This is a genomic window from Massilia sp. TWR1-2-2, assembly GCF_049897565.1.
Taxonomy (GTDB): domain Bacteria; phylum Pseudomonadota; class Gammaproteobacteria; order Burkholderiales; family Burkholderiaceae_D; genus JAFCUW01.
This window is the reverse complement of the sequence record NZ_JAFCWM010000027.1, coordinates 1-54,327: the sequence shown is the minus strand read 5'-3', so window position 1 is coordinate 54,327 and position 54,327 is coordinate 1. Positions and strand designations below refer to the sequence as shown.

General features: G+C 64.1%; 55 protein-coding genes and 3 pseudogenes (1 of these 58 only partly in view). 26 read left to right on the top strand and 32 right to left on the bottom strand.

Annotated features, from left to right (window positions below; translation table 11 throughout):
• A pseudogene (locus tag ACP7DD_RS21350) lies at positions 1-74 on the top strand (DUF885 domain-containing protein) (its annotated part extends 478 nt beyond the left edge of the window); the annotation flags it as partial.
• A gap of 43 nt (positions 75-117) precedes the next feature.
• On the opposite strand, the gene ACP7DD_RS21345 reads toward ACP7DD_RS21350, so the two are convergent.
• Positions 118-564, bottom strand: a complete 447-nt coding sequence (locus ACP7DD_RS21345) for a hypothetical protein (protein WP_426176842.1) — start codon at positions 562-564, stop codon at positions 118-120.
• A gap of 132 nt (positions 565-696) precedes the next feature.
• Here ACP7DD_RS21345 and ACP7DD_RS21340 point away from each other — a divergent pair, with 132 nt between their 5' ends.
• Entirely contained in the window at positions 697-1,356 is a 660-nt protein-coding gene (locus ACP7DD_RS21340; RefSeq protein ID WP_426176841.1) for a hypothetical protein, read from the top strand.
• A gap of 17 nt (positions 1,357-1,373) precedes the next feature.
• On the opposite strand, the gene ACP7DD_RS21335 is transcribed toward ACP7DD_RS21340, so the two are convergent.
• The 7 genes from ACP7DD_RS21335 to ACP7DD_RS21305 all read right to left on the bottom strand — a co-directional run bounded on the left by ACP7DD_RS21335 (position 1,374) and on the right by ACP7DD_RS21305 (position 6,895).
• A complete protein-coding gene (locus ACP7DD_RS21335) occupies positions 1,374-2,492 on the bottom strand; it encodes a J domain-containing protein (RefSeq protein WP_426176840.1) in 1,119 nt (372 codons plus the stop codon).
• A 132-nt stretch (positions 2,493-2,624) separates the two neighbouring features.
• The gene (locus tag ACP7DD_RS21330) at positions 2,625-3,551 is read right to left on the bottom strand and encodes a hypothetical protein (RefSeq protein WP_426176839.1); all 927 of its coding nucleotides are present in this window, start codon (positions 3,549-3,551) and stop codon (positions 2,625-2,627) included.
• On the bottom strand, positions 3,535-4,122 hold the full coding sequence (locus ACP7DD_RS21325; protein ID WP_426176838.1) for a TerD family protein: 588 nt from the start codon (positions 4,120-4,122) through the stop codon (positions 3,535-3,537). The genes ACP7DD_RS21330 and ACP7DD_RS21325 overlap by 17 nt, the downstream gene beginning before the upstream one ends.
• A 71-nt stretch (positions 4,123-4,193) precedes the next feature.
• The gene (locus tag ACP7DD_RS21320) at positions 4,194-5,318 is read right to left on the bottom strand and encodes a toxic anion resistance protein (protein WP_426176837.1); all 1,125 of its coding nucleotides are present in this window, start codon (positions 5,316-5,318) and stop codon (positions 4,194-4,196) included.
• Between the two features lie 108 nt (positions 5,319-5,426).
• Positions 5,427-6,383, bottom strand: coding sequence for an MYG1 family protein (locus tag ACP7DD_RS21315; protein ID WP_426176836.1), 957 nt, complete (start codon positions 6,381-6,383; stop codon positions 5,427-5,429).
• A gap of 71 nt (positions 6,384-6,454) precedes the next feature.
• Complete coding sequence (locus ACP7DD_RS21310; protein ID WP_426176835.1) at positions 6,455-6,586, bottom strand: hypothetical protein; 132 nt, start codon at positions 6,584-6,586, stop codon at positions 6,455-6,457.
• A gap of 60 nt (positions 6,587-6,646) precedes the next feature.
• Positions 6,647-6,895, bottom strand: coding sequence for a histidine phosphatase family protein (locus ACP7DD_RS21305; protein ID WP_426176857.1), 249 nt, complete (start codon positions 6,893-6,895; stop codon positions 6,647-6,649).
• 318 nt (positions 6,896-7,213) lie between these two features.
• On the opposite strand from ACP7DD_RS21305, the gene ACP7DD_RS21300 reads away from it, so the two are divergent.
• The 3 genes from ACP7DD_RS21300 (at position 7,214) to ACP7DD_RS21290 (ending at position 10,638) form a co-directional block, all read left to right on the top strand.
• The gene (locus tag ACP7DD_RS21300) at positions 7,214-7,975 is read left to right on the top strand and encodes an ice-binding family protein (RefSeq protein WP_426176834.1); all 762 of its coding nucleotides are present in this window, start codon (positions 7,214-7,216) and stop codon (positions 7,973-7,975) included.
• A 209-nt stretch (positions 7,976-8,184) separates the two neighbouring features.
• Complete coding sequence (locus tag ACP7DD_RS21295) at positions 8,185-8,691, top strand: host attachment protein (RefSeq protein ID WP_426176833.1); 507 nt, start codon at positions 8,185-8,187, stop codon at positions 8,689-8,691.
• 363 nt (positions 8,692-9,054) lie between these two features.
• Positions 9,055-10,638: an isocitrate lyase gene (locus tag ACP7DD_RS21290; RefSeq protein WP_426176832.1), complete on the top strand. Its 1,584-nt coding sequence runs from the start codon at positions 9,055-9,057 to the stop codon at positions 10,636-10,638.
• A 48-nt stretch (positions 10,639-10,686) separates the two neighbouring features.
• Here the strand turns inward: ACP7DD_RS21290 and ACP7DD_RS21285 are convergent, their stop codons facing one another.
• On the bottom strand, positions 10,687-11,586 hold the full coding sequence (locus tag ACP7DD_RS21285) for a LysR family transcriptional regulator (protein WP_426176831.1): 900 nt from the start codon (positions 11,584-11,586) through the stop codon (positions 10,687-10,689).
• A gap of 84 nt (positions 11,587-11,670) precedes the next feature.
• Here ACP7DD_RS21285 and ACP7DD_RS21280 point away from each other — a divergent pair, with 84 nt between their 5' ends.
• From ACP7DD_RS21280 to ACP7DD_RS21270, 3 genes are read left to right on the top strand one after another with little or no spacing between them, the layout of a single operon-like run.
• Complete coding sequence (locus ACP7DD_RS21280; protein ID WP_426176830.1) at positions 11,671-12,654, top strand: 3-hydroxyacyl-CoA dehydrogenase family protein; 984 nt, start codon at positions 11,671-11,673, stop codon at positions 12,652-12,654.
• Positions 12,655-12,683: 29 nt separating this feature from the next.
• Complete coding sequence (locus ACP7DD_RS21275) at positions 12,684-13,337, top strand: aspartate/glutamate racemase family protein (protein WP_426176829.1); 654 nt, start codon at positions 12,684-12,686, stop codon at positions 13,335-13,337.
• A gap of 46 nt (positions 13,338-13,383) precedes the next feature.
• Positions 13,384-14,349, top strand: coding sequence for a Bug family tripartite tricarboxylate transporter substrate binding protein (locus ACP7DD_RS21270; protein ID WP_426176828.1), 966 nt, complete (start codon positions 13,384-13,386; stop codon positions 14,347-14,349).
• Between the two features lie 437 nt (positions 14,350-14,786).
• On the opposite strand, the gene ACP7DD_RS21265 is transcribed toward ACP7DD_RS21270, so the two are convergent.
• The gene (locus tag ACP7DD_RS21265) at positions 14,787-14,954 is read right to left on the bottom strand and encodes a hypothetical protein (protein WP_426176827.1); all 168 of its coding nucleotides are present in this window, start codon (positions 14,952-14,954) and stop codon (positions 14,787-14,789) included.
• 35 nt (positions 14,955-14,989) lie between these two features.
• Between ACP7DD_RS21265 and map the strand changes: the two genes are divergently transcribed.
• Complete coding sequence (map, locus tag ACP7DD_RS21260) at positions 14,990-15,643, top strand: type I methionyl aminopeptidase (RefSeq protein WP_426176826.1); 654 nt, start codon at positions 14,990-14,992, stop codon at positions 15,641-15,643.
• A 24-nt stretch (positions 15,644-15,667) separates the two neighbouring features.
• Here map and ACP7DD_RS21255 read toward each other — a convergent pair whose 3' ends face one another.
• The gene (locus tag ACP7DD_RS21255; RefSeq protein WP_426176825.1) at positions 15,668-17,239 is read right to left on the bottom strand and encodes a cryptochrome/photolyase family protein; all 1,572 of its coding nucleotides are present in this window, start codon (positions 17,237-17,239) and stop codon (positions 15,668-15,670) included.
• A gap of 94 nt (positions 17,240-17,333) precedes the next feature.
• On the opposite strand from ACP7DD_RS21255, the gene msrA reads away from it, so the two are divergent.
• From msrA to ACP7DD_RS21240, 3 genes are all read left to right on the top strand, one after another.
• Complete coding sequence (msrA, locus tag ACP7DD_RS21250) at positions 17,334-17,846, top strand: peptide-methionine (S)-S-oxide reductase MsrA (RefSeq protein WP_426176824.1); 513 nt, start codon at positions 17,334-17,336, stop codon at positions 17,844-17,846.
• 644 nt (positions 17,847-18,490) lie between these two features.
• The gene (locus tag ACP7DD_RS21245; protein ID WP_426176823.1) at positions 18,491-18,949 is read left to right on the top strand and encodes a fasciclin domain-containing protein; all 459 of its coding nucleotides are present in this window, start codon (positions 18,491-18,493) and stop codon (positions 18,947-18,949) included.
• 92 nt (positions 18,950-19,041) lie between these two features.
• Positions 19,042-19,737, top strand: a complete 696-nt coding sequence (locus tag ACP7DD_RS21240; RefSeq protein WP_426176856.1) for an SDR family NAD(P)-dependent oxidoreductase — start codon at positions 19,042-19,044, stop codon at positions 19,735-19,737.
• 6 nt (positions 19,738-19,743) lie between these two features.
• Here ACP7DD_RS21240 and ACP7DD_RS21235 read toward each other — a convergent pair whose 3' ends face one another.
• From ACP7DD_RS21235 to ACP7DD_RS21225, 3 genes are read right to left on the bottom strand one after another with little or no spacing between them, the layout of a single operon-like run.
• The gene (locus ACP7DD_RS21235) at positions 19,744-20,724 is read right to left on the bottom strand and encodes an NAD(P)/FAD-dependent oxidoreductase (RefSeq protein ID WP_426176822.1); all 981 of its coding nucleotides are present in this window, start codon (positions 20,722-20,724) and stop codon (positions 19,744-19,746) included.
• Between the two features lie 34 nt (positions 20,725-20,758).
• The gene (locus ACP7DD_RS21230) at positions 20,759-20,998 is read right to left on the bottom strand and encodes a TIGR02450 family Trp-rich protein (RefSeq protein ID WP_426176821.1); all 240 of its coding nucleotides are present in this window, start codon (positions 20,996-20,998) and stop codon (positions 20,759-20,761) included.
• Between the two features lie 7 nt (positions 20,999-21,005).
• A complete protein-coding gene (locus ACP7DD_RS21225; protein WP_426176820.1) occupies positions 21,006-21,980 on the bottom strand; it encodes a MerR family transcriptional regulator in 975 nt (324 codons plus the stop codon).
• A gap of 255 nt (positions 21,981-22,235) precedes the next feature.
• On the opposite strand from ACP7DD_RS21225, the gene ACP7DD_RS21220 reads away from it, so the two are divergent.
• On the top strand, positions 22,236-23,201 hold the full coding sequence (locus tag ACP7DD_RS21220) for a helix-turn-helix domain-containing protein (protein WP_426176819.1): 966 nt from the start codon (positions 22,236-22,238) through the stop codon (positions 23,199-23,201).
• Here the strand turns inward: ACP7DD_RS21220 and ACP7DD_RS21215 are convergent.
• From ACP7DD_RS21215 to ACP7DD_RS21185, 7 genes are all read right to left on the bottom strand, one after another.
• Complete coding sequence (locus ACP7DD_RS21215; RefSeq protein WP_426176818.1) at positions 23,188-24,489, bottom strand: MFS transporter; 1,302 nt, start codon at positions 24,487-24,489, stop codon at positions 23,188-23,190. The two genes, ACP7DD_RS21220 and ACP7DD_RS21215, sit on opposite strands and share 14 nt — an antisense overlap.
• Entirely contained in the window at positions 24,473-27,010 is a 2,538-nt protein-coding gene (locus ACP7DD_RS21210) for a family 20 glycosylhydrolase (RefSeq protein ID WP_426176817.1), read from the bottom strand. The genes ACP7DD_RS21215 and ACP7DD_RS21210 overlap by 17 nt, the downstream gene beginning before the upstream one ends.
• 142 nt (positions 27,011-27,152) lie before the next feature.
• The gene (locus tag ACP7DD_RS21205; RefSeq protein ID WP_426176816.1) at positions 27,153-29,801 is read right to left on the bottom strand and encodes a TonB-dependent receptor; all 2,649 of its coding nucleotides are present in this window, start codon (positions 29,799-29,801) and stop codon (positions 27,153-27,155) included.
• 400 nt (positions 29,802-30,201) lie between these two features.
• Positions 30,202-30,510 carry a VapC toxin family PIN domain ribonuclease gene (locus ACP7DD_RS21200; protein ID WP_426176815.1) on the bottom strand — a complete coding sequence of 103 codons (309 nt, stop codon included), beginning with the start codon at positions 30,508-30,510 and terminating at the stop codon, positions 30,202-30,204.
• Positions 30,511-30,593: 83 nt separating this feature from the next.
• On the bottom strand, positions 30,594-30,845 hold the full coding sequence (locus ACP7DD_RS21195) for an AbrB/MazE/SpoVT family DNA-binding domain-containing protein (RefSeq protein WP_426176855.1): 252 nt from the start codon (positions 30,843-30,845) through the stop codon (positions 30,594-30,596).
• Positions 30,846-31,002: 157 nt separating this feature from the next.
• Positions 31,003-31,212 carry a DUF2945 domain-containing protein gene (locus ACP7DD_RS21190; RefSeq protein ID WP_426176814.1) on the bottom strand — a complete coding sequence of 70 codons (210 nt, stop codon included), beginning with the start codon at positions 31,210-31,212 and terminating at the stop codon, positions 31,003-31,005.
• A 31-nt stretch (positions 31,213-31,243) separates the two neighbouring features.
• A complete protein-coding gene (locus ACP7DD_RS21185; protein WP_426176813.1) occupies positions 31,244-32,191 on the bottom strand; it encodes an ornithine cyclodeaminase family protein in 948 nt (315 codons plus the stop codon).
• A 92-nt stretch (positions 32,192-32,283) separates the two neighbouring features.
• Here ACP7DD_RS21185 and ACP7DD_RS21180 point away from each other — a divergent pair, with 92 nt between their 5' ends.
• The 3 genes from ACP7DD_RS21180 (at position 32,284) to ACP7DD_RS21170 (ending at position 34,215) form a co-directional block, all read left to right on the top strand.
• Entirely contained in the window at positions 32,284-32,841 is a 558-nt protein-coding gene (locus tag ACP7DD_RS21180; protein ID WP_426176812.1) for a lipocalin family protein, read from the top strand.
• A 193-nt stretch (positions 32,842-33,034) separates the two neighbouring features.
• A complete protein-coding gene (locus tag ACP7DD_RS21175; RefSeq protein WP_426176811.1) occupies positions 33,035-33,493 on the top strand; it encodes a hypothetical protein in 459 nt (152 codons plus the stop codon).
• On the top strand, positions 33,490-34,215 hold the full coding sequence (locus ACP7DD_RS21170) for a PIN domain-containing protein (RefSeq protein ID WP_426176810.1): 726 nt from the start codon (positions 33,490-33,492) through the stop codon (positions 34,213-34,215). Before ACP7DD_RS21175 ends, ACP7DD_RS21170 begins: the two co-directional genes overlap by 4 nt.
• On the opposite strand, the gene ACP7DD_RS21165 is transcribed toward ACP7DD_RS21170, so the two are convergent.
• Positions 34,212-35,192 (bottom strand): Bug family tripartite tricarboxylate transporter substrate binding protein, encoded by a 981-nt coding sequence (locus tag ACP7DD_RS21165; RefSeq protein ID WP_426176809.1) that lies wholly within the window; start codon positions 35,190-35,192, stop codon positions 34,212-34,214. The two genes, ACP7DD_RS21170 and ACP7DD_RS21165, sit on opposite strands and share 4 nt — an antisense overlap.
• A 184-nt stretch (positions 35,193-35,376) precedes the next feature.
• Positions 35,377-36,252, bottom strand: coding sequence for a class I SAM-dependent methyltransferase (locus tag ACP7DD_RS21160; protein WP_426176808.1), 876 nt, complete (start codon positions 36,250-36,252; stop codon positions 35,377-35,379).
• Positions 36,253-36,616: 364 nt separating this feature from the next.
• Between ACP7DD_RS21160 and ACP7DD_RS21155 the strand changes: the two genes are divergently transcribed.
• Positions 36,617-36,988, top strand: coding sequence for a COG4315 family predicted lipoprotein (locus ACP7DD_RS21155; protein WP_426176807.1), 372 nt, complete (start codon positions 36,617-36,619; stop codon positions 36,986-36,988).
• 193 nt (positions 36,989-37,181) lie between these two features.
• On the opposite strand, the gene ACP7DD_RS21150 is transcribed toward ACP7DD_RS21155, so the two are convergent.
• Positions 37,182-37,721 carry a DUF2058 domain-containing protein gene (locus ACP7DD_RS21150; protein ID WP_426176806.1) on the bottom strand — a complete coding sequence of 180 codons (540 nt, stop codon included), beginning with the start codon at positions 37,719-37,721 and terminating at the stop codon, positions 37,182-37,184.
• 52 nt (positions 37,722-37,773) lie between these two features.
• Between ACP7DD_RS21150 and ACP7DD_RS21145 the strand changes: the two genes are divergently transcribed.
• A complete protein-coding gene (locus tag ACP7DD_RS21145; protein WP_426176805.1) occupies positions 37,774-38,664 on the top strand; it encodes a CAP domain-containing protein in 891 nt (296 codons plus the stop codon).
• A gap of 5 nt (positions 38,665-38,669) precedes the next feature.
• On the opposite strand, the gene ACP7DD_RS21140 is transcribed toward ACP7DD_RS21145, so the two are convergent.
• On the bottom strand, positions 38,670-38,906 hold the full coding sequence (locus tag ACP7DD_RS21140) for a hypothetical protein (protein WP_426176804.1): 237 nt from the start codon (positions 38,904-38,906) through the stop codon (positions 38,670-38,672).
• Positions 38,907-39,048: 142 nt separating this feature from the next.
• On the opposite strand from ACP7DD_RS21140, the gene ACP7DD_RS21135 reads away from it, so the two are divergent.
• The 4 genes and pseudogenes from ACP7DD_RS21135 to ACP7DD_RS21120 all read left to right on the top strand — a co-directional run.
• Positions 39,049-39,882, top strand: coding sequence for an aldo/keto reductase (locus ACP7DD_RS21135; RefSeq protein WP_426176803.1), 834 nt, complete (start codon positions 39,049-39,051; stop codon positions 39,880-39,882).
• 87 nt (positions 39,883-39,969) lie between these two features.
• Positions 39,970-42,135, top strand: coding sequence for a PAS domain S-box protein (locus ACP7DD_RS21130; RefSeq protein WP_426176802.1), 2,166 nt, complete (start codon positions 39,970-39,972; stop codon positions 42,133-42,135).
• Entirely contained in the window at positions 42,117-42,536 is a 420-nt protein-coding gene (locus ACP7DD_RS21125; protein WP_426176854.1) for an EAL domain-containing protein, read from the top strand. The genes ACP7DD_RS21130 and ACP7DD_RS21125 overlap by 19 nt, the downstream gene beginning before the upstream one ends.
• A gap of 158 nt (positions 42,537-42,694) precedes the next feature.
• A pseudogene (locus ACP7DD_RS21120) lies at positions 42,695-43,348 on the top strand (IS3 family transposase); the annotation flags it as partial.
• 215 nt (positions 43,349-43,563) lie between these two features.
• On the opposite strand, the gene ACP7DD_RS21115 reads toward ACP7DD_RS21120, so the two are convergent.
• The 3 genes from ACP7DD_RS21115 to ACP7DD_RS21105 all read right to left on the bottom strand — a co-directional run bounded on the left by ACP7DD_RS21115 (position 43,564) and on the right by ACP7DD_RS21105 (position 49,460).
• Positions 43,564-46,653, bottom strand: coding sequence for a DEAD/DEAH box helicase (locus ACP7DD_RS21115; RefSeq protein ID WP_426176853.1), 3,090 nt, complete (start codon positions 46,651-46,653; stop codon positions 43,564-43,566).
• The gene (locus ACP7DD_RS21110) at positions 46,643-47,428 is read right to left on the bottom strand and encodes an AraC family transcriptional regulator (RefSeq protein WP_426176801.1); all 786 of its coding nucleotides are present in this window, start codon (positions 47,426-47,428) and stop codon (positions 46,643-46,645) included. Before ACP7DD_RS21110 ends, ACP7DD_RS21115 begins: the two co-directional genes overlap by 11 nt.
• Before the next feature lie 202 nt (positions 47,429-47,630).
• Positions 47,631-49,460 carry a SagB/ThcOx family dehydrogenase gene (locus tag ACP7DD_RS21105; RefSeq protein ID WP_426176800.1) on the bottom strand — a complete coding sequence of 610 codons (1,830 nt, stop codon included), beginning with the start codon at positions 49,458-49,460 and terminating at the stop codon, positions 47,631-47,633.
• A 114-nt stretch (positions 49,461-49,574) separates the two neighbouring features.
• On the opposite strand from ACP7DD_RS21105, the gene ACP7DD_RS21100 reads away from it, so the two are divergent.
• Positions 49,575-51,377 (top strand): tetratricopeptide repeat protein, encoded by a 1,803-nt coding sequence (locus ACP7DD_RS21100; protein WP_426176799.1) that lies wholly within the window; start codon positions 49,575-49,577, stop codon positions 51,375-51,377.
• Between the two features lie 12 nt (positions 51,378-51,389).
• On the opposite strand, the gene ACP7DD_RS21095 is transcribed toward ACP7DD_RS21100, so the two are convergent.
• Positions 51,390-51,749, bottom strand: a complete 360-nt coding sequence (locus ACP7DD_RS21095) for a DUF1428 domain-containing protein (RefSeq protein WP_426176798.1) — start codon at positions 51,747-51,749, stop codon at positions 51,390-51,392.
• Positions 51,750-51,956: 207 nt separating this feature from the next.
• On the opposite strand from ACP7DD_RS21095, the gene ACP7DD_RS21090 reads away from it, so the two are divergent.
• The gene (locus ACP7DD_RS21090) at positions 51,957-52,259 is read left to right on the top strand and encodes a PsiF family protein (protein WP_426176797.1); all 303 of its coding nucleotides are present in this window, start codon (positions 51,957-51,959) and stop codon (positions 52,257-52,259) included.
• 103 nt (positions 52,260-52,362) lie between these two features.
• Positions 52,363-53,082, top strand: a complete 720-nt coding sequence (locus ACP7DD_RS21085) for a prolyl oligopeptidase family serine peptidase (RefSeq protein WP_426176796.1) — start codon at positions 52,363-52,365, stop codon at positions 53,080-53,082.
• A gap of 85 nt (positions 53,083-53,167) precedes the next feature.
• Here ACP7DD_RS21085 and ACP7DD_RS21080 read toward each other — a convergent pair.
• The 3 genes and pseudogenes from ACP7DD_RS21080 to ACP7DD_RS21070 form a co-directional block, all read right to left on the bottom strand.
• A pseudogene (locus ACP7DD_RS21080) lies at positions 53,168-53,281 on the bottom strand (IS5/IS1182 family transposase); the annotation flags it as partial.
• Entirely contained in the window at positions 53,265-53,591 is a 327-nt protein-coding gene (locus tag ACP7DD_RS21075) for a hypothetical protein (protein WP_426176858.1), read from the bottom strand. The pseudogene ACP7DD_RS21080 and the gene ACP7DD_RS21075, both read right to left, overlap by 17 nt.
• 126 nt (positions 53,592-53,717) lie before the next feature.
• Positions 53,718-54,002, bottom strand: a complete 285-nt coding sequence (locus tag ACP7DD_RS21070; RefSeq protein WP_426176852.1) for a DUF7684 family protein — start codon at positions 54,000-54,002, stop codon at positions 53,718-53,720.
• 81 nt (positions 54,003-54,083) lie between these two features.
• On the opposite strand from ACP7DD_RS21070, the gene ACP7DD_RS21065 reads away from it, so the two are divergent.
• A partial coding sequence (locus ACP7DD_RS21065) for a transposase (RefSeq protein WP_426176795.1) occupies positions 54,084-54,327 on the top strand: 244 nt, incomplete at its 3' end.

Here is a 54,327-nt window from a genome sequence, read left to right as displayed (position 1 = left end):
CCCATGGCTCGGTACCGCTCGACGTACTCGAGTCGGCTGTCAATCGCTGGATCGCGGCGCAGAAGAAAGGTTAGTCAAACAGAACGCCACCTTCGGGTGGCTTTTTTTTGGCAAGCCTTACTCCTTCTTTTCCCGGAACTCACCCTCGATCACGCCGTCGTCGATGCTTGTATGCCGATCCTTGCCAGGGGCGAGCTTGGAGAAAGACGATAGCATTCGGTCAAATATAGCCTTTCTCAACCAAGGATAGGCCAGAAGAAAGGCGGTCGTGAAACCTGTCAACAGTGTGGGCACGTACTCGGCTCGCCACAGAAAGCTCAACAAGCAGACTGCCAGCAAGCTGACGATAAGTGGTCGACGTAGAGGTTTTGGCAACAGGCCAACAATTCGCAGCTTCCCATTGCTTACCCAAGGAAACCTTGCGAGAAGCCCCCCCAGCAGCAAGCCGGCGACGAACCGACCTGTGCCGAGATAATCTGCCAACACGCCGACGACAAGGAAACCTGTGTAGGTCATGGCGCCGGCCAAGGCTGCCAGCACTAATAAGGCAGCAGCGCTCATCATCTTTGGCCGACCTATCGCCGCTCTGACGAAAAAACGTAGGATTTGTGTACTCCTGCAAATGGGCGCCTGAAGGCTGTCACAAATTTTAACAGCACTCTCCCGTGTCCGGGCTTTTCAGTCAGTGCGGCCGAGGTGGAAACGATCGCGGTGCGCTTGCCCGGTGTGGTTTTTTTCTTTTCGAGCAAGAAACTCCCAGGTCGGGTTACCCTGCACGCTATGACACCCAACCACCTTCCCCTACACACCCTGGAACTGCGCGTTCGCGAGCTGGGGCAATTGTTCAACTCGCTCGATCCCTCGCCATTCCTGACCAAGGACCTGGCCCGTTCGGCCGAGGCCTACATCGAGAGCTGGGCCCTGCCGTTAGCGCGGGGCAGCCAGCTGCAACTGACCATCCATGTCGAACAGCTCGATTCAAGCGAGGAAGCGAGCGACCTGATGGCCGAGGCGATTCACAATCACTATGGCTACAAGGCAGACCTGGTACGCGCGGAACTGCGGCAGTTGCTGCGCCAGGGCAGGGTCAGCCTGGCCATCGGGCTGGCCTTCGTTGTGACATGCCTGCTGGCGGCAGAAATGCTCACCCACCCGGGCCAGGGTGCGGCCCGCGGCATCGCGCGTGAAAGCCTGACTATCATCGGATGGGTGGCGATGTGGCGGCCGGTACAGATCTTCCTGTACGACTGGTGGCCGGTGGTTGGCCGCATTCATGGATACGAGAACTTGAAGTTCGCCCGTGTCGTCGTGGTGAACGCAGCACAAGGCGAACGCTCGCCTGAAGAGGCGGGCTAGCCTTCGGCATCCTGGGGTTAACAGAACGGATCGTCGTCCCGTTGCTGTTGCTGTTTCGATAGTTTCGGTAGCGCTTTCAGCCATGCCTTCAGCATTTTCACGTCACGCAATGACTGCAAATCTTCTTCAATGATCGCGATCCGAAGCCGCAGATGGGCGATGTCGCCGTCGAGTGCGCGGATCATCGAAACCGGCGTCACCTCGTCGAAAATATCCGCGTCCATTTCGACCGATGCCATGCAGATGAAACCGTCGATCTCGCTCTCGAGCTCGCTTAGCTGCTCTTTCAGAACCTTGTTGTATTGCTTGATGCGTTCGTCGCTCAGATTCGCCAGGCTGGCCTGGTCGATCTGCTCGACTTCCAGCTGCAATTCCAGCAAGCCGAGCATGTCATTGGCGGCGTAAGCCGCATTGACACGCTGCATCAGCGCCGTTTTGCGCCGGCGTTCAGCATCGTCGGTTTCGCGATCAGGATGCAGCTGGCTGGCCAGCTTGCGGAATATGTCGCGCATCGATTGCTTCACCCGCTGCGCTTCGGCATCCAGGCGGTGCTCGCGCGCAAGATCGGCTGCCCGCTTGGGCCGGGGCTCCTCCCGATGCTGTGCGGGGGCGGCCGCTTCACCGTCCTGCTCCCCCAGCTGGGCGTGGAACGCCTTGAGCATGGCCTCCGGCGAGCGCACGTCGATATCGCCTTTGAACTCGGCGCCCAACAGCATTTCCATCATCAGCCGGATCTCCTCCTTGCTTTGGTCTTCCTGCGCGTCGAAATCAGCGCCGCCATGGCGGTTGTAGAGATCCTTGAGCACCGCGTCGTCGGCATCGGCCAGCAGGTCGAGCGCGTTGGATGCAACGAACCTGCTCAGCTTCTCACGCTCGCGCTTGCCCAATAATTTATGACCATGCATTTCGTCCAACAGCAGCAGTAATTGCTTGAAGCGCTCGCCCTGAGTATCGACAAGGGGACTATATTCGCTGTCGATTTTGCTCATGACGGCTGGAAGCGTTTCCTTCCACTGCGCCAACAGCGCACGGGCCGATTCCAGCTTCTTGATGAGCGTATTGAATTGCTTGCGCGCGCGCGACACAGGGCCAGCAGCGGGATGAACAAGGCGAAGGGTTTGCTGGGATGATTTCATATGCGCGTGAAGGCCTCGTTGCACAGGCGCATTGAGGCTGGGGTAGGCACGGATCCGATAGCATAGCAAACTATCAGGCTTGCCGTCGTGCTGTCCGGCAGCGCAGTCGGGGTTGCGGGCAGGACCGATTTTTCAATTACCCCTTTGCGCCTGCGCCATTTCGAGCGCCGGCAAAGTCACCGTCAGGAAGGACGACACTTGACCGATCAGGTCGGCGGCTTGCTGGCGCACCTGCCCCATCTGAAGGATCGACAGCTCTGCCTGGCGCGCGGCCTGCTGAATCAGCGTGCGGCGCTGCACGAGCGCGTCCAGCAAGGTTTCGTCCGCGGCGCCCTCGGCCAGTTTCGACACCACGGCAAGCGCCGCCCAATGCAAGTTCAGGGTGGTCGCCGACTCCTCCAGGTTGCGCGTGGCGACCTCGCTGTCCGTCATCAGTTGCAGTAGCTGCGCACGCGCCGATGTCAGCGCTGCCTTGGACTGGGCCGGCGACGGCGCGCGGCGGAACAGCTTGCCGAGCACGCCCGTTGGCGCCCGGCTGCTGTCGAGCGCTTCTTCAAGCAGCGCCGGTACTGCCATCTGAGAAAACTTCAACACCAGCTCGGTGACCGGCTGCAGCAGCGCGGACTGCTCCATCAATGGCCCCTCCGCCCAGTTCGTCACCAATGCCAGCCTGACCGGCAGGATTCGCCGAAACAGCGCGGCCAGGCGTTGCTCGGCTAGCTCAAACATTGCCCGATAGTCGGCCCGCGCGGTCGCCAGCGCATCGCGGACCGCCGGATGGTCCTCGCTGTCGAACAGGGGTTTGGGCGCCGCTTTCGGCGGCATCGGCGGCGCGACAGCAATGTCGTCGAATGCCAGCGCCTTGGGCGCAGCAGCTTGAGGCGTCGCCGCGGCAGCGTCGATGTCACCGAAGTCCAGGGCTTTCGGCACGGATGAACGGTCGACCGGATCCGCGGCAGGTTCCGGCTCCCCGCCGAAGTCAAAAGCCTTGGGCGTCTGATGTGTCATCGGTCTATCGCGCGGCGCCAGCGCGTCGCCGTTGTCAGACAGTGCCGCCAAGCTTGCGGATGAAGGTCGCCAGGTTCAGCTTGAAGCCGGCGCCGACAGCCTGAAAGCGCCATTCGCCATCCTTGCGGTACAGCGAGCCGAACTGCAGCGCGGTCTTGTCGGAATAGTCTTCGTCCAGGTCGTATTGGGCGATCACGTCGCCGGTCTCGTCGTTGTACACCTTGACGTAGGCTTCGGCGACGCGGCCAAAGGTCTGCTTGCGCGCCTCGGCATCGTGAATGGTGACCACGATCGGCATCTCGACGACCGCCGCGTCGACACGGCTCAGGTCGACGGTGATGACTTCGTCGTCGCCATCCTTGTCACCGGTGCGGTTGTCGCCGGAGTGAACGACGGCGCCATCCGGCGAAGTGACCTGGTTGTAATAGACGAAGTGGGCGTTGCTGATCATGACCGGGTTGTCGCCGGCGTCTTTCTTGCACAGGAACACCGACGAGTCGAGGTCGAACGCCTGGCCTTCGGCCGCGTTGACTTTCCATCCGAGGCCGATACGAACACGCTTCAAGCCCGGGGCGGTTTTTTCGAGATTGATGCGATGGCCAGTTTCAAGCGTGGTCGACATGGAATTTCCTTATAGGTGAAGATGATATTTTCGCGCTAATGCGCATCCGGAGCAATGGTCGGCGTCAGACCTTACGCCGCTCCTGGCGAAAAACGTGCAATCAGGTCGCGCTCGAGTTGCTGCAGTTTCGGCAGCTCGTCCCTGCGGCGCTGCTGGCCTTCGCTCGATATCTGCTCGAGCTTGTCGAAAGCGGTGATCAGCTGCGTCTGGACGTGCTGGGCGGTTTCGAGACTGACCAGGGAACGCTGCTTGGCGCGCGCCACCGTCTCGGTATTTTCCAGCAGCATGTCGGCCTGGGCGCGGAATGCCGCGTCGGTGGCATCGTACGCAGAGTTGGCGACCGCCGCGCTCTGCTTGGCCTCGAGCTGCAGCAAGTACAGCGAGAACACGTTGCGCCAGGCCGGAATCGACACGTTGACGATATCGGTGAAGGTGTCCGTCAGCGCGCGGGCGTTGTCCTGCGACAGGCGGATTTGCGGCACCATTTGCGTGGCCATCAGCATGGCCCGGCGCAAGTCGTCGATGCGTTTTTCGAGACGCTCGAGACGCCGCTTCAGTTCAGTGGCCTGCTGCGCCTCGAAAGCGTTGACGGCAGCCTCTTGCTGCGCCACCGCCTGCCGCAGCCGGGCCGCCCACTCTTCGCCCTTTTTCACGTCGGCATCGAGGCCCTGGTAGTACATCTCCAAGCCTTTATACATCTCATCGAAATCCTGGATGCGGCCGCGGTGCACGTTGGCGTGGCGGGTCATCTCGCCGACCAGCGTCTCCATGCGCGATTCGACCACCTGGTACTGCGACAGCATCTTTTCCTTGACCGAGCCGAACATGCTCGTCACGCGCGACATCAGGCCGCCCGAGCGCAGCTTGGCCGGGTCGAGGCCCTTGGAGGCGGCAATCAGTTCGTTCAGCTGCGTGCCGAACACATCCGCATCCGACGCGCGCACCGTGCCGAGCAACTTGGCCGACACCTTCGCCACGCCCGAGCCAGTCGAGCCGCCCAGCGCTTCGATGGCCTTGTCGTCGATGCCGGAGATATCGATACGCACCAGCGGCGCCGCGCTTGCCTGCGCGGGCGCTGCCGGCAGCAGGTCCGGCGAACCGGCAGGATTGATTAATGGCGGCAATGAAGGCGCAGTCGCCACCGGCATTGTTGATGCTGCGTTCGCTTCTTCGTCCGAGGAGAACAGCGGTTTCATAACATTCCTTCAGGTTTGAAGTGACAATATTGATAGCTTACCACCGGACAGCGCGGCGCAGCGAGTATCACCTCAGCGCCTGCTGCTGCTCGCCGGCGATCCGCCCTGTCACGCGGCGCGCTGCTGGTCGACGGCTTGCAGCGCAAGCGTCGCCATGCTGCGAATGCCCTCATACGACTTGGCCGCGGCAATGAACCGGCCGGTATGGCAAAAGCCGGCGTCGAGCACGCCCGTTACCGCCGCGAGCTCCGCATCGCGCAATCCAGCCCACTGCTCGGGCAGATCGGCGCGTGCGGCAAAACTTTCCGAGCTGACCGGGATCGTATGGATCATGTAGCGCTGCTCGGCGATGTTGTGGCTGATCACAAACAGCACCTTCGGCATTTCCTTGCGCACGACCTGGCTCCACGGCACGGCGCCGTTCTGCAGGAACAGCACCCTGCCGTCCTCGATCAATTCCGCCTGCCTGACTTGCTGAACCGACAGCAACGCGCCGACGCGGTATTTGACGGCGTTGATCATGATGTCGGTGAGCAGTTCGGCCGCGCGGGTAAACTGGCTCAGCCGGTAGGCATCGTCGGCCGCGCCGTATCCGACCCGTTGCTCGTCAAGCCAGTTGGGATTGAAGCCGGACACCACCGCCGACAGCCCGTAGCCGCCAGGCGCATTCTTGGCGGCGCCGACGTCGGACAAATCGAGGTACTGCACGATATCGGCATCGATCGCATACGCCATCTCGAGCGCAGAGTTATCGGACAGCCGATGTCCTGTATGCGCCTCTGACAGGATGCTCACGCAGCGCGCGCCGTATTCCTTCCACACCAGGCCCGCGCTGGCGTAAGGCACCCCGGTCTGGCGCGCGCCGGAGAAGCCCTTCTGGTGGTGGTCGAAACGTCCCGTCGCCGGATCCCAGATCCCGCCGACATCGACGGCAAAATCGGCCGCCTCGACTTTGACCGGATCGCGCGTGCGCACGACCTCGGACTGCGGGAACAAAATTTTGAGCACGGCCACAGCCCAGGCGTCGTCGGCGTGGAACTTGCCGCTGTGGGTAACAATCACCATACAAATCCGATCTCTTGATTTTCGCGGTGCGTCAATGCAACGCGCCTGCGCCATGATACCGGTGCCCAGCCCTATCTGTCCGTCAAGGACAAACTTCCGATCATGTGCAGTGCGCCGTTTGCTTCGACGGCGGCGACCGCCATCTCGCCCGCGCTCATGTGGCCACCGACGATCGCTTGAAGATTGACGTCGTGGGTGACCATGACGATGTTACCGGCGCCCCTGGACGACTTCAAGTAAGCACGTACATCTTGCAACTTGCGCTAGCCGGCATCTGCCTCATCGACGAACATGGAATCGAGCATCGGCGCAGGCTCTACGCGCCCGAACGCCAGCCTTGCAGTTTCGAGACAGCGGCACCATCGGCTGGACAAGACCGCGGCAACCGGAATTCGCTCTTGTCGGAATCGTTCGCCTATTCTTGTCGCGTCTGTGCGGCCGGCCGCGGACAGATTGCGCTGCGTCGCGCACTGCCCGAGTTCGAACCCTGCCGGATCGCCAATGCCGGGCACTACCTGATATAGGAATGTACGCGGAGTCTTTTCTCTCGATCCGTCGCGGCGCCAGAAGAAACAGTACACGGTCCGAGTCGCGGCGCGGCGTCAAAATAGGTCACTGTTAACCCGGCTTCTGGCGCGTTTCATCAAACCTCATCGTAACCGTTGCCAGCTCATCATTTGTAACTCTTGTAACTATGTGCGGTAGGCCGCATAGGGATTTCCCATAGGAACTGTATAAACAGTGTCATGCAAACGGTCCCCGCGCCGGCGACTCCACGCTGCCCTGAAAAAACCAGGCTCGGGAGGCGCAACAAATAAAAAGGAAGCACCATGAACCGATTCCAGATCAAGCCGCAAGCCTTACTTTTGGCAACGATCCTGAGCGCGCTGTTAGCGGCGCCAGGAGTGGCAAGCGCAGGTCCGGCGGCGCGCATTCAGGCGCCCGTCAAGCTCGGCTCGGCGATGACGTTTGCGCTTCTGAGCAAAACCGGCATCACCAATGTGTACGCCTCAGTGATTACCGGCGACGTCGGCGCCAGCCCGATTACCGGCGCGGCAATCGGCCTGAGCTGCGGCGAGATCGCCGCCGGCATCCTCTACACCGTCGACTACGCCGGCCCATTGCCATGCAGCGTGACGGCCGCGACCTTGCTGACGGCGGCGGTGAGCGACATGGAAGCGGCCTACACGGACGCTGCCGGCCGAGTCCTGCCTGACTTTACCGAACTCGGTTCCGGCGAAATCGGCGGCAAGACGCTGGTGCCGGGCCTGTACAAATGGGGCACCGACGTCAAGATCTCGACCGATGTGACATTGGCGGGCGGTCCGACCGACGTCTGGATTTTCCAGGTCGCCGGCGGCATCCATCAAGCGAGCGCAACGCGTGTGACGCTGACCGGCGGCGCACTGGCAAAAAATGTCTTCTGGCAGGCGGCCGGCGCAGTATCGATCGGCACCACCGCCCACTTTGAAGGCGTGATGCTGGCCAAGACGATGGTCGCAGTGAAGACCGGCGCATCGGTCAATGGACGCCTGCTCGCCCAGACCGCCGTGACGCTCGAGAAGAACACGATCACCCAGCCAGCCCCGTAAGCGAGGCCAGGCATGCAAAACGACGCCAACCAATCAGGTTGGCGTTTTTGCGTGGGCGCTGGCGTGAACGCCGATTGCAGGCCGCGCGAAGGCGTCGGTGCGCCGGGCTTTCCGGGCGCGGCCTATACTTATTTTCGGCTACAAGGCATCGCTGCAGCGATCACCGATGACGCGCGCAATCTTCGTTTAATTTACTGCCAGGGGGTAGCATGCAAACAACCTGGATTCTCTCGGCTAATGCAGGCCGGGCGCGATTTTTTGAGGAGTCTGATCCCGCGGAGCCATTGCAAGAAATCGAGGACACGGTCAATTCCGCGGTGCGCTTGCGCGTGCTCGAAACGGAGTCCGACAAGATAGGCCCGACCGCGGCAACCAACAGCAGCCACAACATTGGAGGCACGCAAGGCGTCGGGTACGCACACGATGTCAAGGTCGGGGCGCCGAACAAGGCCTGTCATCTGGCCCACACGCCCGCCGAGCAGGAAGCCGAGCAGTTCGCCAAGGACATTTCGAACTACCTGCTCACAGCGCACCGGGAGGGCCGTTTCCAGCAACTCGTCATCTCTGCGTCACCACAATTTCTCGGTGCCCTACGCTCATTCATGGACCCGCACATCAAGCCGCTCATCAAGTCAGAGCTCAACAAGGACTATACCCATTTCAATGCCCATCAACTGCGCGAGCAACTGCATTCGCAGCAGGCCAAATCAGAGTAAGCCATCCGGCAAGCCAGAACACCAACCGAGGCGGTTGGTGTTTGCTTACTTACATTGCACTTATCCCCATTGCTGAAAGTGCGTTTCATAATGTGAACTTGGTTCGCCCGCAACGGGATGAATCCCATCCCATTTTCTAAAAATATGTTTCGCATCGTGATATAGCAGTTCTAATCTATTGAATATAAGAGGTATTTTTTAAGTTATATGTCTTATATAAGAGTCCACCTGGCACGCTAAAACGTCTATCATGGATACAGGTTGTTGAGCTTTGTTAGGTTGCCTCCCCGGTCGTACCGCGGGCAGCCTCAGCTTCAAAACGAACTGTTTCCAAATTCGATGTTTACTTACCGGGAGATTCACATGTCACAGTACCAAGACGATATTCAAGCCATCGCTACCCTCAAGGACAAGGAAGGCAGTGCCTGGAACGCCATCAATCCTGAGTCCGCCGCACGCATGCGCGCACAGAACCGCTTCAAGACCGGCCTCGACATTGCCAAGTACACGGCAAAGATCATGCGCGACGACATGGCCAACTACGACGCCGATTCGTCCAAGTACACCCAGTCGCTCGGTTGCTGGCACGGTTTCATCGGCCAGCAAAAGATGATTTCGATTAAGAAGCACTTCAACAGCACCGACCGCCGCTACCTTTACCTGTCCGGCTGGATGATCGCCGCGTTGCGTTCCGAGTTCGGCCCGTTGCCTGACCAGTCGATGCACGAAAAGACTGCCGTTGCCGACCTTATCCGCGAGCTGTACACCTTCCTGCGCCAGGCCGATGCGCGCGAACTGGGCGGCCTGTTCCGCCAGCTCGACACCGCCGCCGACGGCGCCGCCAAGCAAGCGATCCAGGACCAGATCGACAACCACATCACGCACGTGGTGCCGATCATCGCCGACATCGACGCCGGTTTCGGCAATGCCGAAGCGACCTACCTGATGGCCAAGCAAATGATTGAAGCGGGCGCCTGCTGCATCCAGATCGAAAACCAGGTATCCGACGAGAAGCAATGCGGCCACCAGGACGGCAAGGTCACGGTGCCGCATGAAGACTTCCTGGCCAAGATTCGCGCCGTGCGTTACGCGTTCCTCGAACTCGGCGTCGACGATGGCCTGATCGTTGCCCGTACCGATTCGCTCGGCGCCGGCCTGACCAAGCAGATCGCCGTCACCCGCGAGCCAGGCGACCTGGGCGACCAGTACAACTCCTTCCTCGATGTCGAGGAAGTGTCGACCGAATCGATGGCCAACGGCGACGTCGTCATCAAGCGCGACGGCAAGCTGCTGCGCCCGAAACGCCTGGCCAGCAATCTGTTCCAGTTCCGCGCGGACACGGGCGCCGAGCGTTGCGTGCTCGATTGCATCACCTCGCTGCAAAACGGCGCCGACCTGCTGTGGATCGAAACCGAAAAACCGCACATTGCCCAGATTGGCGGCATGGTCAGCAAAATCCGCAAGGTCATTCCAAACGCCAAGCTGGTGTACAACAACAGCCCATCGTTCAACTGGACGCTGAACTTCCGCCAGCAGATCTTCGACCAGATGAAGAGCGAAGGCAAAGACGTGTCCGCCTACGAGCGCACGCAGTTGATGAGCGTCGAGTACGACGACACCGAACTGGCGCTTGCCGCGGACGAAAAAATCCGCACCTTCCAGGCCGACTCGGCCCGTGAAGCCGGCATTTTCCATCACCTGATCACGCTGCCGACCTACCACACGGCGGCATTGTCGACGGACAACCTGGCCAAGGAATACTTCGGCGACCAGGGCATGCTGGGCTACGTCGCCGGCGTGCAGCGCAAGGAAATCCGCCAGGGCATCGCCTGCGTCAAGCACCAGAACATGTCGGGCTCGGACATCGGCGACGATCACAAGGACTACTTCAGCGGCGACGCGGCGCTGAAAGCATCCGGCGCGCATAACACAATGAACCAGTTCTAAGTTGCGCAAGCGAAGCACAGAAAGCCGACTCAGCACGAGTCGGCTTTTTTACGTCTCGATCTGCCGCTTGAGCAACGCCAGCATCGCCTCCGCCGCCGGCGACAGCGAACGTTCCTTGCGCTTGACCACGCCGATCGAACGGCGAATCACCGGGTCGACCAGTGGCCGCCGCACCAAGCCGTCGGCGCTGATCACATCGGCTGCCATTGTCGGCAGCGCCGCCACGCCGAGTTCCGCGACGACCATCGCGCCGATGGTGGCGAGGTGATCGATCTCGAACGCCGGATGAAAGCCAATCCCGTTTTGCAACGCGGCAGCTTCAACGTACTGCCGCACGCTGGTATGGCGCGACATCGAAATATGCGGATACGCCAGCGTGTCGACGAGGCGCACGTCGCCGGCCACTTGCCCGAGCGGATGGCCGCGCGCGGCCAGCAAGACGAACGTGTCGGTGGTCAGCGGAATGTAATCGAGGTCCCGGTAGGTCGGATTGGCGGCGGTAATGGCAAAGTCGACGCGCCCTTCCCGCACCAGCTCGAACGCCGGCTCCGACAAGGTATCGGCCAGCGACAAGGTGATGTCCGGATACTGGGCGCCGAAAGTGCGGAACAGGCGCGGCACGATGCGCGCCGCAAGCGACGGCAGCGCGGCCAGCGCCACGCGTCCGCGCCGCAGCGCCGACACATCGCGCACCGCGGTCACGGTGCGTTCTATGTCCGACAGCAATTGGTCGGCATGCGACGCCAGCACCTCGCCGGCGGCGGTCAGCGCCACCGCCCGCGTCGTGCGGTCGAACAGCCGGGTGCCGAACGCGTCTTCCAGGCGGCCGATCAGCGTCGACAACGCCGACTGCGACAAGTGCATCTGCTGCGCAGCCTGGCTGAAGCTGAGCGTATCGGCCACAGCAAGAAAAGCGCGGATGTCCCGCGCTGAAAAATTTATCTCCATAATCGATAAGTCTATAGAAAAAAGGCGATTCACAGATAAAAAACCATGCGGCACACTGGGCTGTCTCTTTATTCACCGGCCATCATGAACAACGACTCCACTGCGATTGCATCGAACTTTGTGTTGCCCAGGCCATCCGGCGCCTGCGCCCTGGTCATCGGCGGCGGCACCATGGGCGCCGATGTTGCGCTGGTGCTGGCGCGCGCCGGCTGCGGCACCATCGTGCTCGAGCCGGGCGAAGCCCGTCGCCAATCGCTGAACGCGTACTTCACCGGCGCCTTGCGCAAGCTGGGCGTGGAACACAGGCGCGACCGCATCGCCACCTGCGCCAGTCTTGACAATGTCGACTGGAGCACCATCGACGTGGTCATCGAATGCATTCCGGAAAAGCTGGCGCCGAAGCAGGCGCTGTTTGCCGACCTGGTGCGGCGCGCGCGCGCCGACACACTGTTGTGCAGCAACAGTTCCAGCTTTCCGATCTCGGCCATCGGCGAAGGACTCGACACCGCGGAGCGCATGCTCGGCCTGCATTTCTTCATGCCGGCGCACCTGGTGCCGCTGGTCGAGGTGGTGCTCGGGGCGCGCTCGTCCGCGCCGCTGGCCGACGCCTTGTCCGATTTCATGCGCGGCTGCGGCATGGTGCCGGTGCTCGTGCGCAAGGACTTGCCGGGCTTTCTGGCCAACCGGCTGCAGCATGCGCTGGCACGCGAAGCGTTCGCGTTGATCGACGCCGGTGTCGCATCGGCCGAGGACGTCGATGCCGCCGTGCGGTTCGGCTTCGGCTTCCGCTTCCTGGCCGCCGGCCCGGTCTTGCAACGCGACCATGCCGGCATCGACGTGCACTGTCCGGCCGCAGCCACCATGTATCCATCGCTCGCAGCCAATACAGTGCCGGCCAAGGCGCTGACCGAGCGCTACGCCGCCGGCAATTACGGCATGAAATCCGGCGAAGGCTTCTACAAGTGGACGCAGGAAAGCATTGCCGCCGAACGGGAGCGTTACGACAACTTGCTGATGGCCGGCCTGCGCCTGCTGGCGCCGGAACTGCCGCCGATCGACGACCAGTGAGCACCACCCTTCTTTCTTCTGAGCGACACATGCCACGCATTGCACTGATACACGCACTGAGCCATTCGGTGGACCCGATCAACGCCGTCATGGGCAGCGACTGGCCCGAAGCGACCCTGATGAACCTGCTCGACGACTCCTTGTCGGCCGACCTGGCAAGCTCCGGCCATGGCCTCGACGCCGCCATGCACCGGCGCTTCGAGGACCTGGCCGCCTATGCGGTCGGCACCGGCGCCCAGGCCATCCTGTTCACCTGCTCGGCGTTCGGCTCCTGCATCGACGCGGTGGCCCGGCGCTATCCGCACATCCCGGTGCTCAAGCCGAACGAGGCGATGATCGCCGACGCGCAACAGGCCACCGGCCCTGTCGGGCTGATCGCCACCTTCGGACCGACGCTGGAATCGATGCCAGCCGAGTTCCCGGCCGATATCGAGGTGCGCCATGCGCTGGCCGCTGGCGCGCTCGACGCGCTGAACCGGGGCGATGCATCGCAGCACGACGCGCTGATCGCCGAACAGGCCCGGCTGTTGGGCGAAGCCGGCTGCAACACGATCGCGCTGGCGCAGTTCAGCATGGCGCGCGCGCACGGCGCCTGCGCGCGCGCCAGCGGCAAACCGGTACTGTCAACGGTGCACAGCGCCGTGCTGGCGTTGAAGCGCCGCCTGTCCGGCCAGCCTTGTTGAACCGAATACCTCTCACCCCACCCTAAAAAAACCAAGGAGACGAAGCATGTTCAAGAAGGCGATCCTCGCATCAATGCTAATGGCCCAGGTGTTCGCCGTCAGCGCCGCCGATGTTTATCCGTCAAGGCCGATCAAGTTCATCGTGCCCTACCCGCCGGGCGGCCCGACCGACGCGATGGCGCGCCTGCTCCAGGCGCCGCTGCAGGCAAAACTCAATACGCCGATCATCATCGACAACCGCGGCGGCGCCGGCGGCAACATCGGCACCGGCATGGTGGCCAAGTCGCCGGCCGACGGCTATACGATGTTGCTCGCCGCCAGCGGCCCGATGGCGGTCAACAAGACCTTGTACAAAACAATTCCATTCGATCCGGAAAAAGATTTTGCGCCCATCATCCAGATCTCGGCGTTCCCGCTGGTGCTGGAAGTGCATCCTTCCGTGAACGTGACCACCGTCAAGCAATTCATCGCGATGGCCAGGGACAAGCCCGACACGCTGAGCTTTGCGTCTGCCGGAAACGGTACGCCGCAGCACCTGGCCGGTGAACTGTTCAATACTGCGATCGGCGCAAAGCTGCAGCACGTGCCTTACAAGGGCGCCGGCCCCGCGCTCAACGATGTGATCGGCGGCCACGTCAAGGTGATGTTCGACATCCTCGGCAGTTCGGTGCAGTACATCAAGACCGGCAAGCTGCGCGCCATCGCCGTCACCACGGCGACCCGCAGCCCGACCCTGCCGGACGTGCCGACCCTGGCCGAAGCCGGCGTCCCCGGCTACGACGTCACCGGCTGGCACGGCATCGTGGTGCCGGCCGGCACGCCGAAGCCGATCATCGCCAAGCTGAACCAGGCTCTCAACGACATCTTCGCCGACCCGGCGTTCAAGCAAAAGTGGGAAGAGCTGGGCACGCCGGTCGTCGGCGGCACGCCGGAGGCATTCGGCGCGCTGATGCGTTCCGAATCGGTCAAGCTGGGCAAGGTGGTAAGAGACGCCGGCGTGACGGTGGATTGATCTTCTCTTTTGCAAACGCTATTTGCAGCTTGTTCCGGACTGGCAGTGTTATGCCCGACCGCCAGCGACTGAACTGGCGCCGGACGAGGAGCGGTGCTTCTTCTGCTTTTTCTGCTTGCTCTTGGACTTTGTGGTCGTATCGCTCCCGGTGCTCTGGTCGCTTGCCTGCATGCCGCCGGTGCTGCCTTGACTGCTCGTGCTGGTCGATTGCGCCTGCGCTGCGGATGCACCGAACATGGCTGCAACGATTGGGCGCCGAGTAATACCTTTAGTTGCTTGTTCGTTGCTGATCTCCAATAGGGTTTAGGGTTGCCGGAGGACTCTTCACGCCGACACCGTTTCTGGCGACTTCAACACGGCCCGGGTCTGGCGCCGGCAAGTATCGTAAGTCAGAGGGAAAAATCAATAATATCAATGGCATAAGTCGAAGGCTGAGTCTATAGCGGCACGCATAAAGACAGCGCGCCGTAGCCATTTCGCAACGCGCAAACGTGGCGCGCACGCCACGGTGCTGCTTCGCCTTGGCGCGATACCTGTTGCGCCGGCTGCTGCGGCGCCTGACCGTCGGCCTCGGACTTCGGCTGCTCATCTTGTTCGTTTTCCATGATGCTCTCCTGTCAAAAAATAGTCGGTCGAACAAATGGATGGCGCCGCGCAGGGCCAATACGATTATGGTTTCGTGTTGAATTCGTCGATCAACGACGAGGTCTGCCACGGCGTACCATCGCCCACCAAAGTGCTGAAGGGCGGCGACATCGTCAACTTCGACATCACGCTGGAAAAGAACGGCTTTATCGCCGATTCGAGCAAAACGTATCTTGTCGGCGACGTCGACCTGGCCGCCAGGCGCCTGGTCCAGACCACCTACGAAGCCATGTGGAAAGGCATCCGCGCCGTGCGTGCCGGCGCCCGCATGGGCGACATCGGCGCGGCCATCGAGGGCCACGCCAAGCGCAACGGCTATTCGGTCGTGCGCGAATACTGTGGCCACGGCATCGGCCGCGAAATGCATGAAGAACCGCAGGCGCTGCATTTCGGCAAGCGTGGAACCGGTCTGCCGCTACGCGAAGGCATGGTATTCACCATCGAACCGATGCTCAATCACGGCGGGCGCAGCGTCAGAACGGAAGATGACGGCTGGACGGTGGTCACGCGCGACGGCTCGCTGTCCGCACAGTTCGAGCACACCGTTGCGGTGACCGCCAGCGGCGTGTCGGTGCTGACCTTGCGTGCGGAAGAACGCGGCATGATCGGCAGAATGAACGCGGCGGCGCCAGCCCCGCTCCAGAGGTAGCAAGCAATCCGGCGCGGGCCAGCGCTACAGCGAATCGAGATCCTGCAACAGCTCGCGCGCCCGCTCTTGGAATTGCGCAATCGCCGTTGCATCCATTTTCTCCAGCTGCCTATAGGCCATGCCGATACGCGGGTTCCGGGCCAGGGTCGCCGTATTGCGCTGATAGAAATCCCAGTACAGCGCATTAAACGGACAGGCACGCTCGCCAACGCGCGCTTTTTTATCGTAGTGACAGCCTTTGCAATAGTCGCTCATGCGGTCGATGTAGGCGGCGCTGGAGACATACGGCTTGGTGGCCAGTAGGCCGCCGTCGGCGAACTGGCTCATGCCGACGGTATTGGGCAGCTCCACCCATTCGAAAGCATCGATATATATGCCGAGATACCACTGGTGAACCTCGGCCGGATCCAGGCCGGCGAGCAGCGCAAAATTCCCGATCACCATCAGGCGCTGGATGTGATGTGCATGGGCCTGTTCGAGCGATTGCGTGATTGACCGCGACAGGCAATTCATCTTGGTTTTGCCGTCCCAGAACCAGCGCGGCAGCGGGCGCGCATGGCCAAAATAATTCTTTTCGGCGTAGCCGGGCATGTTCGCCCAATACACGCCGCGCACGTATTCGCGCCAGCCCAGTATCTGCCGGATGAAGCCTTCGACGGCGGCAAGCGGCGCATGGCCGGCGTGGTACGCCGCCTCCGCCCTGGCCACCACTTCACGCGGGTTCAGCAACTTGACGTTCAGCGCAAACGACAACAGTGAATGAAACAGCCGCCAGGCATTCGCGCTCATCGCATCCTGGAAGTCCCCAAAGTGCGGCAACGCGCCATCGATGAACGCGTCGAGTTGTTGCAGCGCCTCGTCGCGGTTAAGCGCCCATGCGAGTCGATCGGACTGCGGATTGCCGAAGCTTTTCACGCCGGCGTCGACGATCGTTTTCCATAGCGCCGAATGGTCATGCAAAGTGCGTGGATCGCGCGGCTCGGCGGGCACGCCACGCCAGGGTTTGCGGTTGTCGTGATCGTAGTTCCACTGCCCGCCGATCGGCTGCCGGGCAGATTCCATCAATACCTGGTGCTCCACGCGCATCTGGCGGTAAAAGAACTCCATCAACCATTGCTTGCGCGCGGCGAAGATATCCGCGACCTGGTTGCGCGTCGTATAAAAATGGTCGCTGTCGACCATCAGCCACGGGCCCTGCTTGCAACGGCCGTGCTGATACAGCTGTTCATCGAGGCGCCATTCATCCGGCGCCTGGTACTCGAACGCAGCAGCTTTGTGCTGCATCATCAATGCGTCGATATTGGCGGGAATCGCTTGCAGGTTGCGAGGATCATCGATGGCCAGGTAATCGACCTTGTGGCCGGCCTCGCGCAACTGCCGCGCCATGTCGCGCATCGCCGCGAAAATCGCCAGGATCTTTTGCGCGTGATGATGGACGTAATCGGTTTCCTGCCGCACTTCCATCAGCACATAGGTGATGGCGTCGTCGGTCTCGCTGAACCAGCGATGGCGCACATTGAGCTGGTCGCCCAGGATCAGCCTGATGGTATGCACTGCCGTGCGTTCTGTCGTCGTCATTGTCATTTGTGCCGTCATGCTCGCTACCTCGATTCGTCGATTGTAAAGCAGATAGGCCGGACAAGCGGTAGACTTGCCGATGGCAACGATTAACGATTGAGAAAGGTTACCAATGACAATGCAAACTGAAACCGCGATCCTGGCCGGCGGCTGCTTCTGGGGTATGGAAGACCTGGTGCGCCGCTTGCAGGGCGTACTGAAAACGCGCGTCGGCTATTCCGGCGGCGATGTGCCCAACGCCACCTACCGCAACCACGGCACCCATGCCGAGGCGCTCGAGGTCACCTTCGACCCAAGCAAGACGAGCTATCGGGCCATCCTGGAATTTTTCTTCCAGATCCACGACCCGAGCACCGAAAACCGCCAGGGCAACGATCGTGGCACCAGCTACCGCTCAGGCATCTATTATCTGAGCGATGCGCAAAAGCGCGTTGCCGAAGATACCGTCGCCGACGTCGACGCTGCTGGCCTGTGGCCTGGCAAGGCAGTCACCGAAATCGTTGCGGCCGGCCCGTTCTGGGAAGCCGAGCCGGAACACCAGGATTACCTCGAACGCAATCCGGACGGTTACACCTGCCACTTTATCCGGCAGGGATGGGTGCTGCCAAAGCGCAACCAGGCTTAGGCAGCAGGGGGCTGACCCGGTTTTTCATTCTGGGTCAGACCCCGGATTCGCCGCCCTCAACCAATCCCCGTAATTCAAGGTCTGACCCGGGGCCTCGCGATTGAGATGGCCAGTTCGAACGTGCGCGTCAACGCTGTCGCGCCCGGCAGCTCAGCCGAGTGCAGAACAAGACCCCGCCACGACCTTCGTCATCATCGATGATTTCGATATTGACAACTGTGGGCTGAACCGTGAGAGCATCACCACCCGCCGCAAGCGCGAAGCGGCCGACGCGGCATGACATTAACGCAGGTTCAGCCAGTTGTAACTGCTGTTAGCAGGGGAAGGAAGCCGACACTTCCGTGATGTCGAGCTCGCCGGCCGCTTGGGCGCAGTCACGTCGGCGCGCACCTCGGGCGTCGGCGTCGATGCTTGCTGCGCCTGTTCGAACGTGAGGCATTGAACCTGGCCCCAAACAACGATGAACCTATGTTGAACCGCTATTAGCGATATCTCAATTGAATCCTGTTGGACAATACCGAGCGCGGTGGATAATATCATCCTCATTCGGTTCACTAGCGGTTCAACAGGCTTACTTGATACCGCGCCTCGTGACAACCGTCCGAAACCTCGCATGTGCGTCGGTTCAACTACAGGAGCTCACAATGAAGAAATTTCTTATCGCAGCAGCAATGACAATGGCGTTTGGCTCGGCAAGTGCAGCCGACATCGTCGATACCGCAAAATCGGCCGGCACCTTCAACACGCTGGTAACGGCAGTCGAGGCAGCTGGCCTGGTCGACACGCTGAAGGGCCCAGGTCCATTTACCGTGTTCGCGCCGACCGACGCAGCCTTCGCCAAGATCCCAAAGGCCAAATTGGCCGCCTTGCTGAAAGACAAGGCCGCACTGACCAAAGTGCTGACCTACCACGTCGTATCTGGCAAAGTCATGGCAGCCGACGTCAAGCCAGGCATGGTTGCGACGGTCGAAGGCAGCTCCGTCACTGTCAAGGCCAAGGGCGGCAAAGTGATGGTCGACAAAGCGCACGTCACCAAGACCGACATCGCCGCTGACAATGGCGTGATCCACGTCATCGACACCGTGCTGATGCCGAAGATGTAAGGCGCCTGCGCCTGCGCAGACCACGCAACGCCAACGTCGCCGTTGGCGTTTTTTCGTTCCAACCGAACACGCACACGGAACAGACCATCATGATGGACAGCCTGCCCGACCAGTTTCACGCATTGGTAATAGGAGCATCCGGCACGATTGGCACGGCCTTCGTCGACCTGCTGCGACAATCGCCACGCTGCGCCTCGGTGCAGGGTCTGCACCGGCACTCGTCCCCTCGCCTCGATTTCGACGACGACGGCAGCGTCGCAAAGGCGGCGAAAACACTGGCGGCCGGCCCGCGCTATCACCTGATCATCAACGCCGCCGGCATCCTGCATACCGATGCATTCATGCCGGAGAAGCGGCTCGCCGACCTCAATCCCATGCAGATGCGCGCGACCTTCGAGGCAAACACCTTCGGCCCGGCGCTGCTGCTGCGTCATTTCGCGCCGCTGCTCGACGGCGAACGCGCCATCATGGCCATGCTGTCGGCAAAAGTAGGCAGCATCGGCGACAATCGGCTGGGCGGCTGGTACAGCTACCGCGCATCGAAGGCGGCGCTCAATATGCTGGTCAGGACGGCGGCCATCGAAGTGGCGCGCGACCGGAAGAACAGCGTGCTGGTCGCGCTGCATCCTGGCACCGTCAACTCGCGCCTGTCACGGCCGTTTCGCGGCGAGACCATCGGGCGCCCGGCGCACGACGCCGCCGGCGACATGCTGCGCGTGCTCGATGCGCTGACGCCCGCCGACAGCGGCTCGTTCAGATCGTACAACGGCGCCGAACTGCCCTGGTAGGGCGGCCTAGCCCGCGGCGATGCGCTGCGCCAGTGCGCGCCCGCTCAGCCACGCAGCTTCCACGGTGCCGCCATTGAGCCAGTCGCCGCACAGACCCAGCCCTTGCGCGGCTTCCCAGATACAGACTTCGCGGCGTGGCCTTGGCGTGCTGGCGTAGCGCCAGCGGTGCGCGCTCCAGCGTTGCGGCGCCGGCGGGCCCAGTTCGGCGAACGCCGGCAGCAGCAGCGCGGCGACGCTGCCGGCGTCGAGCTCGAGATGCGCCTCGCTCCACGCGGCGCTGGCGTGCAGCAGCCAGCATTCGGCGCCGCCGCGGCCAGGCTTGCCGCTGTCGCGCGCGACCCAGCGCAGCGGACCGCGGTTGATGAAGGCGGCGTCGAAGTCCAGGGTCAGCGGCGCCGCGTACTGCAGCATCATCGACCAGCAGCCTTCCATTGGCGTCGCGGCGGCCAGCACCGCCTGCTCCGGCGCGATGTCGCGCAGCAGCGGCGCGGCCTGCGGCGCCGGCACCGCCAGCACCACCGCGTCATAGTTGCGATCGAGCGCTCCGGCGCCCGTTGTGTGCAGGCGCCAGCCGGCGTCTTCACGCCGCACCGCGCTGATCTCCATGCTGGTGTACAGAGCCAGGTTCGATGCAAGCCATGCCGCCGGCGCAGTCATGCGCGGCGCGCCGACAAAGCGCTCGGTGGCGCCGCTGATGCCACTGCTGGTGCCGTCGGCGTCGAAGCGGCGCATGCGCGGATGCCACTGCGCCGCCACGCCGGCCCGCTCCCAGTGCGCCACTTCAGCGCGGAACGCCGCGTCGCGCGCGGTGAAGTACTGCGCGCCATGGTCGCACTGCCAGTCATCGCCGCGCCGGGTGCTCATGCGCCCGGCGGGGCCGCGGCTCTTGTCGAATACGCTCACGCGAATTCCCCCCTGCTGCAACGAGGCGGCGCACGACAAGCCGGCAATGCCGGCGCCGATTACGGCGACGTGGGGAGAAGTCATACTGCGTTTTCCTGTTGTGTTGATATCGCGCCGCTCAGCGCCAGCCCTGCAGCCATTGCGCCGGGTCGCGCAGTTCGCGCCAGCGCAAGGTCAAGCAGCGCCCTGTCAGCACCGCCTCCAGCATGACCGCATCGACGTGCGTGCCGGGCGCTTCCGGCGCGATCAAGGCGGTGACGATGAAGTGCTTTTCCTTGTTGAGCGGAACGGCCGCGGTCCATTTACTGCGCAGCAGCCTGGCCGCCTGCAGCCGGTGCGGTTGTCCGTCCGCGCTCATGGCGCCCTCACATCCCGGCCGGCAAAGGCAGGCCCTCGGCGCGCGCCAGCCGTTCGAGCGCCGATTCGATCAGCACGCGGGCGGCGCCGGCGGCATGGTTGAGCTGTTCGTGCAGCAGCGCGTCGTCAGCGTTGCGCGATGCGCATTGCTGGCTGTAGCGCTCAAAACTGCCCAGCATCAGCAGGATTTCGGTGAGATGGCGCGGGCATTCGCATTCGACGCTGTTCTTGGCGGTAGACAGCAGCGCCAGCGCCTGCTCGTCGAAGCGCGGCGGCGGCGGCGCGCCGAGTTGCGTGCGCACGGCCTGCAGTGGCGCCGACGGCGACGGCAAGGCAGCCAGCGCCGCCTGGCACAGCAGCACGATTTCGGCGACATCGGTGGGCGCGCGCGCCACCAGGCAGCCGTGGGCCCGCAGCTGCCGGATGGTCGCGCTGGCGCAAAAACGGTACAGCACAACGGCGGCCACGCCGAGCTGTTCGCGCAACGCGGCAATGGCCGGCACCACGCTGTCGTCCAGTTCCGATATTTCGATCAGCAGCACTTCGGCGCCGATGCCCGACAATGCCGGCAGCGCGCTGTGAATCTCGCGGCAGTGGCCGACGATGTCGAGCGCGAGCATGTCGCGCCCGCCGCCGGCCAGCCGCGCGGCCAGCGCCGGCCCTACCAGCGCCACCCGCAGCGGCATCGACTGCGCACGCGGCGCCGGCACCACCGCCAGGGCGCCCAACTGCTCGACCGTCAACTGCGCCAGCGCGCCGATCGGATGGCCCTGGTCGACCAGCTGTTTCATCAGCCGCAGCCGGCGCACCTGCGCATCGGAATACAGACGCTGCCCGTGGGCGCTGCGGCCGGTGTCGGAGATGCCATAGCGGCGCTCCCACACCCGCAGCGTTTCCACTGGCAATCCGGCCAGCCTGGCGGCGACGCCGCTGCGGTATTGCGCCAACTGGCCATCAGGGGCCTCGGGAGTGTGTTGAATCATGCTGTTGAACCGAATTTGAACCGTGGAATCACGATTATAGACCAGGCAACCACGCGCACAATACCCCATCGAGACGAATCTCGGTTCATTCCCAGTTCAATCGGAGTCTCGACCTTACCGCCGCATCAGGTCGCTCACGCATTGAAGCCATCCTCATCGTTGCTGGTTTCCAACAATGTCTTCTGGCCTGAGTTATTTCACCAATGCAGTTTAATTGCGCCATAATTGCCTGAACTTCTATACGGACTGTTTTCGATGCGGCATTCGCTTTCACCAGACATTGACGGCACGGCCGTCGCCGCCGCGGCCAAGCAGCCGGTGAAAGCGACTTCCCGCGTCTCGCGCCTGTGCGAGGTGATGGACCTGATGCTCGACTCGGTGGGCGACCCGCTTGCCCTTGAAAGCCTGGCCGCATCGGCCAGCTACTCGTCGTTCCACTTCGACCGCATCTTCCGCGAGCTGACCGGGTTTTCCGCCGTCGACTACCAGCGCAAACGGCGCCTGCGGCGCGCCGCGCACCTGCTGCGCCATGAGCCCGATGTGGCGGTCGTGCGCATCGCCCAGGATTGCGGCTTCCCGTCGAACGCGGCGTTCGCCAAGGCATTCAAGCAGCAGTTCGCGATGTCGGCCAAGGCCTGGCGCGACGGCGGCTGGCGCGCCTACATGGACCAGCAGGTCGGGCGCGAGAGCGACGTCAGTTTTTTCGTCGCCGAGCCGGACAAGCTTGACGTCATCCTGGCGCCGTACATCGCGCCCGAACCGGGCAGCATCGCCCGGCGCATCGCGGTGCGCTCGCTGCCGGCGGTGACGTTGCGCTACCAGCGCTTCTTCGGCCAGTCCGGCGCCGCGCTGTCGATCGCCTGCAATGGTTTTATCGGCGACCGCGAGAGCATCGACGGCGCCCCCTGCGGCACGCCGTTCTACGGAGTGTTCGACGAAGACCCGGGCTTTACCGGCGAGCGCGAATACTGCTACGACTTCGGCGTGACCGGCGTCGAGGTGGCCGACCCGAACCTGGGCATGCGGGTGCTGCCGGCCGGCGACTATGCCACCCTCGACTTCCACGCCGAGTGGCCGCGCTTTCGCTCGATGTACGAGGACTGGCTCGACAAGCAGACCGTCTGGCGCCTCGACAGCACGCGCCCGCACATCCAGGCCGTGCAGCGCGACGCCGCCGGCCAGTGGCAAGGCTGGCTGGCGCTGCCGGTCAAGCGGCGTTAGGTTCGGCCTCGAGGCGCATGAAGCGCGACAGCAACAGCACCGGCACCGCCGCGGCGATCACCCACAGGAAAAAATGCTGGTAGCCGAGCGCTTGCTGGATGTCGCCGCTGACAACCTTGAACAGCACAAAGCCGAGCTGCATGAAGCCGGTGCCGAGCGCATAGTGCGCCGTCTGATAGCGCCCGCTGGCGACGACCTGCATGATGAACAAAATCACGCCGACGAAGCCGAACCCGTAACCGAACATCTCGACGCCGAGCGCCAGCGCGATGACGCCCAGCGATGACGGCTGCGCCACGCTCAGATAATAGAACACCAGGTTCGGCAGGTTCATCGCCAGGATCAGCCACGGCATCGCGCGGCGCAGGCTGAGCGCGGAAGTGAAGTAGCCGCCGCCGATGCTGCCGGCCAAAAAAGCGATGGTGCCGGCGGTGCCGTACACGGCGCCCACCTCGGCGGTCGACAGGCCCAGGCCGCCGACGTCCCTGGCGTCGCGCAGGAACAGCGGCCCGATCGTCTGGATCTGCCCTTCGGCCGCGCGAAACAGGATGATGAACAGGATCGCCACCCAGATGCCGGGCTTGGCGAAAAACGTCCGCATCACGTCAGCCAGCGTGGCGGCCACGCCGCGCGCTGTGCTGATGCTGCTGGCGCGCTCGCCGGTGGCCGGCAATGCCCACAGGTGGTAAAGCCCCAGCGCGGCCAGCGCCGCGCCCAACAGGCCGAAGATCACCGACCACGCCGGCGCCACGCCGATGCGCATTTCCAGGTAGCCGGCGAGGATCACCAGGCCGCCGAGCGAGATGAATTTGGCGGCGTTGAAGAACGCCCCCTGCCAGCCGGCGTAGGCAGCCTGCTGGCGCGCCGTCAGGCTGGCGATGTACAAGCCGTCGGCGGCGATGTCGTGGGTGGCCGAGGCCAGCGCCACGACGGCGAAAAACGCGATGCCGACGGCGAACCAGGCCGGCAGTTGCAGCGCCAGCGCGACGCCGGCGAGCGCGGCGCCGCCGACCATCTGGAATGCCACCACGACGCGCTTCTTGCTGCGCGCCAGTTCGAGGAAGGGACTCCACAGCGCCTTGAACACCCACGCCAGGCCGAGCAAGCCGGTCCAGCGCGCGATCTGCTCGTTCGGCACGCCCATGCTCTTGAACATCAAGCCGGCGACCAGCGCGACGGCGTAGAACGGCAGGCCCTGCGCCAGGTACAAGGTCGGCACCCACGCCAGCGGATGGCGTGCGGCCGGCAGCGATACGGCGGCGGCGGGCGGGTTAGTCGTCAAGGTCATCGGCGGCGGCCTCCGAGGTTAGGGTGACGGTGCGGCTCTTGCGGCCGCGCGTATCGAAGGTGGCGATGCGAAAGGCGCCGCCGGCGGCGGCGTGCGGCACCGGCTGCTCGTAGCGCATGCTGCGCGCGGTCGGCTCGCTGCCGTCCACAGTGTAATGCAGCGCCAACCCGGGCAGGGCGACATTGGCGGCGAATGCGGCGTCGGCGATGACGGCGCCGGGCGCCGGCAGCCGGTAGCCGTAGGCCAGCGGCGCGGCGTCTAACCGCGCCAGGTCGCGCTGGCCAAGGCGGTTGGCGAATTCGTTCCACTCCCGTTCGACCTGCTGCGCGCGCCGGCGCGGATCGTCGATCGATTCCCATCCCGGGTCGCTTGCCCAGGCGCGTTCGGCCAGCGCGATCAGCCGCGGCGCGGCCAGGTACTCGATGCGCTCGGCCGAACGGGTGTTCTCGCCCCACAGCTGTCCCTGGATGCCGGCGATGTGCGACCTGCCGGCCGCATCGAGCCGCGTCATGCCGGCCAGCGTCTGCGCCGACACCGCCTTGCCCATCGGCTCGGTGCGCGCGGTGGCGCCGACATCGAGCGGACAGAAGGTGAAGGCGTCGCGCGCGCTGACGAAGCCGGCCCAGTAGTAGCCCGGTTCCTCCGGATCCTTGGCGCTGGCGAGGTCGAAATACAGGTTCGCGCAATTGGACAGCACCACGTCGTAGCCGGCGTTGGCCAGCCGGTAGGCGCAATCCTCCTGGCCCCAGCCCCAGGCGTTGTTCCAGGCATAGGCGTGAAAACCGATGGCGGCAAAGCGCGGATTGGGCAGCAGGCGTTCGTGCCCGTCCACCCGCCGGTGCTCCAGCGCCGTCTCTTCCCAGCCGGCGAACAACAGGCCATGACGCGCGAGGATGTCGCGGCAGCGGCCGACGAAATCGGCGCGCAGGCTGTCGATGCTGGTCCAGCCTCGTTCGGCCATCAGCGCGCGGCAGCGCGGCGAGCCAAGCCAGGCGCCGGCCGGCACTTCATCGCCGCCCATGTGGATCATGCGCAGCGGCGTGCCGGCCGCGCGGAACAGCGCAACCAGTTCGGCGACGACCGTGTCGACGAAACGGTCGACCGACGGCAGCGCGAGGCAGATGACGTTGTCGTGCCACAGCTGGACCGACTCGTAGCGCGACTCGTCGGCGGCGTCGTCAAGGAGGAAGCGCTCGGCGCCATCGATGTCGCCGAGCGCGCGCAGGCGGTCATGGCGCGCGCGCATTGCCACCACGGCGGCGCGGGCGTGGCCCGGCAGGTTAAATTCCGGGATCACTTCGATGTGGCGCTCATGCGCATGGCGCAAAATGGTGATGAAGTCGGCGGCGCTGTAGTGGCCCGTGCCGGACGAGCGCTCGACGTTTGCGCCCGAGCCGAACGACGGCGGCAGGCAGGCGCGCCCGTCGGCGGCGATGCCGCGCCGGGCGCCGATGTCGGTCAGCTCCGGCAGCGCGGCGACGGCAAAGCGCCAGCCTTCGTCATCGGTCAGGTGAAAGTGAAAGCGATTGAGCTTGTACAGCGCCATGCAGTCGAGCAGCCGCATGACGGTCTCCTTGCTGGCGAAATGGCGGGCGACGTCGAGCATCATGCCGCGGTAGCCAAAGCGCGGCGCGTCGGCCACTCGGCCTTCCGGCAACGCGCCGCTGCCGTCGGCCAGCAGCTGGCGCAGGCTCTGGATGCCGTTGAACACGCCGTGCGAGCCGGCGCCGCGAATGCAGATGGCGCTGGCGGCGATATCGAGCTGGTAAGCCTCGCTGGGCGGCGAGGCTGCGCCGCGCGCGACGTCGACCGCACCGATATCCAGGACGATGTGGGCGACGCCGCCGGCGCCCTGCTCCGGCAGCTGGTCGAGCATGGCGCGCAGCAGCGCGGCCTCGCTCGCCAGGCCGTCGGAGAAAACGATCGAGGTGCGGCGCGTCAGCGTGCATGCTTCAGTGCTGAATTCGGCGCGCACCGGCCGCGGCGTGATGCGCCCAACCAGCTCGGGCGCGAGCAAGCGCGCCGACAGGTTCTCGCGATAGCGGCCGGCGGCGTCGGCCACCGGCTCGCGGTCGTGCACGCCGCGGTGGAGCTGTTCCGCCCTCGCGAACGGCACAATGGACGGGTCGCCCAGGTCGACCGCGCGCCCGCCGGCGGGCACCAGGTAAAAGCCGAGCGGCGCATCGGTGACGCTGATGGCCCAGAACTGCGCCTGGTAATCGATGACGGCGGTGGCGCCGGCCGGCCAGGCCAGACCGGCGTCGGTGGGCGTGAGGCGAAACAGGTCGCCGTTGATATGGTCGATGACGTAGCCGCCGGCGACGCTGCCGCCGATGGCCTTGCGGCAGGTGTTGAAATAGATGGCCCAGCCGGGCGAAATCGGTTCTGCTGCGCGGTTGTGCAACGTGAGGCGGGCGGAAAACGCGTTTTCGCCCGCCATGTTCGAGACGCATTCCCATCTGACGGCGATCGGCGCGGCGATGGCCTGCGATGCTGCGTCAGGTCGATCTGTAATCGGCATAGTGTTCCTTCCGGCCTGCCCGGAGTATCGATTCTGGCGGCGCGCCTGCAAAAAAATGGGCAAGGCCGCATTCAGCCTTGCCCCAAGCACTACTGGAATTCATGACGGAGCGCGCGGCATGCCGTGCCGCGCGCAGACGGCCCTACAACTTGGCGCGCAGGCCGAGGTAGAAGGTGCGTCCGTTCGAGTAGAGCGCGCGCGGCCGGTCCTTGTTCTCGGCGTACATCTTGATCGTCTCGTTGGTCAGGTTGAGCGCATCGAACGTCAAGGTCAGCTGCTCGGTCACCTTGAAGTTGAGCGATGCGGCCAGCGACGGCATGGCATCGACGTGCTGGCTGGCGCCACGGTCCACGCCGGCCTTGTAGGCCGAGCGGTAGTTGTAGGCCAGCCGCGCCGAAAAGCGCTCGTTCTCGAAGTAACCGGTCAGGTTGTAGGTGTTTCTCGAAGAGTTCAGCAGTTCGCCGCCATCATCGAGCTTGCCGTCGGCGTAGGTGTAGTTCGCCAGCACGCCGAAGTTGGTCGCTATCGGCTGCTGGTAGCTCAGCTCCACGCCCTTGTTCTTGCCGCTGGTGTTGTACGGCGACGTGATCTGGTAGACCGTCTGCACGCCGCGCTTGTTGTTGTAGTAGGTGCCGGTCGACGTGCCCTGCGCGACGATCGAGTTCAGATCCATGTAGAACAGGCCGGCCGACAGCAGCGCCTTCGGTGCGAAGTACCATTCGGCCGACAGGTCGAAGTTGGTCGAGCGGACCGGATCGAGGTTGACGTTGCCGCCGCTGCCGCTCAAGGCATCGTCGTTGAGCGAGACCGAGCCGCCCAGCGCGCTGTAGTCGGGACGCGAGATCGTCTTGGCCAGCGCGGTGCGCACCACCAGGTCGGGACGCACGTCGAACTTCAGGTTCGCGCTTGGCAGGTAGTCGCGGTAAGTGCGTTCGAACGTGGTCGGCGTGTAGGCGCCGAAGGCCGAACCGGTAATCGGCGCCGGCCCGCCGGCCAGGTTGACGACCGTGGTCTGGCGCGTCTGGATGGCGCGCACGCCGACGTTGCCGCGCCAGCCGTCGCCGGAAAAATCGGCCATGCCGTAGACGGCCGAGGTCTTTTCCTTGACCTTGAATTCGTCGGTCCAGTTGTGGCGCACGGTGAAGTCGAGCAGGCGGTTGCCTGGCACCGCGCCCCATGCACCAAGCGCCGCGCCGTCATACTTGAAGTAGTTCGACGACAGGCCGCCGCCCAGGTTGGAGGCGAAGTCGGACGGGTACATCTGGCCGCTCCAGGCCGGACCGGGATTGCTGAAGCCGACCGGTCCCGGACGCGTTTCGAGCGGGTGCTCCGCGGTGCGTTGGTGATCGGTGAAGCGCGCGCCGAACTTGATCGACTCGACCATCGAATCGCGCATGCGCCAGGCGCCGTCGATCTGACCGTACTTCTCCTTGTCGACCGATTGTGCTTCGCCGCCGCCGGCCCACGCCGTCGATCCCGGCGTCGTTGTGGTGCCGCCCGGGTAGTTCACCGAGGCGGGCGACATGCCGTTGAGCGCATACGTCATGCCGCCGTTGACGTTGTTCTGGTAGTAGACGTCATCGCGGTCGTAGCCGATGCCGTAGGTCTTGCCGATCTTGCCGGTGAAGGTCAGCTCGGAGGTAGCGCGGAACTTGCCGTTCAGGTCCAGGTACCACGATTCGCCACCGGCGCCGGGACGATAAATGTTATCGACTTCGCCCGAATTGACCGGGAACGAGGCAGACACCAGTGTGTTGTTACGCACCACGGCGTTGGCTGGAATCTGGTTGGCGCCGTTGATCGAATTGGCCGGTGCGGCCAGCCAGTTGGTGTTCTGGTGCGGCGCCTCGAGCTTCGAGTAGAAGCCATTGAGGTCGATGCCGAGGTCTGGCGACAGGCGCGCTTCGAGGTCGAAGGCGCCGCCGGTGCGCTTCTTGGTCTGTTCGAACAGGCTGGCGCCGATAAAGCTCGGTACGGCGACGCCGGCCAGCGCCGGATTGGCCTTGGCCGCTGCGCTGGTGGCGCTGATCTGCGCGTAGCCGAGGATTTCCTGGCCATCGCGCCGCACCGACGCTTTTTCGGAGAACGCCTGGAACAGCGCGCCGGCGGTATTGGCCGGGTTCTTCCACGCGAAAAGCGCCGACAGTTGCGGTTCGGTCTTCTTCGACAGGTCGTTGTAATTGGCCTGCACCGAGCCTTCGACGGTGAGCGACTTGCGCAGGTCGAGCGGACGGCGCGTGATCACGTTGATGGCGCCGGAGACGCCCCCTTCGACCAGGTCGGCGGTCGCGCTTTTCTGCACCACGACCGAGCCGACCAGCTCGGACGGCAGCAGCGAAAAACTGCTGGAGCGGCCGACGCTGCCGCCGAATTGATTGAGGACGAACCAGTCGCCGGTACTGATGGCGTGGCCGTTGAACAGGGTTTGCTGCAGGCTCGGGCTGGTGCCGCGCAGGCTGACGCGGTCGTTCTCGCCGAAGCCGCCTTCGCCGCCGGCGGACGATTGTGTGTTCACGCCAGGCAGGCGCTGGATCGCGTCGGCCACGTTCTTGTCGGGCATCTTGCCGATGTCTTCGGCCGTGACCACGTCGACCACCGCATCGGCATCGCGCTTCTGGCGCAGCGACTGTTCGAGCGCGGCGCGCACGCCGGTGACGACCACCGCCTGCATCGGTTCGGCTGGCGCGCCGGCGCTCTGCTGCGCCTGGGCCTGCCCTCCCATCATCAACACTGCTACTGCGGCCGCGATCGCGGTGCGGGTGTACTGTTGCCGTGCCATCATCTCGTTCATTGCTCCCCCAAAACTGTTGTGGTAGCCGGTGCCGCCAGCGAGGCGCGGTGCCGACCGATTCGATTTGTTATGCATTCCAGTCTTGATCCGGCGGACGCTCAGGCGTCTCTCTCCATAGGCTTGAACGGATTGTGTCCGCAACGTGACACGCATGTTTGTCAAATCTTGCTAAGGCGCGAAGCTGTGTCATATTTTCGACAACGCGCCGAGATGCATGCGTGGCGGGCCGGCTGGCGTGCGTTGCCCGGCAAAGTTTAAGGAAACGAGTACATTTCGTTGCGAGCACTGTGCGACCGCGCTGCAAGCGCGGCAGCTCATCGAAGGTTGGGGCTGTAGACTGAACTGCGTTTGGTGACCAGAACATCGGATCCTGGATTGCAGGGCACTCAGATCTGCTCGCTTATAGCAGGCGTGCGGTGTGACCGCGGGAGGAAAGTAATGCAACGGCCTTTTTATCAAATGAGACGAACGTTTCGCCCCCTAGCCCTTTTCCTTCATGGGCGATAACGCCATCGGCAAAATCTCCGCCAGCATCAAGCATCGTTAAGCCGGCTTCGACGGCGGGCCGATTAAGTTCGACGTTTGCGGCCGCTAGCAGAGCTCGAATAGCCAACGCTGCATCGGCAGCCTGGAAGGCATACACCTTGCGCAATACCCATACGAATTGACAAAGGCACGGGATAGCAACTGCGATCAAAGTTGAATCCATCAGGACTCTGGCTGCGATTGCCCCCTGCATGGGATCGTCCTGCACGACAGCACGGACCAAGACGTTTGTGTCTGCGGTTACCTTCAAGATTTACCCGCCCACCCTTCCGCTGACGTCTCGTTGATCTCTTCTAAGGTAGCAATTTTATCTGTCCTTCCGGAAAGCAATCCTACAAACTCGCCGATCGTGCCACCTGGCTGAACGGCTTTGAGGAGCCCCCTTGCATCTGGCAGCAAGTCGAGTTCGATCTTGTCGCCGGGTTTAATGCCCAAATGCTGCAACACGTCTTTTCTAAGGGTCAGTTGCCCGCGGGCTGACACCGTCAGTATTGCCATCATCGCCTCCATCGCCATCGATTGAGTTAAGAGTAGTTCAATGTCACGGCGCGTTCAACAGAAACGCGTTCCCCGCAAGTAGGGAGTGAACTATGTTCGACATAAGATCGATTCCGATCAGGCGACTGGAAAACCAGTCATCCTCACATGCGATCGGCTACACCTTGGTCAGCGCCGTCGCCTTGTGCGCCGCTTCGGCGCCGGTCTTGTCGCTGACGACCGAGTACTCCGGATTGTCAGGCGACGCGGCGACGTGATGTCCCTTGATCGTCACCGGCGCAGTCAGCTTTTTCTTGATCGTGCCCTGCACCGTGCCTTGCGGCGAATGCCATTGCACTTTGTCGCCAACGTTGAAAGCGTCTTTCATGATGGGCTTCCTCGTATGTGGACTGGCGCGCCTACCGATTCTGGCCCGGCACCAAAGTTTCATACACCAGCATCGCCGCGGCGAGGTCTTCGAGTGCGGTGCCGACCGACTTGAAGACGGTGCGCACCTCGCTGCCTTGCCGGCCGCACGACTCGCCCCGGCACAGCGATTCGAGCGTGCCGGCGACGTCGTCGGCCCCAAATACGCCGCGCGACATCGGCCCCAGCAAGTCGCCTGATTTTTGCAGCGCCTCGACCGTGTCGACATACAAACGGCTGCCTGCAAAGCAGTCGTCGTCCGCTTCGCGCATCTGCGGCGTGAAGCCGCCGATCAGGTCGAGGTGGCTGCCGGCGGCAAGCCACTCGCCGCGAATGATCGGCTCGGTCGCCAGCGTCGCGCACGACACCACGTCCGCCTGGCGGACCGCCAGCTCAAGATCGGCGTTCGCGGCGACGGCGCATCCCGCCAGGTCCAGCTCGCCGGCCATGCGACGCGCGGCCTCATGGTTACGGCTCCAGATCGTGATGTCCTCGATCGGCAGCACGGCGCGGTAAGCGTGCGCCAGCAGGCTGGCAACGCGCCCCGACCCGACTACCAGCAGGCGGCGCGCATCGGGCCGCGCCAGGTAGCGTGCCGCCAGCGCGGACGCGGCCGCAGTGCGGCGCGACGTGATCTCGTTGCCGTCCATCTGCGCCAGCGGCTCGCCGGTAGCGGCGCTGTACAGGGTGTAGGTGGAAAACAGCCCCGGCAGCCCGCGCGCGGCGTTGCCCGGAAAAATATTGACGGTCTTGATGCCCATGTACTTGCCATGCCACGCCGGCATGATGAGTACCGTGCCGCCGTCGCCGCTGCCGTCGCTGACCTTGTGCACATGGCGCGGCGGCACCTCGCAGCCGCTGACGAAGAATAGTTCGATCGCGTCGATCAGGGTATCGAACGGCAGCGCCTGCCGCGTACTGGCACTATCAAATATTTTCATTGGTCATTTGCAAACTTGCTATGGGTTGGACGTGTGCGCCGAAGGAGGCGAACAGGCTACTATAGCGAAATTAATAATGTGAAGGAACCCGCATGAAAACACGCGTGATCGCGTCCCTGTTGATGGCGTTGAGTTTGAACGCTGGCGCCGCCGATGCGCCAAACGCCGCCGTTGCCAGGCCGCTCGCCACCATCGCTTCACTCGATGTGCCGCGCTACATGGGGACCTGGTACGAAATCGCCAAGTTCCCGAATCGCTTCCAGCGAAAGTGCACCGGCTTCACCAAGGCCACCTATACGACGCTGGCCGACGGCACACTCCAAGTGGTCAACCGCTGCCGCACCGACAAGGGCGAAACCGACGAAGCGATCGGATCCGCGCGCCAGGTTGGCGGGCCGATCTCGCCGAAGCTGAAGGTGCGCTTCGCGCCGGCGTTCCTGTCGTTCCTGCCGATGGTGTGGGGCGATTACTGGGTGGTCGACCTCGATGCAGGCTACCAGCTGGCCGCCGTCAGCGAGGGGAAGCGCGAATACCTGTGGATCCTCTCGCGCACGCCGAAGGTCGACAAGGCAAGTTACGATGCTCTGGTGGCGCGCCTGGCCGCCCAGGGACTGGACGTGAGCAAACTGGAAGTGACCAAGCAGGAATAGCACCGACGCACATCGGCGCCTAGGTCTTCTGTTGTCCCTCTTTATAATTGCCTTCAAGGTACTACACAAGCAACCAGGATCGCTCGACTGTTGCGAGCGATTGTATCAAGTTGTCAAAACGGCGCTACTATGTTGGTAGCGCGCTTGCTCACGCACCGGCAGTTTCGGATTAATTATTTGGTCGGGAGGTACTATGAGTTTGCAACCCGATATCGCGGTTTACTCTCCAGATCAGAAGTTGGTATTGGTGGTGGAGATTAAGGGCACACCAAAGTCAGACGATGGCTGGGCCGCGAAGCTTCGGCGTAATCTCGTCGCCCACGGCGCAGTTCCTGCCGCGCCCTACTTTCTGCTGGTTGTAACTGACCGGATTTATTTGTGGAAGGACGTTTTTTCCGACGAGGCAGTGCTCCCATCTTACTCGGAAGACACGCGAACAGTCCTGCATAAATATCTGCCGAAATCTAAAGAATTGGACCGACGCGCCTCTGTCAGTGAAAGCGGCCTAGAACTCGCCGTGCGTTCTTGGCTGGGAGAATTGACAGCGAAGGGCGGGAGTGTTGACCTCGGTGATTCGGTAGATTGGCTGCGCGGATCTGGACTTTACGAGAATATCAGGACAGGGGAAATCAGGGACGAGTGCCAAGCGTGATTACTTACGTCGAATCCAACTTCGTTCTGGAACTGGCATTTCGACAAGAGGACAGCGCGAGTTGCGAAGAACTGCTAGCGCTAGCTGAATCGCGCCAGATTGAATTGCTAATCCCGGCGTACTGTCTAGGCGAACCATTCGAGCGCCTTGTTCGCCGAGACAGGCAGCGACGGGAAGTGTATCGCAAACTGTCAGACGAGTTACGCGAACTCGCGCGCTCCGCGCCGTATGCAGAAGCAGCAGCGAATCTCGCTAACTTGACCGGATTGCTCGTAGAGTCGGGAGAACACGAAATGAATCGATTCAACGGAGTTATTGGCCGATTGCTCGATATCGCTACGATAATTCCGCTGGATCGCGATGTCTTTCGAAGTGGACTGCTGGCGCGACGAACCTTAGGGTTGAGCCCGCAAGACGCGATTGTGTATGCTTCAGTACACTCCCGAGTTGCACAGCAACAAACCAGTCCTCAGTGCTTCATCAATAAGAATTCGCGAGATTTCCTGGTGCCTGAAATTATTGAGGATTTCGAGGCGCGTAATTGCAAACTGATAGGGAAATTTTCCGACGGCCTGACCTATGTGAGAAGCACACTTGCTCCGGAGTCGAACCAGGCGCATAAGAGTCGCACGGATCAATCGGAGTTCCTTTTTTGGTCCGAGCTGCTTCAAAAAAAACGCCACCCGAGGGTGGCGTTCTTGTTTCCCAACCGCGTTGTTTAGTCGACGGTGGCGCCGCTCGACTTGACGACCTTGCCCCACTTGATCGATTCGACCTGGACGAACTTGCCGAAGTTTTCAGGCGTATCGCCAACAAACTCGGAACCGGTCTCGGCGCGGATCTTCTCGAATTCAGGACTCTTCATGAACTTGACGGTCTCGGCGTTGATCTTGGCGATCACGTCCTTTGGCGTCTTCGCTGGCGCGAACAGGCCGTACCATGCGTACGATTCGAGCGTTGGCTGGCCCAGTTCCGCAAAGGTCGGTACGTCCGGCAGCAGTGGCGAGCGCTTGGCGCCGGTCACCGCGATCGGCACGACCTTGCCGCTCTTAATGTGCGGCATGATCGCGATGGTGCTGTCGAACATGATTGGAATGTGACCGCCCAGCAGGTCGGCAATCGCCGGCGCCGAACCCTTGTACGGCACGTGGACCATGTCGAGCTTCAAGACGCTGTTGAACAGTTCGCCGGTCAGGTGCTGCGGCGTGCCGCTGCCCGACGAACCGAACGAGAACTTGCCCTGCTTCGACTGAATGTGGGCGATGAGCTCCTTCAGGTTCTTGGCCGGCACCGACGGATTTGCCACCAGCACCAACGGCACGCGCAGCAAGTTGCTGATCGGCGCCAGATCCTTGAGCGGATCGAACGTCATGTTTTTGTACAGACTAGGATTGATGACGATCGGCGCGCTCGACGTCACCAGCAAGGTCTGGCCGTCCGGCTTGGCGCGGGCGACCGCGGCCGAGCCGATATTGCCGCCGCCGCCGGCGCGATTATCGATGACAAACGTCTGGCCCAGCGACCCCGTCAGGCTCTTGGCAAACGGACGCGCCGCGATGTCCGACGGGCCACCTGGCGGCCACGGCACGACCACCGTTACTGTCCCGGTAGGCCAGGCTTGCGCGAAAGCGCTAACGGACACCACCGATGCTGCGAACGCGCACAGGAGCGATTTGCCTTTGCCAGAAAGAAGTTGCATATTTACATCCTTTTGTTGATTGTCGACCGGCGGGCGGTGGACAGAGTTAATTGGCGTGACTTCACGTCCCCCGTGCAAAATACACCAGTTTTCCATTCGGCACACCAACTACGCATACGCGCGCGGCGGCCGCGCGGCGAAACTGCCCCCACGGCCGCCAACTCGACTGGCCATTCCGCCGTTTTCAGTCGCTGCGTTTGGTGATCACCACCTCCAGGTATTCGGCCGGCACCACCAGCGCCGCCGACCCCGCCGTATTGCAGCGATCCAGCAAGGCAATGATGTCCTGCTCGAGCGCCTGGCCGCCATCGGTACCGGCGGCGACCGCGGCGAAGGCCTTGAACACCGGCCCGTAGTAATCGCGGAACACCTGTAGCATGTGCGCCGCCGACGCATAGCGGAAATTGAAGATTTTTCGTTCCACGCGAAAGCGGTCGGCGGCATCGCCGAACAGCTGGCGCAGATAATCGTCGGTGCCCCACAGCGCGGGCGACTTCAGGCCGGCGGACGGTGGCACATGCTTGCCGATGGTCTTGAAAAGCTGGCCGACGAAACCGTCGGGCGTCCAGTTGGCCATGCCGATGCGTCCACCGGGGCGCACCACGCGCAGCATTTCCGCTGCCGCGCGCTGATGGTCAGGGGTGAACATCACGCCAAAGGTCGACAGTGCAACGTCGAAGCTGCCATCGGGGAACGGCAATGCCTCGGCATCGGCTTCGCGAAAATCGATCTGCAGCCCTTCGGCCGCAGCGCGGGCGCGGCCCTTTTCGAGCAGCGCCGGCACGTAGTCGGTCGACGTCACTTGCGCGAACCGGTGCGCCGCGGCAAGCGTGGCATTGCCGTTGCCGGCGGCGATATCGATGACGCGCTCGCTGGCGCGGATGTCGGCCGCCTCGGCCAGCGACTCGCCGACAATTTGCAAGGTGACGCCGATGATGGCGAAGTCGCCGCTGGCCCAGGTGGCCTGCTGGCGTTGTTTGATGGCGGCAAAATCGGGCGCGCCGACGTCGCGCGACTGTTGCCCGGAAGGTGTAGGTGTGGACCGACTTGGCTCGCTCATGACGCTCTCCTCGAAGCAGCATCCGGCCGATCCAAACGGAACCATCCGGCCGGATTCAAATGTATTTGATCGTCTCGTTCGCCGCCAGTTCCACTCAGCCCTCATGTCTTGCTGAACAACAACTGCACAAGTTTCCGCCACGCCGGTCCTGGCCGGTGAGCACATAGTCGAGCGCGATGGCGTTCTGCAGTGTCAGCGAACGCGCTTCCAGGTTCATGAGTTGCCCCTGCTGCGCGCCACTGGACGGGCTGACTTATGTACGACCGGCCAAGGAAACGGCAGTTCGGCCTTTCGCTTGCGCTAGAATGACCTCGCAGTTCGAAAAAAACCGGTCCTCGCACTTGATCATTCACAGGAGACTTCCATGAAATCAGTCAGCGTTGGTACTGCAGTCCTGTTTGCCCTGTTCACCCATTCCGCCGTGGCCGCCGGCGCCCCTGTCAAGAAGGCCGGTGGAGTACTGGTCGATACGCGGGGCATGACGGTGTACACCTACGACAACGACGCCGCCAACGGCGGCAAGAGCACCTGCACCGGCGGGTGCGCGCAGAACTGGCCGCCGGTCCAGGCCGGCGACGCCAAGCTGGCGGCGCCGTATTCGACCATCACGCGCGACGACGGCAGCAAGCAGCTCGCCTACAAGGGCAAGCCGCTGTACACCTTCGTGAAGGACAAGAAAGCCGGCGACAAGGCGGGCGACAAGATGAAGGACGTGTGGCACGTCGTCACCGAGTGAGCGGCGCCGCCTCGGCGTAAATGCGCGCAGGAATCGCGACGCTAACGCGGCCGCGGACATGTATCAACGTCATTTTCGCGCAGGCGAGGGATCCAGGCCGAGCAAGCGGCAGTGGTGCTGCACGCTCAGTATGGATAAGCGCGAGCCACGCCACGTTTTGGGTGGCGTTCTTGTTTGCGGGGTTACGACGGGCTTACCACATCAGGTCGTCTGGAATCTGGAACGCCGCATACGGATCGTCGGCTTCCGGCTCGGTCGTCGCCTTCTTGTTCACCCGCACCACCAGCGAAGCGTCGCGCTCGGCGATCTTGTCGGCAATCACCCTCGGCACCAGTTCGGTCACGCCGCCAAGGCAAACGATGACCAGGCGTCCTGCCATCAAGTGGCCCTGCACCGCGGCCGACACGTAAATGCGTTCGATCTTGCTGCCGTGGGTGAAGTTGTAGGCAATGTCGCCATTGCCCTTGCTCTGGCGATTTTTCTGTACCATCTGCGCGATTTGCGCGACGATCGCTTTCTGCGTGGCGGCCGCGTCGCGCTGGGCGTTCAGGTCGCGCGCCCGCTCGGCATTCTTGCGCTGCGTCTCGGCGGCGGCCAGCCGCACTTCGTCGACACTCTCGGTGCCGGTGCGCCGCTCGACCTTTTTCTGCTTGCTCTTGTCGTGATTGGCCTGTTTGACCTTGTTCTTGTCGACCAGGCCGGCCTTCAAAAGCTGCTCTTGCAAAGAGACCATATGTACTGCTCCGTAAATTGTCCGCCGGCGGAAATACGCTAGCATAGCAAACATGTCGCCTTTGACCACATCGACGCTTTGCAAGGCCACCAAGCTCGCAGGCATTGGCGCTGTTGCCGCCATGCTTGCTCCGGCGGCCGTCCACGCGCAGCAGCGCGACCCACTGGTGGCCCTGATCAACGCGTACCGCTCGGCGCCCGGAAGCTGCGACGGCCGCCGCGCCAGTCCCGCGCCGCCGCTGGCGCCGCAGCCCGCATTGTCTCGCGCAAAGGTCACTCCCGGCGCCTTCCTCGACCAGGTGCTGGCGCGCGCCGGCTACCCGGTGGCGCGGGCGGAGGCGATCGCCATTTCCGGCGCCGCCGACGCACGCGAAGCCATGGCCATCATCGAGCAAAGATATTGCCGCACCTTGCTGCGCGAGGATTTCTCCGCAATCGGCGCCAGCCGCGACGGCGACAGCTGGCTGGTCGTGCTGGCGCAGCCGGCGCCGCCCTCGCCCATCCTTCTGCTTGGCGACACGCGCGATGTCGGCAGGTCGATTCTGCGCGAAGTGAACGAGGCGCGAGCGGCCGGGCAAAACTGCGGCGATGCGCAATTTGCCGCCGCACCGGCGCTCGCGTGGAACAGCGCTCTGGGCGATGCGGCGCTGTCGCACAGCCTCGACATGGCGAGCCAGCATTTCTTCCAGCACAAGGGCAAGGATGGCCGCCTGGTGGGCGATCGCGCCAGCGAGGCCGGCTACCGATGGCGCCGCGTCGGCGAGAACATCGCGGCGGGCCAGGAGTCGGGCAAGGACGCCGTGGCCGGCTGGCTCTGGAGCCCCGGCCACTGCGCCAACATCATGAACCCGGCATTTACCGAAATGGGCGCCGCGTATGCCGTCGACACGTCGCGCGACACCCCGCGGGTCTACTGGACCCAGGTGTTCGGCGCGCCGCGCTGAAGGCGCTAGCGGCGGGCGACGCCGCCATGACGGGCGCACAGGCGCGCCTGGCGCCGGACGCCATCGCGGCAGCGCACCAGTTTCGGCCGCGCCCTGGCGGCGGGCTGGGCGCGCTGCTGTTCCCGCACGTCGCGCTTGGCGGCGTCCGGATTGTTCGGCCGCGCGCTGCCGGAATCGAAGTAGACCTGGGCGTGGGCGCTGCTGCCAAGCAGCAGTGCAAGCATAAAGATCAGTTTTTTCATTTTTTCCGCCTGCCTGTTGTTGAGGAACCATTGTCGCATGGTCGGGCCGCAACTCATCTTTCCCCTGACCGGCCCTGCTGTGCGGCCATTTCAGACGGTAGAATCAGGCGAAACCTGCATTCAGGGCGACCAGGAGAACCATATGCGCACTACCAATTTGCCATCCGGCCAGGCTGTGCCGGTGCTCGGCCAGGGCACCTGGGGAATGGGCGATTCGCCCGACAGCCGCGCCAGCGAGATCGAGGCGCTGCGCTACGGCATCGACGCCGGCATGAGCGTCATCGACACCGCCGAGATGTATGGCGATGGCACGACCGAAGAGCTGGTTGGCCAGGCGATCGAGGGCCGCCGCAGCGAGGTTTTTTTGGTCAGTAAGGTATTGCCGCAAAATGCCACCCGTGCGGGCACCATCGCCGCGTGCGAGCGGAGTCTGCGTCGCCTGCAAACTGATCACGTCGACCTGTACCTGCTGCACTGGCGTGGCCAGGTGCCGCTGGCGGAGACGCTCGAAGCGTTCGATACGCTGGTGCGCACCGGAAAAATCCGCTCGTGGGGCGTCAGCAACTTCGACACGGCCGACATGACCGAGCTGGTCGGCAAGCACGGCGGACCGGCGGTACAGACCAACCAGGTGCTGTACAACCTGGCGCGGCGCGGCATCGAATACGATCTGTTGCCCTGGTGCGAGCAGCGCCAAGTTCCGGTGATGGCCTATTCGCCGCTCGAACAGTCCCGTTTGCTGGACGACGCGGAGTTGCGCCGCATCGCCGACGCCTATTCCGCCGCGCCGGCGCAGATTGCGCTGGCGTGGGCCGTGCGCCACGATGGCGTCATTGCCGTGCCCAAGGCAGGCACGGTCGACCACGTTCGGCAGAACCTGATGGCGCTCGACATCGCGCTGTCCGCCGGCGACCTGGCCGCCCTGGACCGCGCGTTTCCGCCGCCGACGTCCAAGCGTCCGCTGGAAATGATCTGACGCGCCGCTTGGCTCTTGCACAAATCCATTGCGAACCGATTGACGAACGGCCCATCTAAAAATGACCGACGTATGGAGTGCACGACCATGCAAACGAGCAAGCAGGTGCTACTCGAACGCCAGCTCAGCGACGTTCAAACCGTTGCACACGTCGGCATCTGGCAGTACCTCTTCGCATCCGGCAAGCTGATCTGGTCGGACGAGACTTACCGCATCGCCGGCATCGACAAGCAGTACGTCGACGCCCGCATCGACGCCTATATCGCCGCCGTTCATCCGGACGACCGGGGCAAGGTGCTGGCAATGTTCGAACAGGCCCGGCGCGGGTCAATTCAGCCAATGCTCGAGCATCGGGTGGTATGGCCGAACGGCAAAGTGCGCGAGCTGGAGGCGCGTGGCTACCCGTTCGTCGACCAGGACGGCCAACCTGCCATGGCCGGCACGCTGGCCGACCTGACCGGCGTGAAGCGCTCCCGGGCGGCGCTGCGCGCGCTGTCGCGCAAGATGATCAATACGCTTGAGAGCATGACCGACGCCTTCTACATGCTCGACAACGACTGGCGCTTCACTTACCTGAACTCGCAAGCCGAGCGGCTGCTGCTGCACCGGCGCGACGAGTTGCTTGGCAAGGTGCTGTGGGAAGCTTTCCCCGGCCTGATCGGCACCCGCTTCGAGACCGAATACCGGCAGGCGATGGCGCAGCAACGTGCGGCCGCGTTCGAAGAACTCTACGTGCCTTTCCTTTCGTGCAAGGAGCTGCGCATCTTTCCGTCGCGCGAGGGACTGGCGGTGTACTTCACCGACATCTCTGAACGCAAGCGCTTGCAGGAAATCGAGCGGCAGAATGCCGAACGCTTCCGGCTGGTCGCCAACACCACCACCGACATCATCTGGGACTGGGACCTGGCGCAGGACCGCGTCTGGTGGAACGAAGGGACGCGCAATGCCTTCGGCTACACGCCTGACCAGATCGACGACGGCATCGAGACCTGGGCGCGCCGCATTCATCCCGACGAGCGCGCGCGCGCGCTGGCGAGCCTGCTCAAGGCACGCGACAAGGGCCGCGACGACTGGCACGCCGAATACCGCTTGATGCGCCGCGACGGCGCCTACGCCGACGTGCGCGACCGCTGCATTTTCATCCGCGCCGCCGACGGTAGCGCGCAGCGGGCAATCGGCGCCATGCTCGACGTCACCGCGCAAAAACGGGACGAAGCCGAGCGCGCCGAAGCCGAGGCGCGCAACCGGGTGCAGGCTTCGCTGCTCGACAAGGCGCTCGACGCGATTTCGGCGACCGACATCAACGGGCGCATCACGTACTGGAACAAGGGCGCGCAGCGGCTGTACGGCTGGACGTCCGACGAGGTGATGGGCGCCAACAAGGGCGACCTGATCGTCGCCGACCGCGCGGCGTTCGAGCGCGCCTTTCGCAAGATGCTGCAGCAAGGCGACTGGACCGGCGAACTGCTGAAGCGGCGCAAGGATGGCCGCACTGTCTGCGTCGAAGCGCACCTGACCTTGATGCGCGACGACGCCGGCCGGCCGCAGTCGATGCTGTGCATCGATACCGACATCACCCAGCGCAAGCGGGCCGAACGCGAAATCGAGGACCTGGCGTTTTTCGATCCGCTGACGGCGCTGCCGAACCGACGCCTTCTGCTCGACCGCATGCGCCACGCGGTCGCCACCTGCCGGCGCACCGGCCGCACCGGCGCGCTGCTGTTCCTCGACCTCGACAACTTCAAGAGGCTGAACGACACGCTCGGCCACGACAAGGGCGACCTGCTGCTGCAGCAGGTCGCACTGCGGCTTCGCTCGCGCGTGCCGCGCGCCAGCGACACGGTGGCGCGCCACGGCGGCGACAAATTCGTCATCGTGCTCGAGGATTTGCCGGCCGAGCCGGCGGAAGCGGCCGCCCAGGCCGAGCGGGTCGCCGAAAAGATCCTCGCCGCCTTCGACACGCCGTTCCAGCTCGACGGCCACCAGCACCATACGACGTCGAGCGTCGGCGTGGCCTTGTTCGCCCGGCACAGCAACGACGTCGACGAAGTGCTCAAGTGGGCCGACATGGCGATGTACCAGGCCAAGGCGGCCGACCGCAACACCATCCGTTTTACGACCCGCCGATGCAGGTCGTCATCCGCGCCCGCGTCCAGCTCGAAGCAGACCTGCGCCACGGCCTTCAGCAGCAAGAGTTCGACCTCGTCTACCAGAGCCAGCCCGACTTCGTTCAGATGGTGCAACGCGTGGTGAGCCGCACCGGCGCCGATCCGGCCAAGCTCAAGCTCGAGCTCACCGAAAGCCTGCTCGTGGCCGACGTCGAACGCACGGTCGACAAGATGAACGCGCTGCGGGCGATGGGCATCGGCCTCGCGCTCGACGACTTCGGCACCGGCTATTCATCCTTGTCGTACCTGAAGCGCCTGCCGCTCGACCAGCTGAAGATCGACAAGTCGTTCGTGCGCGACGTGCTCACCGATCCGAGCGACGCGGCCATCGCGCGCACCATCCTGCTGCTGGGCCACACGCTGGGGCTCGACGTCATTGCCGAGGGCGTCGAGACCGAGAGCCAGCGCGACTTCCTTGCGCAGAACCGCTGCGTCGCCTACCAGGGCTTCCTGTTCAGCCAACCGGTTCCGGCCGAGCAGTTCTAACCATATGGACGCCGGCCGGTCGATAACGCAGCAGCCGGGGTCTGACCCGAGCCGTTTCCTTAATCTGTTGGAAAGATGGGGTCCCAGCGCATGGGCCCCAGCCTGACGAGGCGGGCCCTTTTAGCGACTTCATCGACGCTTGTCCCGAGTGAGCGCACCTGCGCGCGGCAAACCAGGTCAGCCACCGAGCTGCGGCACGGCCAAACCAAGAGCGCAGCAAGCCGCGCGCACTTGCGGCCACCGCTCCGAACCAACTCTACAGCTGGGATATCACCTATTTACCGAGTGGCGTGAAGGGCGTTTACTTTTATCTGTATTTGTTCTTAGACATATTTAGCCGCAAGGTCGTCGGATGGCAAATCTACGCGGACGAAAGCAGTGACTTGGCCGCAGAGGTCATGCGAGACATTTGCGCTCGGGAAAAGATAAAGTCAAATCAGGTTGTGCTGCATTCCGACAACGGCAGTCCGATGAAAGGCGCCAGCATGCTGGCCACCTTGCAAGCGCTTGGTGTGACGCCATCGTTCACCCGGCCGGCGGTGAGCAATGACAACCCGTTTTCAGAATCAATGTTCAGGACCCTCAAGTACCGGCCTAACTACCCAAGCAAGGACTTCAGCAACTTAGCTGAGGCAAGAAAGTGGGTCGCACGATTTACCCATTGGTACAACCACGAGCATCGGCACAGCGCCATCCAGTTCGTCACGCCTGCCGAGCGCCATGCCGGTCTGGATACTGCATTGCTGAAGGCGCGAACCAAAGTCTACGAAGCGGCACGAGAACGTAACCCAGGCCGATGGTCAGGCCCTGTATGAAATTGGAAACCGGTCGACATCGTCCATCTCAACCCAGAGCATCAACTGGCGGCGATCCGGGCGCAACCGAGCAGCACTCTGCATTACCGAAAGGCCGCATAGTGCGGTCGAAAATGCGACAACTAGCTTGACAGCCACCGAATCCGGGGGCTGACCCCAAAAGAAAAATCGGGTCAGACCCCTGCGGTCGGGCCGGTTCCGCCGCGGTGGTTCTAGGCGTCGAGCGGCGCCAGGATCGCCTGCAAGTCGGCCTGCGTCAATGCCAGTTCGCCGGCGCCGGCGCCGGCCAGCACGGCGTCGGCCAGTCCGGCCTTTTTGCGCTGCAGTTGCTGGATTTTCTCCTCCAGCGTGCCGCGCGCGATCAGCTTGTAGACGAATACCGGCTTGTCCTGGCCGATGCGCCAGGCGCGGTCGGTGGCCTGGTTCTCGGCCGCCGGGTTCCACCACGGATCGTAATGAATCACCGTGTCGGCGGCCGTCAGGTTGAGCCCGACGCCGCCGGCCTTCAGGCTGATCAGAAACAGCGGCACCGTGCCTTGCTGGAAGGTGGCCACCTGGCCGGCGCGATCGACGGTGTCGCCGGTCAATAGCGCATACCGGATGTCGCGCTGACGCAGTTCGGCCTCGATCAGCGCCAGCATGCTGGTAAATTGCGAGAACACGAGAATCTTCCTGCCCTCGTCGAGCAAGGTGACGACCATCGTCATCAGTTCGTCGAGCTTGGCCGATGGCGCGTGGCCGGCCGCGCCGGCGGCCTTGACAAGGCGCGGGTCGCAACACACCTGGCGCAACTTGAGCAAGGCGTCGAGGATGATGATCTGGCTGCGCGCCACCCCCTTGCTGGCAATTGCCGCGCGCACCTTGCGATCCATCGCCAGGCGCACCGTCTCGTACAGATCGCGCTGGGCGCCAGTCAACTCGACCTCGCGCACCATCTCTGTCTTGGGCGGCAACTCTTTTGCCACCGCATCCTTGGTGCGCCGCAACAGGAACGGCTTGATCCGCTGCACCAGGAACGCATTGCGGGCGCCATCGCCCAGCTTTTCAATCGGCTTGCGAAAGCTCGTGTTGAACGACTTCTCGTCGCCCAGCAAGCCGGGCATCAGGAAGTGAAACTGTGCCCACAGTTCGCCCAGGTGGTTCTGCAGCGGCGTGCCGGTCAGGCACAGGCGGTGCCGCGCGGTCAGCAACGATGCCGTCTGCGCCGCCTTCGAACGGTTGTTCTTGATGTACTGCGATTCATCGAGGATCAGCAAGTGAAACGCGTGCGCGCGCAGTTGCGCCTCGTCGCGCGGCAGCAGCGCGTACGTCGTCAGCACCAGGTCGTGCGCGCCGATCTGGTCGAAGCGTTCGCCGCGTTCGGGACCGTGCAGCAGCAGCACGCGCAGCCCTGGCGCGAAGCGCGCCGCCTCCGCCTGCCAGTTGCCCATCAGGCTGGTCGGCGCCACGACCAGCGCCGGCGCCGTCAGGCGGCCCGCCTCTTTTTCGAGCAGGATGTGGGCCAGTGTCTGAATCGTCTTGCCCAGCCCCATGTCGTCGGCGAGGATGCCGGCCAGGCCGAACTCGCGCAGGAACTGCATCCAGGCCAGGCCGGCGCTCTGGTAGGGGCGCAGGCTTGCCTGCAGGCCCAGAGGGGCTGGCGCCGCCTGCACGCCGCCGAAGCTGCGCAGCTTTTCGCCCAGTGCACGTAATTGCAGTCCGCCAGTCCAGCGCAGTTGCAGACCCGCGTCGAGCTCGGCGAGCCGCGCGGCGTCAAGCGTGGGCAGGCGCACGCTGTTGCCGAAGTGCTCCTTGAAAAACAGCTCGCCCAATGCCGCCAGAATCGGCTTGACCCGGCCCCATGGCAACCCTACCCGCGCGCCGCCCGGCAAGCGCGCGAACAGCAGGTCGCCGTCCGGGTAGCCGGCCAGCGCCGCGGGGTCGAAGTCCTGCGGTGCGCTGCGGATCATTTCCAGCAGCACCGGCAGCAGCGACACCTGGCCGCCATCGACGACGATGCCCAGTTCAAGGTCGAACCACGGACTCGCCTCGGCGCCGTCGTCAACCACGTCGGCGTACCATGCTTCCACCTCGGCCAGCTCGAACGGCTGGCCGGCGCCTTGTTCGACGATCCAGCCGAGTTCGCGCAGCCGCGGCAAGCCTTCGTGCGCAAAACGGCGCCAGTCGTCGACATTGGCCACGCGCAGCACATCGCGCACCGGTCCGCTGGCAGCGCCGAAAAAGCCGAGCGCGGCCAGTTGCTCGCCGGCCGCCGACTCCAGCGCCTGGTCGCGCGCGATCAGCTCCATCACGGCGCCGGCAGCCCGCACAATGTGCGCGCCCGTCCCGGCCGGCACGCGTTCGCCGTCGTACTTAAAGCCGAGCAGCACATAGTCGTCCTCGTGCGGCTGGCCGCGTCCGGGCGCAGAACCGTGCCTGCCACCCAGAATCAGCACCGGCTGCGGCCGGATATCGCTGCGCGTCACCTGGCGCCGCGCAGGCGGCGCGGGCACCAGCGCCGCCAATCCCCGCGTGGCCAGGTGGTGCGCCAGGCCGGCCGCGTCGCCAGGCGCGAGCGCAGGGGCACTCTCCACCAGTGCCAGCAGGCGTTCGACCGGCATCGCGCGAGCGCCGTCGCCAAGCACCAGCTCGCCGAGCGCACCACCATGCAGGTACAACGGCGGCGTAGTCGGCAAGAGGTAATCGAACGGTTCGCCGTTCTCGAACTGCCAGCCAAGTCGCATGCTGCCGTGGGCGCCATCGCTAGTCCATCCGAGCGTTCCCGCGCGCAACGGTCCGGCGGCGATCGGCGCGATGACGCCGGCCTTGAAACCGTCGGTCGCCGCGGCCCAGCCCAGACGATCCGCAGCGAGCACGTGGTGCAGGAAATGGCCGCCGGATTCATCGCGCGGCGGCGTCGCGGCGACGCCAAAACCGCTGTTGCCGGACATGGCATAAAACAAGCGCAAGGTGTGCAGATCGGCCGATTCCAGGTACGCCGGCGGACTGCTGAGCAATGTATAGATATCCCGACCCACGGTGGCCGACACGACGCTGCCGTCGGCGCCGATGCGCGCCCTGCTCAGGTACAGCTGCAGCCTTCCCGGCCTGCTGTCGGGCACCAGCACGTACATCAGCCGCTGTGAGACCTTGTTCCTTGTGGCCGCACTGGCGCCGCCGGTTGCGATCGCCTCCCGCACCGAATCGAGCCAGTACCCCAAGGCCAACGGCAACGGCGGCCCGGCATCGCGCGCCGTTGACGCGGCGTTTCGTTCCAGCCCGACAATCAAGGCCGCGACAACGTGTTTGCAATTATGGTCCATTGGGCAACTGCAATCGCCATCGAAATAGATGCCTTGGCGCCGCCGGGCGACGATGATCGACTGGCGGTAAAGCTGGCCGCCGCTGCCCTCGACCTTGCTTTGGATGCCGACGTCGTCGATGCCGACCGAGCGCACGTAGCCGCTTTGTGCATAGGATCGGCCGCGGGTGAAGGTGCCGCTGTCGAAGTTGCTGCGAATGTCGTCGAGGGTGTATTGCATGAGTCCGTGATGCGGGCAATCGAAGAGCGATCATTATCGCCGATAGCGCGCCGTTCCACCTTCGCCACGCCGCCAGCGCGTCGCGCTCGCGCCGCCAGGCGGCCGGCGGCTTGCCCACCGCGCGCTTGAAGGCGCGCGTAAACGACGCCTCGGAATCGTAGGCTCCGTCGAGCGCCACCGCGGCGATGCTGGCGCGCGTTTCGAGCAGCAGCCGCGCCGCCACCTGCATGCGCCACTGCGCCAGGTACTGCATCGGCGGCAGCCCGACCAGGTGGACGAAACGCTCGTGCAGCGATGAGCGCGACAGCCCGACGTGGCGCCCGAGCTCCTCGATGCTCCAGGCGCGCGCCGGCTGCTCGTGCATTAGCGCCAGCGCGCGGCCGACAAAGCGGTCGCGCAGTGCGGTGAGCCAGCCGACACCTTCGGCCGGCAGCATGTCGGTGTAGCACCGCACGGCGTGGACGAACATCATCTCGCTCATCCGCGCCAGCACCGCCTCGGCGCCCGGACGGCCGGCCTGCGACTCGGCCATCGCCTGCTGGGTAAAGCGCGACATCCACGCCTGCCCGCGTGCCGCTCACTGATGGCGTTCGGCCGCGGCGACGACACGCTGGCGCTGACCTTGCCGGCACAGGCGCACCGCTTCGGCGGCAGCCACGCACAGCGCGACGTGCTGAATCTGACGATGCTGCAGGCGGTGGAACGGCTGCGCCGCCCGCGCCGCCGGCCGGTCCACGCGCCGACGTTGCAGCTGGCTGCTAGTCGGCGCTCCGGCCGGCCGGCACCCCAAGCGCGGCGAAATGCACCACCCACTGGCGCTGGCGGTCGACGCCGATCAGCGCCGCCGCCTCGTCGTCGTAGAACGCGCCGACCGGGCAGGCAGCCAGGCCGCGCGCCACCGCGCCAAGCAGCCAGCGTTCGCCGACCATGCCAGCTTCAATGAAGCCATGCCGATAGCCGCGCGCGCCGCCGGCCAGCATCGGCTCGCGCTCGACCGACAGCACCAGCACCACCGCGGCGGCGCCGATAACATCCTGCGCCAGCGCCGCCGACTGCGCCGCGGCGGCGAGTTCGCCCCCACGCACCGGCTCAAGCGCATGCGCATCGAGATAGCGGTACACGCCGGGCGCCAGCCCATTGATCCGGTTGACGACGAGATGGATGCGCACCGCGTCCGACAGCTGCGGCGGCTGCGCCATGTCGGCCAGCAGCGACGACAGCGCGGCCAGCGACACCGGATCTGCCGCGAAGCGGCGCGCGCTGCGGCGTTGTCCGATCACGCGCCTGAGCGGCATGGCCGCAGCCTCCGGCGCCGGCAGCGCAACCGATCCGGCGCCATCCACCGCCAGCCTGAGTGACGTGGCCTGATGCACGGCGCCCGTGATGCCGAGCGCGCCGCCGGGTGCGGGCGACGGCGCGGCGAAGCGTGCGGGCGGCGTCGGCGCGGCGCCGCCACGCCGCAGCGCCATCGCCGCCAGCACGCCCTCCTCCACGCCGTCGACGCCGAGCGCCCTTGCCAGCTGCGCGTCGTCAAAGCGGCTCTCGAGCTGCGCACGCATACCGGCGGCGTGGCCGGCGGCGCGCAGGTTTTCCAGCAGGTGGCCAGTGTCGGCGGTGACGTAGCGGTAGGCGCGGTCGCGGTATTTGTAGCCGGTGCGGCGGAAGATGGAAGTGGCGACCAGCAGCGCGTCGGCGTCGTCGGCGGCCGGCGCGCCGGTGACGGCCGGGATAGTCCCGAGCACGTCGAGGCGGTGCCGGTCGGGGTCGTAGTGATAGACGCCGGCCGGCAAGCCGGCGACAGCACGCGCGATCACGTACAGCTCATTTGAGAACAGTGCGCCGGACGACGGCGCCGCGCGCAGCGCATTGCCGCCGCGCCGCGCGGTGACACCGGCCGCCATGAACAGGATGTCGCCCAGTTCGGCCAGGCGCAGCGGCTGCGCGCGCACGGAAGCTGGCGCCGCACGCAGCGCCGCGCTGAGGCCAGCGGCGCCGACGCCGCCCGCCGGCAGGGCGACGTGCCGCGCGTTCGGATAGCTCTTGAACGCCGGCGGCGCCGCGCCCCACTCGATGCCGGGGGCGCGCCGGAACACGCTGGCGCGCGATTCGGACGAGAACTCGTGAAAGCGCACCAGCGCGGCGACGGCGCCGCCGTCAGCCGCGGCGCCGGCGACGGTCAGCGGCAGCGCTTCGGTGGCGCGCTGCCGCGTACCGAGGAAAAATGCGGCGCCGAGCGCGGCGACGATGACGAATGCCTTCAGCGCGCGAATGCGGCCGCGCGGGGCGGCGGCGCGCGGCGGGCCGCGCAGCCAGCGCACCACCAGCGGCAGGTTGAAGAACAGGTGGATCGACACCAGCAGCACAGTGCAGTAGCCGAACAGGTAGTGCCAGTCGAACACCGGCAGCTGCTGGTTGGCGACCCAGAAGATGCCCAGGCCCGCGGTCGCCAGCAGGTAGGCCACCAGCAGCAGCGAGGTCTGCACGTTGAGCGACTGGCGCGGCGGCAGGCGCCCGCGCGCCGCCGCCACGCCGAGCCAGGCGCCGTACAGCGCCAGCGGCAACAGCACCCACACGACCTTCGGCATCATGGCAAGCGCTCCTCCGTACCTGATGGTGACGATTCTACCCGCTTGATGCCGTGGTTTTTTTTGATTAGACTGTATGTACGCGCTGGCGAGGTTCGCGCGCCGGAAGGGGGACAGATGAGACGGATGACACTGGTCGCGGCGGTTGTCGCCGCCGGCGCGCTCACGCTGGCCACGTTCGCGCCAACCTCGGCCGAGCGGCCCACCCAAATTCCCGCCTTCGATCCGCTGTTCGCCCAACGCGCCGCCTGCGCGCCGGCACGGCCGGGCCGCCCGCCGCTGCTCGATCAGCTGGTGCTGGCGCAGGCCGAGACCAGGCCTTTCACGCCCGGCCGCCAGTTGCCGGCGCCGGCCAGCGAGGGCACGCCGCCGCTGTACCAGGACCTGGGCAAGCTGCACGTGCCGGTCACCACCACCAGCGCCGGGGCGCAGGCATATTTCGACCAGGGCATGCGCTTGCTGTTTGCCTTCAACCACGCCGAAGCGGCGCGCGCCTTTCGCGCCGCGCAGCAGGTCGATCCCGGCTGCGCCATGTGCTACTGGGGCGAGGCGCTGGTGCTGGGCCCGAACATCAACGCGCCGATGTTCCCCGCCGCGGCAGCGCCGGCCGCCGCCGCCGCGGCCAATGCGCGCGCGCGCGCCGGCACTGCGAAGCCGGCCGAACAGGTGCTGATCCGCGCCGTCGCGCGCCGCTACCAGGCCACGCCGCCGGCCGACCGCGCGCCACTCGACCGTGCCTACGCCGATGCGATGGCCGACGCCGCGCGCGCCTTTCCCAATGACGACACCATCCAGGTGCTGTACGCCGAAGCGCTGATGGACCTGTCGCCGTGGGACTACTGGGAAGCGGGCGGCAGCCGGCCGAAGAACCGCACCGCCGACCTGGTCGCCGCGCTCGAGCGCGTGCTCGAGCGCAATCCGACCCATCCGGGCGCGGCGCATTACTACATCCACGCGATGGAGGCGTCGACCCACCCGGACAAGGCGCTGCCGGCGGCGCGCGTGCTGGCCGCGCAGATCCCCGGCGCCGGCCACATCGTCCACATGCCGTCGCACATCTACTACCGCATCGGCCTGTACAAGGAAGCACTCGACTCGAACGTCGCCGCCATCGCCGTCGACGAAAGATATTTCCGCACGTCGGCCAGCGACCCGGTCTACAAGGGTTCCTACTATCCGCACAACATCCATTTCGTCATGGTGTCGGCGCTGATGGGCGGCGACGGCAAGACCGCGCTGGCGTCCGCCGACAAGCTCGACAAGTCGATCGGCGCCGACCTGGTGAAGGAGTTCGCCGTGCTGCAGCCGGTCAAGGCGGCGCCGTACTTCTCGCACGTGCAGTTTTCCAGCCCGGATGTGCTGGTCGCGCTGCCCGACCCCGGGCCCGCCTTCGTGCTGGTGAAGGCGATGTGGCACTACGCCCGCGCCACCGGCCTGGCGCGCAAGGGTGCGCTGGCTGCGGCCGCCGCCGAGGTCGATGCGCTCACCAATATCGAGCGCAGCGGCGACTTCAAGCCGCTGACCGACTGGGGGGTGCCGGCCAGGGAAATCGTGCAGACCGCGCGCGCGGTCGCCGCCGGCCGCGTGGCCGACGCCAGGGGCGACCTGCCGGCTGCCATCACGGCCTACCAGGAAGCGGTGGCGGTGCAGGACGCGCTGCCCTACATCGAGCCGCCATCCTGGTATTACCCGGTCCGGCAGTCGCTCGGCGCGGCGCTGCTGCGCGCCGGCCGGCTCGACGAGGCCGAGCAGGCTTTCCGCGATTCGCTGGCGCGCACGCCGAGCAACGGCTGGGCGCTGCGCGGCCTGGTCGAGGTCTACCGCAAGCGCGGCGACGCGCCGGCACTGGCTGCCACGCGCAAGCGCTTCGCATCGACCTGGCTCGGCCCGCAAGACGGCCCGGCGCTGTCGCTGCTGTGAACCGCGGACGCCTTACAGTTGGACCAGCGTCTCGAAGCCGCCGTAAATCATGCGCTTGCCGTCGAACGGCATCGCCTCGGGCTTCATGAACTCTTCCAGGCGCGGATCCTTCATGACCTTGTCGTTGATGGCGTCGCGGTCGGCGCGCGAGGCGTATTCGATCCACGAGAACACGACCACTTCATTTTCTTCCAGCTTGACCGCCTGCGGAAACGAGGTCCACTGGCCGGGCTTGACGTCGTCAGCGATGCACTCACGAAAGCTCAGCGCCCCGAATTCCTTCCAGATGGCGCCGCACGTGGTCGACATGCGCTTGTACGCATCAATCTTGTCCCTCGGTACCGGGGTGATGAAACCGTCGATGTATGACATGTTGTCTCCTGATTGCTGGGTTATCGGATCGAGCATGCAGAGTAGCATCCATTAGCGAAAAGGCAAGCGAGGTGAAGCGCGATGGCGAATCCCCTCTCGATATGCAATTTGCTTGTCATTACATCGAATCGGCGGCATGATTGCTTTTAGTCACCGTCGGCAAGCAAGCCGGCGACTTGCGCAGTTCCATAACCTGGGGAAATCATCATGAAGAAACTTGTTGTTGCTTGTGTCGCGCTGTCGATGTCCGCTTTTGCTTTCGCCCAGGCCGCCGCGCCCGCGCCCGCCGCCAAGACGGCGCAGCAAAGCAAGATGGTCACTTGCAATGCCGACGCGACGGGCAAGAAAGGCGACGACCGCAAGACGTTCATGAAGGAATGCCTGAGCGCAAAGCCAGTCAAGGCGCCCACCGCCCAGCAGACCAGGATGAAGACCTGCAACGCGGACGCCACCGGTAAAAAGGGCGACGCGCGCAAGGCATTCATGAAGACCTGCCTGAGCGGCAAGTAACGGCAATCCGGTGACCGATCAAAGGCGGCCTTCGGGCCGCCGTTTGCACTGGCGATCGTTATGCTAGAGTGAACGGACGCCATCCACGCTTGAAAGAGGCCCCATGATCAAGCCCGCCTTCCTGCAGATGCTGGCCGCCGGCCTCGCGCTGTCGAGCGCGGTGTCGGCCCAGACCCCGTCGCCGCCGGCGCAAAAAACGCGCAGCGTCATGGTCCACAGCAAGGTCAACTACCTCGCCTTCCTGCCCAAGTCATATGCTGCCAAGGGCGCGCCGGTTCCGCTGATTATCTTCCTGCACGGCTCCGGCGAGCGCGGCAGCGACCTGAACAAGGTGAAGGCGTGGGGCCCGCCGGCCATTGCCGGGAAGGATCCGGCCTTCCCCTTCATGGTCGTGTCGCCGCAGGCGCCGGACGGCGAGTGGTGGCACGCCAGCCAGCTCAAGGGCCTGATCGACGAGGTACTGGCCAAGTACAACGTCGACCGCAACCGCGTCTACCTGACCGGCATGTCGATGGGCGGCTACGGCGCCTGGGACCTGGCGATCAACTACCCCAGCTACTTCGCCGCCATCGCGCCGGTGTGCGGCGGCGGCAACACGCTGCGCATCGGCCAGCTGAAGGACGTGCCGACGTGGGTATTTCACGGCAAGAAAGATCAGTCGGTGCCAGAGCAGGAATCGGCGCGCATGGTGGCCGCGCTCAGGGCGTCCGGCGGCGACGTCACCTACACGATGCTGGCCGACGGCGGCCATGCCGACGCCTGGGTCCATGCCTACGGCGACGCCGGCCTGTTCGACTGGTTCCTGCAGCACCGCAAGCACTAAGAGCGCCGCTCTTCGCTGAAGCCGATGCGCAATCTACGGCGGCGATGAAGACGCTCGCTCGCATCCATTCGTGAAGCCAACACTAGCACGTCATGCCGCAGCCGCAGCCGAGCTCACGCGGCAGGTACTCCCACGGCATCCCAGTCTTGAGAACAAACAGAATTCCCGTTCGAGCCGCGCGATCATTGAGGCAAGGCCGTTCCCACAACACTGAGCATTTTGGCTCCCAGGGAATGATCGCTTGTGGCCGGTTGCTGACTATATTTTCGATAAAGGTGCCGCGTGAGGAAGAGGATGACCACACTTCCGGCCAGCCACACCAACATGAACGAGAGATAGCGAATGGCGAGCGGATCCAGTACTGGCTTTGGTGCGCCAGAAAGGTTACTTGTGATGCCAACATCGGAAAGCGCCCACGTGACACACATGGCCATCAAGATGTATGACTCGTCTTTCGGATAGAGGGAAAAATCGCTACATTTATCGCGCCACCAATTTGACAGTCCCATACACCTTCCTTTAAGGATTAAATGCTCGAACGAAAAAATCAAGTCCCCACCTACCCTTGGAATGTCTCCTACTGGCCGGAAGCCGTCATCATACGAGAGCGTCCGCTATCGACCGAAAGCCGACATTCATGCCGACTCGTACAAGCTCAGCAGTTCGTGTTCTCGACTTGTCACCGAGATATCGAGAACGACGGTTTGGACAATATCGACGGAGGAGTGCACCGCCAAAGTCTTTGAGAACCAAAATACTTCCTTTAGCGGTTCATCTTCGTGCCAGGTTGTAACGACAAATTCGTCGTCAGGGATCGGACTATCTCCAAATTTATCAATGTTCGCCCAATCCACTGAGTCATCCCAAGAACTGCATTCGCGTCCCCATGCCATCATGTACAGGCATCCGGATGAAACAATCGTAAGCGCGAATTTCTCCGCACCTAGCGCAGCGATTCAAAGGAGCGGAGCATAGGCGTCCACTTATGGAGGTGGACACCTATGCAAGAGATACGAACTGACTCAGAGTTTCGGCTGGTAGGGACGGGCACTGGGCGTGATGGCCGGCGCCGCTACGAAGCGGAATCGAAGCGGTCCTTAGCCAGGGCTTGCCTGCAGCCGGGCGCCTCGCTAGCGGGCATGGCGCTCAAGCACGGCGTCAATGCCAACCTGCTGCGCAAATGGGTAGTGGCTTACCAATTGGCCCCGGACGTGCCGGCCGCGCCAGATGCAGCGCCGCTGTCGG

What these genes read in the sequence shown, in the direction of transcription:
- ACP7DD_RS21140 (WP_426176804.1), bottom strand. Translation starts at nt 38,906, where the DNA reads ATGAAAAAACTGATCTTTATGCTTGCACTGCTGCTTGGCAGCAGCGCC.
- ACP7DD_RS21325 (WP_426176838.1), bottom strand. Translation starts at nt 4,122, where the DNA reads ATGTCGACCACGCTTGAAACTGGCCATCGCATCAATCTCGAAAAAACC.
- ACP7DD_RS21175 (WP_426176811.1), top strand. Translation starts at nt 33,035, where the DNA reads ATGAGTTTGCAACCCGATATCGCGGTTTACTCTCCAGATCAGAAGTTG.
- ACP7DD_RS21160 (WP_426176808.1), bottom strand. Translation starts at nt 36,252, where the DNA reads ATGAGCGAGCCAAGTCGGTCCACACCTACACCTTCCGGGCAACAGTCG.
- msrA (WP_426176824.1), top strand. Translation starts at nt 17,334, where the DNA reads ATGACAATGCAAACTGAAACCGCGATCCTGGCCGGCGGCTGCTTCTGG.
- ACP7DD_RS21165 (WP_426176809.1), bottom strand. Translation starts at nt 35,192, where the DNA reads ATGCAACTTCTTTCTGGCAAAGGCAAATCGCTCCTGTGCGCGTTCGCA.
- ACP7DD_RS21130 (WP_426176802.1), top strand. Translation starts at nt 39,970, where the DNA reads ATGCAAACGAGCAAGCAGGTGCTACTCGAACGCCAGCTCAGCGACGTT.
- ACP7DD_RS21275 (WP_426176829.1), top strand. Translation starts at nt 12,684, where the DNA reads ATGCCACGCATTGCACTGATACACGCACTGAGCCATTCGGTGGACCCG.
- ACP7DD_RS21110 (WP_426176801.1), bottom strand. Translation starts at nt 47,428, where the DNA reads ATGTCGCGCTTTACCCAGCAGGCGATGGCCGAGTCGCAGGCCGGCCGT.
- ACP7DD_RS21125 (WP_426176854.1), top strand. Translation starts at nt 42,117, where the DNA reads ATGGTGCAACGCGTGGTGAGCCGCACCGGCGCCGATCCGGCCAAGCTC.
- ACP7DD_RS21215 (WP_426176818.1), bottom strand. Translation starts at nt 24,489, where the DNA reads ATGACCTTGACGACTAACCCGCCCGCCGCCGCCGTATCGCTGCCGGCC.
- ACP7DD_RS21145 (WP_426176805.1), top strand. Translation starts at nt 37,774, where the DNA reads ATGTCGCCTTTGACCACATCGACGCTTTGCAAGGCCACCAAGCTCGCA.
- ACP7DD_RS21180 (WP_426176812.1), top strand. Translation starts at nt 32,284, where the DNA reads ATGAAAACACGCGTGATCGCGTCCCTGTTGATGGCGTTGAGTTTGAAC.
- ACP7DD_RS21300 (WP_426176834.1), top strand. Translation starts at nt 7,214, where the DNA reads ATGAACCGATTCCAGATCAAGCCGCAAGCCTTACTTTTGGCAACGATC.
- ACP7DD_RS21155 (WP_426176807.1), top strand. Translation starts at nt 36,617, where the DNA reads ATGAAATCAGTCAGCGTTGGTACTGCAGTCCTGTTTGCCCTGTTCACC.
- ACP7DD_RS21285 (WP_426176831.1), bottom strand. Translation starts at nt 11,586, where the DNA reads ATGGAGATAAATTTTTCAGCGCGGGACATCCGCGCTTTTCTTGCTGTG.
- ACP7DD_RS21185 (WP_426176813.1), bottom strand. Translation starts at nt 32,191, where the DNA reads ATGAAAATATTTGATAGTGCCAGTACGCGGCAGGCGCTGCCGTTCGAT.
- map (WP_426176826.1), top strand. Translation starts at nt 14,990, where the DNA reads ATGGATGGCGCCGCGCAGGGCCAATACGATTATGGTTTCGTGTTGAAT.
- ACP7DD_RS21095 (WP_426176798.1), bottom strand. Translation starts at nt 51,749, where the DNA reads ATGTCATACATCGACGGTTTCATCACCCCGGTACCGAGGGACAAGATT.
- ACP7DD_RS21220 (WP_426176819.1), top strand. Translation starts at nt 22,236, where the DNA reads ATGCGGCATTCGCTTTCACCAGACATTGACGGCACGGCCGTCGCCGCC.
- ACP7DD_RS21320 (WP_426176837.1), bottom strand. Translation starts at nt 5,318, where the DNA reads ATGAAACCGCTGTTCTCCTCGGACGAAGAAGCGAACGCAGCATCAACA.
- ACP7DD_RS21315 (WP_426176836.1), bottom strand. Translation starts at nt 6,383, where the DNA reads ATGGTGATTGTTACCCACAGCGGCAAGTTCCACGCCGACGACGCCTGG.
- ACP7DD_RS21270 (WP_426176828.1), top strand. Translation starts at nt 13,384, where the DNA reads ATGTTCAAGAAGGCGATCCTCGCATCAATGCTAATGGCCCAGGTGTTC.
- ACP7DD_RS21100 (WP_426176799.1), top strand. Translation starts at nt 49,575, where the DNA reads ATGAGACGGATGACACTGGTCGCGGCGGTTGTCGCCGCCGGCGCGCTC.
- ACP7DD_RS21290 (WP_426176832.1), top strand. Translation starts at nt 9,055, where the DNA reads ATGTCACAGTACCAAGACGATATTCAAGCCATCGCTACCCTCAAGGAC.
- ACP7DD_RS21135 (WP_426176803.1), top strand. Translation starts at nt 39,049, where the DNA reads ATGCGCACTACCAATTTGCCATCCGGCCAGGCTGTGCCGGTGCTCGGC.
- ACP7DD_RS21115 (WP_426176853.1), bottom strand. Translation starts at nt 46,653, where the DNA reads ATGGACCATAATTGCAAACACGTTGTCGCGGCCTTGATTGTCGGGCTG.
- ACP7DD_RS21085 (WP_426176796.1), top strand. Translation starts at nt 52,363, where the DNA reads ATGATCAAGCCCGCCTTCCTGCAGATGCTGGCCGCCGGCCTCGCGCTG.
- ACP7DD_RS21150 (WP_426176806.1), bottom strand. Translation starts at nt 37,721, where the DNA reads ATGGTCTCTTTGCAAGAGCAGCTTTTGAAGGCCGGCCTGGTCGACAAG.
- ACP7DD_RS21075 (WP_426176858.1), bottom strand. Translation starts at nt 53,591, where the DNA reads ATGGGACTGTCAAATTGGTGGCGCGATAAATGTAGCGATTTTTCCCTC.
- ACP7DD_RS21255 (WP_426176825.1), bottom strand. Translation starts at nt 17,239, where the DNA reads ATGACGGCACAAATGACAATGACGACGACAGAACGCACGGCAGTGCAT.
- ACP7DD_RS21310 (WP_426176835.1), bottom strand. Translation starts at nt 6,586, where the DNA reads ATGGTCACCCACGACGTCAATCTTCAAGCGATCGTCGGTGGCCACATG.
- ACP7DD_RS21090 (WP_426176797.1), top strand. Translation starts at nt 51,957, where the DNA reads ATGAAGAAACTTGTTGTTGCTTGTGTCGCGCTGTCGATGTCCGCTTTT.
- ACP7DD_RS21345 (WP_426176842.1), bottom strand. Translation starts at nt 564, where the DNA reads ATGATGAGCGCTGCTGCCTTATTAGTGCTGGCAGCCTTGGCCGGCGCC.
- ACP7DD_RS21265 (WP_426176827.1), bottom strand. Translation starts at nt 14,954, where the DNA reads ATGGAAAACGAACAAGATGAGCAGCCGAAGTCCGAGGCCGACGGTCAG.
- ACP7DD_RS21240 (WP_426176856.1), top strand. Translation starts at nt 19,042, where the DNA reads ATGGACAGCCTGCCCGACCAGTTTCACGCATTGGTAATAGGAGCATCC.
- ACP7DD_RS21295 (WP_426176833.1), top strand. Translation starts at nt 8,185, where the DNA reads ATGCAAACAACCTGGATTCTCTCGGCTAATGCAGGCCGGGCGCGATTT.
- ACP7DD_RS21200 (WP_426176815.1), bottom strand. Translation starts at nt 30,510, where the DNA reads ATGGATTCAACTTTGATCGCAGTTGCTATCCCGTGCCTTTGTCAATTC.
- ACP7DD_RS21195 (WP_426176855.1), bottom strand. Translation starts at nt 30,845, where the DNA reads ATGGCAATACTGACGGTGTCAGCCCGCGGGCAACTGACCCTTAGAAAA.
- ACP7DD_RS21235 (WP_426176822.1), bottom strand. Translation starts at nt 20,724, where the DNA reads ATGACTTCTCCCCACGTCGCCGTAATCGGCGCCGGCATTGCCGGCTTG.
- ACP7DD_RS21335 (WP_426176840.1), bottom strand. Translation starts at nt 2,492, where the DNA reads ATGAAATCATCCCAGCAAACCCTTCGCCTTGTTCATCCCGCTGCTGGC.
- ACP7DD_RS21105 (WP_426176800.1), bottom strand. Translation starts at nt 49,460, where the DNA reads ATGATGCCGAAGGTCGTGTGGGTGCTGTTGCCGCTGGCGCTGTACGGC.
- ACP7DD_RS21245 (WP_426176823.1), top strand. Translation starts at nt 18,491, where the DNA reads ATGAAGAAATTTCTTATCGCAGCAGCAATGACAATGGCGTTTGGCTCG.
- ACP7DD_RS21210 (WP_426176817.1), bottom strand. Translation starts at nt 27,010, where the DNA reads ATGCCGATTACAGATCGACCTGACGCAGCATCGCAGGCCATCGCCGCG.
- ACP7DD_RS21205 (WP_426176816.1), bottom strand. Translation starts at nt 29,801, where the DNA reads ATGAACGAGATGATGGCACGGCAACAGTACACCCGCACCGCGATCGCG.
- ACP7DD_RS21225 (WP_426176820.1), bottom strand. Translation starts at nt 21,980, where the DNA reads ATGATTCAACACACTCCCGAGGCCCCTGATGGCCAGTTGGCGCAATAC.
- ACP7DD_RS21230 (WP_426176821.1), bottom strand. Translation starts at nt 20,998, where the DNA reads ATGAGCGCGGACGGACAACCGCACCGGCTGCAGGCGGCCAGGCTGCTG.
- ACP7DD_RS21280 (WP_426176830.1), top strand. Translation starts at nt 11,671, where the DNA reads ATGAACAACGACTCCACTGCGATTGCATCGAACTTTGTGTTGCCCAGG.
- ACP7DD_RS21190 (WP_426176814.1), bottom strand. Translation starts at nt 31,212, where the DNA reads ATGAAAGACGCTTTCAACGTTGGCGACAAAGTGCAATGGCATTCGCCG.